Consider the following 57,671-nt stretch of genomic DNA (forward strand, 5'->3'; position numbering starts at 1 on the left):
GCAGCGGCGTGCTCTACACCCGCGACTCGGGCGGCCGCAGCCAGCTGCAGATGACCTCCACGCATGCCGCGCCCTTCCTGGCGCTGACCGGCAGCGAATCGCTGGGCGGCGACCTGCGCGCGATCTTCCGCTGGAGCAACTCGGTCTTCGTCGACAGCGGAACGCTCGCGCCGCTCGAGAGCTACATGGGCCTGAGTTCGGGCACCTGGGGCACGCTCACGCTGGGCGCGATGTACGACCTGCTCGCCGACGCGACGCCCTTCACCTCTGAGCGCTACACCTCGCTGCTCGCCACGCATCCCGGCAACCTGGACCGCACGGTCGGCAACTCGCTGAGCAACCTCGTCAAATACAAGTCGCCGGTGTTCGGCGGCTTCCAGTTCGGCGCCATGTACGGCTTCGCGGAGGCGGACTCGACCACCAACGTCGGGCGCGCCGTCGGAGCGGAACTCAGCTATGCCAGCGGGCCGCTGCAGGCGCTCGCGATCTGGGAGTCGGTCAAGGGCATCCCGTACGCGCCCGCGACCCGGCTCGGCGTGCCCAGCCTCTACGGCGTCGACTTCACCAAGGCCCCGGGCACGACGCTGTCGCAGACGCAGGACACGGCCACGGTCGGGCTGGCCTACACCAGCGACGGCTGGCGCTGGATGGGCAACTACAGCCACACGCGCCTGTCGGCGGCCGGACTGCAGCAGACCGAGACGGCGCGAACCCTCGATGTCGGTGCCTACAAGTACCTCACGAACCAGTTGCGCATCGGCGGCGGCTATTCGCTCACGAAGCTCGCGAGCTACCGCTGGGATCAGGTCCATGGCCATGTCGACTACGCGCTGTCCAAGCGCACCAGCCTCTACCTGCTCGGCGTGCTGCAGAAGGCGGGACCCGGGCAGAAGGCGGTGCTGCGCAGCCAGGCCGTCGCGGGCGGCCGCCGCCAGTCGGCGTTCGAGGTCGGCATGACGCACGCCTTCTAAAAAGCTTTCTTCCAAGGAGATCGAGTGACCGGAGATTCAATGCAGTGGGACGTGATCGTCGTCGGTGGCGGCCCCTCGGGCCTGACCGTGGCGGCCGAGTTGGCGGGTTCGGGGGCGCGCACGCTGGTGCTGGAGCGGCGCATCGAGGGCGTGCAGTCGCGCGCGGGCACGCTGCTGCCGCGCGTGCTCGAGCTGTTCGATGCACGCGGCATCGCCGACCGCTTCATCGAGCGGACGACGCAGATCCTCGACTACCCCTTCCGTTCGAGCCACATCTGGGCCGGCTTCCAGTCGATCGAGTGGGAGCACCTCGACACCCGCTTCGGCTTCACGCTCGGGCTGCCGCAGAACATGACCGAGGAGATCCTCTGGGACTGGGCGGCCGACAGCGGCGCCGAGCTTCGCCGCGGTGCCGAGGTGCGCTCGGTGCGGCAGGACACGGAGGGCGTGGAGATCGAGGTGGCCGCCCCATCGGGCGCGACATCGACCCTGCGCGCCAGCTACCTGGTGGGCGCCGACGGCGGCCGCAGCACCGTGCGAACCCAGTGCGGCATGCCCTTCGAGGGCCACTCGGGCACCTTCCGCGGCATCGTGATCGACGCCGAGCTCCGCGCGCCCTGGCCCGGCGGGCGCACCGGCGCCGACAACGAGATGGGCTGGGTGCGCGGCTATGCCTTCGGCGAAGGCATCACGCGCTTCAACATCGTGCACCGCGACCGCCGCCATGCGACCAAGGACGAGCCGGTGACGCTCGAGGAGGCGAAGCAGTGCCTGCGCGACGTGCTCGGCAGCGACTACGGCATCGAGGGCTTCCGCTGGGCCTCGCGCTTCGACGACCAGATGCGCGCGGTGCCACGCCTGCGCCAGGGGCGCGTGTTCCTGGTCGGCGAGTCGGCGCGCATCCACTACCCGGCCAGCGGCGTTGGCATGAACTTCTGCCTGCAGGATGCCTTCAACCTGGGCTGGAAGCTCGCGAACGTCGTCACGGGCGTGGCCGACGAGGCCACGCTGGACAGCTACGACGCCGAGCGCCTGCCGGTGATGCATGCGCTGCTCGAGAGCGTGAAGGCGCAGTGCGTGCTGCAGTTCAATTTCGAGCCCGATGCGGTGGCGCTCAAGCGCCGGCTCGCGCGGCACATCATTCCGCTGCCCGAGGTGCAGCGCCAGTTGGTGCTGGAGCTGTGCGGCCTCGAACAGCCCTACCCCGGTCGCGCCGGGGAAGCCGATCGCCACCCGCTGGCCGGCCAGCGGCTGCCCGACTTCGACCTCGTCACGCGCGAAGGCCGCTCGGTGCGCGTCGCCGAGCTGCTGCGCGAACGGCGCTTTTTGCTGCTCGATCTCGAAGGCAACTCGCGCCAGTTCGAATCGCTGGACCTGAAGGGCCTGCCCGTGACCCTGCTGCCGGCCCGCGTGGCGCATGTGCCGCCCGCCATGCGCGGCGTGCAGGCGATGCTGGTGCGGCCCGATGCCTATGTGGCCTGGGCGAGCGCGGACGTGGCGCGCGCCGCCGAGGTCGAGGACGAACTCTCGCGCTGGATGAGGAGGTGATGCGATGAAGAACGACGACAAGCCACTGCTGATCGCGGGCGGCTGGGTGCTGAGCATGGACCCGGCCATCGGCGAGCTGCGCCACGGCGACGTGCTGATCGAGGGCGAGCGCATCGTCGCGATCGCGCCCAGCATCGATGCCCCCCAGGCCGAGCGGATCGAGGCGGACCGCATGATCGTGCTGCCCGGCTTCGTCGACACCCATCGCCACACCTGGCAGAGCTGCGTGCGGCATCGCTATGCCGACATCGATTCGCAGGTCTACTTCGCCGAGATGCTGGGCGCCAAGGGCGCGGCCTACCGGCCCGAGGACGTCTACACCGGCACCTTGCTGGGCGCGGTCGCGGCGCTCGACAGCGGCATCACCACGATGCTCGACTGGTCGCACGTGCAGAACAGCCCCGAGCATTCCGACGCGGCGATCGCGGCGCTGCGCGACGCCGGCATCCGCGGCGTGTTCGCGCACGGCTGGCCGCTGGTCGACGGCGCCTCGTGGATGTTCGGCAGCGAGCGCGGCCATCCGCAGGACATCCGGCGGCTGCGCGAGCGCTACTTCTCGAGCGACGACCAGCTGCTCACACTCGCGATGGCCGCGCGCGGCCCCGAGATGGCGCGGCGCGAGACCTGGCTCGGCGACCTGCGACTGGCGCGCGAACTCGGCATCCGCTCGAGCATCCACATGGGCGCCTACGCGCGCAACGCCGCCGTGCGCGGCATCGCGCAGATGCACGAGGCCGGCGTGCTCGGCGACGACCTGACCTTCGTGCACTGCTGCTGCTCGCACCACGACGAGTTCTCGATGATGGCCGACGCCGGCGTCAGCGCCTCGCTCGGCGTGCACTGCGAGCTCAATGCGCAGGGCATGGGCGACATCCCGTTCGACCGGCTGCTGGCCGTGGGCATCCGGCCCAGCCTCAGCGGCGACACCGAGACCAAGTGCGCGGGCGACATGTTCACGCAGATGCGCCATGCCTTGGCCTATTACCGCTCATGGATGGGCGGTGGTCATTCGAAGACGAAGAACGCCCCGGCGACGCTGGGCCTGCGCGACGTGCTGGGCTTCGCCACCCTGGCCGGCGCGCAGGCGAACGGGCTGGCGCACAAGGTGGGCTCGCTCACGCCGGGGAAGCAGGCCGACGTGGTGCTGATCCGCGCCGACGACCTGAACCTGGCGCCGGTCTCCGACGCGGTGGGCGCGGTGGTGCTGGGCGCCCATCCGGGCAATGTCGACAGCGTGTTCGTCGCGGGGCGGGCGGTGAAGCGCGACGGTCGCCTGCTCGATGTGGACCTCGATCGGCTGCGGCAGCGCGCGGCGGACTCGCAGGCCTATGTGCTGGGGCTGCAATGAGCGCGCCGCTCGATCCCGAGCTCGCGACGATCGTCGCGGCGATACGCGCGAACAAGGCACCGCCGCCGTTCTCGGGCACGCCCGCCGAGGCGCGCGAACGCATGCGCCGCGCGGTGATGGCGGCGCGCGAGCGCACGACGCTGCCGGTCGTGGCTTCCACCGAGGACCGCGTCGCCGAACACCAGGGCCTGCGCGTGCCGGTGCGGGTCTACCGGCCCGTCTCTACCGAAGCGGTGTTGCCGACCGTGGTGTTCCTGCACGGCGGCGGCTTCGTGCTCGGCAGCGTCGAACTGATGGACGACATCGCGCGCAAGCTCTGCCGCGACGTGGAAGCCGTGGTGGTCTCGGTGGACTACAGGCTGGCGCCCGAGCACCCGTTCCCGGCCGCGCACGACGATGCCCTGGCCGCGACCCGCTGGGCGCTGGACCAAGCGGAAATGCTCGGCGGCGATCCGTCCCGGGTCGCCCTGGCCGGCGAGAGCGCGGGCGCCAACCTGGCCGCCTGCGCCGCGCTGGCGCTGCGCGGCCAGGCACGGCCGCTGGCGGCCCAACTGCTGGTGGTGCCGGGCCTGGACATGGCGCGCGACGTGGCCGCGATCGAGGTCCGCGGCATCGACTACCCGATGCTCGCGCCCGCCGACCTGCGCGAGATCGCCCGGCTCTGCATGGGCGCCTCGGCCCACCGCGCCACCGAGGTGCCGCCCTCCCCGCTGCGCGCGGCGGAGCTCGCGGGCCTGCCGCCGACCCTGATCGCCGTCGCCGGCCACGACCCGCTGCGCGAGGAAGGCCTGGCCTATGCGCACCGGCTCGAGGCGGCCGGCGTGCCGACCCGGCTGCTGCGCTTCGACGACATGTTCCACCCCTTCTTCGGCTTCTTCGCCCAGTCGGCCGCCGCCGGCCGGGCCCACGACGCCATCTGCCGATCGCTGTCGGACCGGCTGCGCGGCCGCGGCTGAAGCGGCCCGCAATCCACTACACTCGCCCGGGTCAGGAGAGAGCCCCGCACGGGGCCGCCGAAGGCGCAGGGAACCCCCGAACGCTCAGGCAAAAGGACTGACACAGCGCCGGCCTTCGCGGGACGGCGTTTCCTTGCTGGAGAGAGGCCGGTGCCGCAGGCGCCCGGTCCACCGAAGGAGCAAACCCCGATCGTGGGGCGAATCTCTCAGGTAAAGCGGACAGCAGGGGTGGCCCCATGGCGCGAGCCATGGCATTCGATTGCTGCCCCCAGGAGTGCCCCGTGGCTGCTTCCGCCCCCGAATCCGAACTGCTCAAGACCCCGCTGCACGCGCTGCACCTGGAACTCGGCGCCCGCATGGTGCCCTTCGCCGGCTACTCGATGCCGGTCCAGTACCCCGCCGGCCTGATGGCCGAGCACAAGCACACGCGCGAGGCCGCGGGCCTGTTCGACATCTCCCACATGGGCCAGCTGCGCCTGTCCGGCCCCGACGCCGCGGCCGCCTTCGAGACCCTGATGCCGGTCGACGTGATCGACCTGCCCGCGGGCAAGCAGCGCTACGGCCTGCTGCTCGACGACCAGGGCGGCATCCTCGACGACCTGATGTTCTTCAACGAAGGCAACGGCTCGCTGTTCGTGATCGTCAACGGCGCCTGCAAGGTGGCCGACATCGCCCACATCCAGCAGAGGATCGGCCAGCGCTGCCAGGTGCAGCCGCTGCCCGAGCAGGCGCTGCTCGCGCTGCAGGGCCCGCAGGCCGCGGCCACGCTGGCGCGGCTGTCGCCCGGCATCGAGCGCTTCGTGTTCATGACCGGCGGCGCCGTGCAGATCGGCGGCATAGCCGCCTTCGTCACGCGCAGCGGCTACACCGGCGAGGACGGCTTCGAGATCTCGGTCGCCGCGAAGGACGCCGACGCGCTGGCGCGGCTGCTGCTGGCCCAGCCCGAGGTCAAGCCCATCGGCCTGGGCGCGCGCAACTCGCTGCGGCTCGAGGCCGGCCTGTGCCTCTACGGCAGCGACATCGACACCAGCACCACGCCGGTCGAGGCCTCGCTCAACTGGGCGATCCAGAAGGTGCGCCGCACGGGCGGCGCGCGCGCGGGCGGCTTCCCCGGCGCCGAGAAGATCCTGGCCCAGCTCGTGGCCGCCACCGGCGCCGCTGGCCACCTCGACCACGACACCCTGAAGCGCCGCCGCGTCGGCCTGGTCGCGCTCGAGCGCATCCCGGTGCGCGACGGCACGCCGCTGCAGTCCTTCGAGGGCCAGGACATCGGCCAGGTCACCAGCGGCCTGCTGGGCCCGACGGCCGACCGGCCGGTCGCCATGGGCTACGTGGCCACCGCCTTCGCCGAGCCCGGCACCCGGGTGCAGGCCATCGTGCGCGGCAAGCCGGTGCCGATGGAGGTCTCGACCCTGCCCTTCGTGCCGACGCGCTACTACCGCGGCTGACGACCGGACATCCGGCGGACCGCCGTCGCGGCTAACCTACGCCCCGGCATCGGCCACTTTTTATCCACGAGGAGTTTTTCAACATGAGCATCAAGTACACCAAGGACCACGAATGGGTGCAGGCCGAGGGCGGCAACGCCACGGTCGGCATCACCGTCCATGCGCAGGACGCGCTGGGCGACGTGGTCTTCGTCGACCTGCCCGAGGTCGGCAAGAGCTTCGCCCAGGGCGATGTCGCCGGCGTCGTCGAATCGGTGAAGGCCGCGGCCGACGTGTTCATGCCCGTCTCGGGCGAGATCACCGAAGTCAACGAAGCCCTGCGCGCCGATCCCTCGCTCGCCAACAGCGCACCGCTGGCCGAAGGCTGGTTCTTCAAGGTCAAGCTGTCCGAACCGGCGCAGCTCGACGCGCTGATGGACGAAACCGCCTACGGCAAGTTCGCCGAGGAATCCTGACCCCCTGAAACCGGATGGCCGGACGCGAAGGCTCGCGTCCGGAAGTCCGCTCCCCCTTCTCTTCCCCCGCCCGCCATGCCCACCCCCGCCGCCCTGCCCACCCTGCAAGAACTCGAGAACGCCGAGGAATTCATCGCCCGCCACATCGGCATCGATGCCGACGACGAGGCGCGCATGCTGCCCGTGATCGGGTCGGCCACGCGCGCCGAACTCATCGACGGCATCGTGCCCGCGGCGATCCGGCGCAGCAAGCCGATGCGGCTGCCGGCACCGGCCACCGAGGCCGACGCGCTGGCCGAGCTCAAGGCGATCGCGGCGAAGAACAAGGTGTTCCGCAACTTCATCGGCCAGGGCTACTACGGCACCCACACGCCGGGCGTGATCCTGCGCAACATCCTCGAGAACCCGGCCTGGTACACGGCCTACACGCCCTACCAGGCCGAGATCTCGCAGGGCCGCATGGAGGCGCTGGTCAACTTCCAGACCATGGTGTGCGACCTCACGGGCATGGCGATCGCCAATGCCTCGATGCTCGACGAGGCCACCGCGGCCGCCGAGGCGATGACGCTGGCCAAGCGCAGCGTCAAAAGCAAGAGCAACGTGTTCCTGGTCTCGGGCGACTGCCATCCGCAGACCATCGAGGTGGTGAAGACCCGCGCCGCGCCGCTGGGCATCGAGGTCAAGGTCAGCACCGCCTCGGAAACCCTGCCGCACCTGATGGCCAGCGGCGAATTCTTCGGCGTGCTGGCGCAGTACCCGGCCACCACCGGCCACGTGCACGACCTGCGCCCGCTCGCGGGCCACGCGCATCAGTACGGCGCGGCCTTCTGCGTCGCGGCCGACCTGCTGGCGCTGACCCTGCTCGCGCCGCCCGGCGAATGGGATGCCGACATCGTCTGCGGCACCACCCAGCGCTTCGGCATGCCGCTGTGCAACGGCGGCCCGCACGCGGCCTACCTGGCCTGCCGCGACGATTTCAAGCGCTCGCTGCCGGGCCGCCTGGTCGGCGTGAGCGTCGACACCCATGGCCGCCCCGCCTACCGCCTCGCGCTGCAGACGCGCGAGCAGCACATCCGGCGCGAGAAGGCGACCTCGAACATCTGCACCGCGCAGGTGCTGCCCGCGGTGGTCGCAAGCATGTACGCGGTCTACCACGGCCCCGACGGCCTCACGCGCATCGCGCAGCGCGTGGCCGCGCTCACCGCCATCCTCGCGCGCGGCCTGGCCCAGATGGGCCGCGAGCCGGTCAACGAGACCGCCTTCGATTCGCTGACCATCCGCACCGGCGACGACACCGCGAAGATCCTCGAGCGCGCGCAGGCCGCCAACGTGAACCTGCGCCAGCGGCTGCAGCAGCACCTGGGAATCTCGCTCGACGAGACCAGCACGCGCGCCGACGTCGAGACCCTGTGGGCGCTGTTCGTGCCCGCCGGCACGCCGATGCCGCGCTTCGAGGAACTGGCCGCCAACACCGCGCCGCGCATCCCGCAGGAACTGCGCCGCGCGAGCGCTTTCCTCTCGCACCCGGTGTTCAACACCCACAAGAGCGAGACCGCGATGCTGCGCTACATCCGCAGCCTGTCGGACAAGGACCTCGCGCTCGACCGCAGCATGATCCCGCTGGGCAGCTGCACCATGAAGCTCAACGCGACCAGCGAGATGATCCCGATCACCTGGCCCGAGTTCGCGAACATCCATCCCTTCGCGCCGGCCGAACAGCTGCAGGGCTATGCCCAGCTCGACGCCCAGCTGCGCGCCTGGCTCTGCGAGGCCACCGGCTACGCGGGCATCAGCCTGCAGCCCAATGCCGGCTCGCAGGGCGAGTACGCGGGCCTGCTGGCGATCCGCGCCTTCCACGAAGCCAAGGGCGAGGGCCACCGCAACATCTGCCTGATCCCCTCGTCGGCGCACGGCACCAATCCCGCGAGCGCGCAGATGGTGGGCCTGCAGGTGGTGGTGACGGCCTGCGACGCGCAGGGCAACGTCGACCTCGACGACCTCAAGCGCGCCTGCGAGAAGCATGGCAAGAACCTGGCAGCGGTGATGATCACCTACCCGAGCACGCACGGCGTGTTCGAGACCCGCGTGAAGGAGCTGTGCGAACTGGTGCATGCGCACGGCGGCCGCGTGTATGTCGACGGCGCCAACATGAACGCGCTGGTGGGCGTGGCCGCGCCGGGCGAGTTCGGCGGCGACGTGAGCCATCTGAACCTGCACAAGACCTTCTGCATCCCGCACGGCGGCGGCGGCCCGGGCGTGGGCCCGGTCTGCGTGGTCGAGGATCTCGTGCCCTACCTGCCGGGCCATGCGACCGCGGGCGTGTCGGGCCATGGCGTGGGCGCCGTGTCGGCGGCGCCGCTGGGCAATGCGGCCGTGCTGCCGATCAGCTGGATGTACTGCCGCATGATGGGCGCGAAGGGCCTGCAGGCCGCGACCGAAACCGCGATCCTCAGCGCCAACTACATCAGCGCGCGGCTCAAGGACCACTACCCCACGCTGTACGCGAGCCCCAACGGCCACGTCGCGCACGAGTGCATCCTCGACCTGCGCCCGCTCAAGGACACCAGCGGCGTCACCGCCGAGGACGTCGCCAAGCGCCTGATCGACTACGGCTTCCATGCGCCCACGCTGAGCTTCCCGGTGCCGGGCACGCTGATGGTGGAGCCGACCGAGAGCGAGCCGCTGGCCGAGCTCGACCGCTTCATCGAGGCGATGATCGCCATCCGCGGCGAGATCCGCCGCATCGAGGAAGGCGTCTGGCCGAAGGACGACAACCCGCTCAAGCACGCGCCGCACACGGCCGCGAGCCTGCTCGGCAGCGAATGGGGCCACCCCTATGCGCGCGAACTCGGCGCCTTCCCGCTGGCCGGGCTCAAGGACGCCAAGTACTGGCCGCCGATCGGCCGCGTCGACAACGTCTACGGCGACCGCAACCTGTTCTGCAGCTGCGTGCCCGTGGGCGAGTACCAGGAAACCGAAGCGGCCTGATCCGCGACGGGCCGCCGGACGCCGCATGGACCCCGGCGAGATCGCCTCGCTCAAGTCGCGCTGGCGCGGCTGCGTCTGGGCCCACACGCTGAGCGACGACGAGGCCGAAGTGCTGCTGCCGCAGCTGCGCTTCGTCGAACTCACCGCGGGCCAGGCCATCTGGCACCGCGGCGATCCGGCCGAGCACTGGGTCGGCATGGGGCGCGGCAGCATGAAGCTGTGCACCACCTCGGCCTCGGGCAAGCCCGTGACCTTCATGGGCCAGGCCTTCAGCTGGGTCGGCGAGGTCGAGCTGATCCGCAACGAGCCTCGCTTCTGCGACGCGGTGGCGCTGTCCGACGCGGTGGTCATCAAGATGCCGAGGGCCGCCTTCTTCCACCTGCTCGACGGCAACCGCGCCTTCAACCGCTTCGTGCTGCAGCTGCTGAGCGAACGGCTCACGCAGTCGATGGCCGTCACGCTGTCGGACCGCACGCTTGACCCGGTCGCCAAGGTCGCGCAGAGCCTGGCCTCGCTGTTCAGCCCGGCGGGCTTTCCGCCGCGCTCGCTCGAGCTGCAGGTCTCGCAGGCCGAGCTCGCGCTCTACTGCAACATGTCGCGCCCGCGGCTCAACGCGGCGCTGCGACGGCTCGAGGCCGAGGGCCTGCTCACCCTCGGCTACCAGGTCGTGACCTTGCGCGACCTCGATGCGCTGCGCGCCTACCGCGCCGCGCCCTCGGCCGCGAGCGGCAGCCACACGCGACCCGAGACCGCATAGGCGTTGTCGCCGACGATGCCGGCCACCGGCGCGCCCGACGCGGGCGCCCAGACGTACTGCGCATGGGTGGCGAACAGCGCCACGCCGAGCTCGTCGCCGGGCCGCAGGCGCGCGGCCACGCCGCCGAGCGCGATGCGCTGCCGCCCCGGCGGCGCGGGCACCACCTGGTCCGACAGCAGCATCAGCTCGCCGTTGCGGCGCAGCGCGAGCCCCACCAGCGCCACGCCGGGTCCGCCGCCCGCCCGCACGTCGAGCTCGGCCTCGGGCACGCCGGCCAGCACCGCGCCATGTGGTGCATCGGCGGGCAAGGGAACGAAGACCGGTGCCGGCAAACCGGCGCGCACCTCGGTCCGCGCGAGGGCTGCGCCCGACTGAGCCGCGATCGGCGCCGTGCCCTCGAAGGCCGTGCCGTCGTCGAGCGCGATGCAGAGCTGTGGCACCGAAGGCGCGGACGGCTCGATGTCGCGCAGCTTGGCATCGAGCCAGCCGAGCATCGCGTCCATGGCATCGACGCTGCCGCAGCGCGCCGGCTTGTCGCGCTGCCCCGCGCGCGGATTCACATGGCCCGAGCGCAGCACCATGAGCCGCACGTCGCCGCCGCCGGCCTTCAGCTGGCGCCAGTTGCGCAGGCCCTCGTCCATGTCGAACAGCACGTCCTCGCTGGCCTGCACCACCAGCGCATCGACGCGGCGCGACGGCTGCCCGGACCAGCTCAGGCCCGAGGGCCCGTGCGCCTGGTAGGCATCGCGCAGCCGCTGCGCATCGGCGCCCATGTCGTTCCAGGCCCAGGCACCGGGCTTGGGCGCCGTCTCGCACAGCGGCCGCAGCAGGCCGCCGTCGCGCACCTTGCCGCGCTGCGCCATGAAGCATTCGAACTGCACGAAGCCCTGCTTGAGCACGCCCTGCGGCGCCAGCGAATGCTGCAGGTCGTACCAGGTCATCGACGGGATCGCGGTCGCGATGCGCGGCTCGAGTTGGGCGAGCTGCATCTGGTAGCCGCCACCGTACGAGCCGCCGATGCTGCCGATGCGCGGCCTGCCGTCGACGCCCTTGCGCAGCGGCAGCTCGCGCTCGGCCCAGTCGATCAGGCTGCGGATGTCGGCGATCTCGGCCCGCGGATCCATGATGCGGCTGTCGCCGCCGCTGTCGCCATGGCCGCGATGGTCGAAGCTGATCACCGCATAGCCGCGCTCGACCAGCGTGGGCACGAGGCGGTCGACGCGCGACCAGTAGCTCGCGCCCGGGTCGGTGTCGCGCGGCGGCAGTTCGCGCAGCCGGCCGAGGCCGAAGCCGCTCGAATGCAGCACCAGCGGATAGCCGCCCTCGGGCTTCGCATCGGGCAGGAACAGCGTGAACGCGACCTTGGTGCCCCTGGCCGCATCGGCGCCCGCGAGCGGATCGGGCACCGTCGATTGCACCGCATGCTGCTGCACGGTGGCCGCGTGCGCCGCCGGCAAGGCCATGCAGGCGGCGGCGCACAGCGCGATGGCGTGGATCAGGGTCTTCATGTCTCGTTCGTTCCTCGTCGTGTCTTTAGAAGCACGCGACTCTAGGAACGGCGAGCCATGCTGTTTGTCCCCGTGGGAACAAAGGCGTCGCCAGGGGCGTGGCCGGCGCGCTGCCGGCCCGCGCTCAGGACTTCTTCTTCGCCACCTCTCCCGTGGCGATCTGCTGGCGCAGCGCGCGCAGGCTGGCCTTGAGCTTGCGCTCGTTCTCCGGGCCCATGCGCACCATGATCTTCTGGCCCGCGCTGAGCGACTCGAGCTGGGGATCGACGTACTCGTAGCGGGTCCACGGGCGCTGCGAGGGATAGTCGCCCTTGACCTCGACCAGCCGCACCTGCACCGGGCCCTTGGGCTCGGGCGCGGCCAGCAGGTGGTCGATGACGGCGATCAGCCGGTCGTTGAAGTAGCGGCCCGGATAGCCGAGCTCTTCATAGGCCTGCTGGAACAGCGGATAGAGCCGCGCGTACACGCCCGCGGCCTTGGCCGGGTCGACCGATTCGGCGAGCAGCACGAAGCCGTTGTAGCGCGCCGCATTGTTGGCCGCGATGGTCTGGTTGGCGCCCTGCCCTTCGGTGATGAAGCGCTGGCCCGTGGGCTGCACCGGCCATGCGCTCGCGGGCGCCTGCTCGCGCGCGAGGTTGTCGACCGTGGCGACGAAGCGCCGCACCACGCCGTCGGGGCGCAGGAAGGTGTTGGCGTTCTTGGAGCCGAGCAGTTCGGCCAGCGCCTTCAGCACGCGCGAATCGGAATCGGCCAGCGCGGGCAGCGCGGCATCGGGCGGCGCGAGCGCGTCGACGGGGTTCTGCGGCCCCGAGGCCACGGGGGCCGGCGCGGGCGCGGGCGGTGCGTCTTCGGGCGTGGTGGCGGCCACTGGCGGTGACACGGGCTGTTGTTGCTGCTGCTGGTACCAGCGCCAGCCGAAGTAGCCGGCCACCAGCAGCACCAGCACGAGCAGCGCCCACGGCAGCATGGAGCGCTCACGGCGCGGTGCGTAGTCGCGGGTCTCGCCCGCGGTGCTCATGTCGCGTTCGGCACGGAGTTCGTTGTTGTCGTTCTCGGGCATGTCGTCGTGTCTTTCCTGTGGCGTGCGGTGCGTGATGACGAACCGTCATGTTGCACCAACAAGGGCCCCGGGAGCCCGGGGCCTCGTAACCCCGTGTGACGCCCTCGCCACACGGAAGTTCAGCCCCGCCCTCGACACGCAGGCGGCGCCACCGGTTTCCGGGGCGCGCGGGAGATGCTCAGTGCGCGGCCGTCAGCGACTGCAGCCAGGCCAGCGTGCCTTGCAATTCAGCGGGCCGGATCTCGTGGCCGCCGGGGAAATCGCTGCCCGCGAGCGACAGCGGCAGGCCGCGCGCCAGTTCGCGCGTGGCCTGCGCGGCCGCAGGCGGAATCACGTTGTCGGAGCTGCCATGGCTCACCCACAGCGACTTGCCTTCGAAAGCCTCGGGCGCGGCCACCTGGGGCAGCACCTGCGGCAGCAGCCGGCTGTGCCAGACCATCGCGGCGCGCATCGACGCCGGCCTGGTCAGCAGCAGCGACAGCGCCATGATCCCGCCCTGGCTGAAGCCGCCGACCACCACGCGCTCGGGCGGAATGCCCAGCTGCGCCGAGGCCGAGGCCAGCATCTCGCCGACCAGGAAGCGGCTCTCGCGCTCCTGGTCCTCGTCGATGCGGCGCTGGCCATCGGCCAGCACCTCGAATTCGAACCAGGCATAGGAACCTGGCGTGAGCACATAGGGCGCGCGCAGGCTCAGCACATGGAACTGCGGCGGCATCAGGCGCGCGAGGCCGAACAGGTCCTGCTCGTTGCTGCCCACGCCATGCATCAGCACCAGCAGCCAGGGATCGCGCGTGCCGGCGGCGGTCGGTTGTTCGAGGAATTGGAGCGGCAGTTGGAGCGTGGTCATGTCGATGGAAGAAGAAAGCGTAAGGTCCTGTCAGCGCACCGAGGCCTTGAAGCCTTCGGCCAGCGAGCGCGTGATCTCGGCGGTGGGCTGTTCGCGGCAGCCGCTCGCGTTCTGGCCCGACCACAGCGGCGAGAAGTCGCCGCTGCCCTGGGCCTCGGCCTTGGCGCGCAGCGGCGCGATCGCCGAGGTGGCGAGCGGGAATTCGGGCGCGGGGCCGATCGGGCCCAGCTCGCGGATCACGCGGTTGACGATGCCGCGCGCGGGCCGGCCGGTGAACAGGTTGGTCAGCGCGGTATGGCGCGCGGCCTCGCTCTTGAGCGCACCGCGGTGCATGGCGCTGGTGGTGGCCTCGTTGGCCAGCAGATAGGCCGTGCCCACCTGCACGCCCGCCGCGCCCAGCGCCATCGCGGCCGCCACGCCCTGCGCATCGGCGATGCCGCCCGCGGCGATCACCGGCACGCGCAAGGTCTGCGCCAGTTGCGGCAGCAGCGCGAAGGTGCCCAGTTGCGCCGTGAGGTCGTGCGACAGGAAATGGCCGCGGTGCCCGCCGGCCTCGAGGCCCTGCGCGATCACCGCGTCGGCGCCGTTCGCCGCGAGCCAGCGGCCCTCCTCGACCGTGGTGGCCGAGGCCAGCACCTTCGCGCCCCAGCCCTTCACGCGCGCGACCAGCTCGGCCGACGGCAGCCCGAAATGGAAGCTCACCACCGGCGGGCGGAATTCGGCCAGCAGCTCGGCGATCTCGGCGCTGAACGGGTTGCGGCCCGGGCCGGCCGCGATGCCCGCGGGGTCGATGCCGAACTCGGCGTAGTAGGGACCGAGCGCGGCGCGCCAGGTGGCTTCGCGCTCGGCACTCGGCACCGGCGGCTGGTGGCAGAAGAAGTTGAGGTTGTAGGGCTTCGTCGTGCCCGCGCGGATCGCCGCGACCTCGCTGCGGATCGCGTCGTTCGAGAGCATCGCGCAGGGCAGCGAGCCCAGCGCGCCCGCGTTGCTCGCGGCGATCGCCATCGCGCTGCCCTGCACGCCCGCCATGGGGGCCTGGATCAGCGGCAGTTCGGTGCCCAGCAGTTGCAACAGCGTCGAGGTGGTGGTCATGAAAGATGCTCCAGTGCGAACGGGGATTCTTCGGAAGGCGCGGCATGCCGATGCGCGCGCCGCACGCCCCGATTCTGAAGGGAAGCGCGGTCGGGCCGCCCGCGCGGGGTCATCGGCGCGGCTTGAGCAACAATGCCCGCATGCGCACACCGACCCCGTCGAACCGCCCCGCTTCGCACCGGCGGCCCCTTGCATCGCTCGCATCGCTCGCCGTGAGTACCGTGATTAGTACCGTGATGTTCATGCTGCTCACGGCCTGTACGAAGAACGAATCCGAAAGTGCGACATCGGCGCAGGACACGGCCGCCGTGGAGGCCACGCCCGCCGCCACGGACCCGGCGCCGCCCGCCACGCCCCGGCCCGAGTTCTCGGCCACGCTGCAGCGCGATGCGCTGATGGCGTTGCTGTTCGAGCCGCCGCCCGCCGGCGAGACCGCGAGCCGCACCGATGACGTGCAGCTGCCCGAGATCGGCAACGACGGCAAGCCGATGACCGAGGGCTTCGCGCCGACCCGTGCCCAGGTCTCGGCGCGCGAGGTGGTCCGGCTCGACGACACGCATGCCGTGCTGCTCACCGAGACCGTGCCGGTGAACGACCGCGGCCAGCCGATGGACGCCCACGTGGCGGGCGCATGGCTCGGCGCCTATTTCTTCGAGCATGGCGACGCGGGCTGGAAGCTCGCGGGCCGCAACGACGGCGTCGACTACCTCGGCTTCTCGGGCAACATCGGCCTCACGCGCGTGGAGCGCATCGCGCCGCAGCGCTTCGTGCTGACCGTCACGAGCGGCAGCTGCTGGCAGGGCTACTGCGGCAGCTGGCTCTCGGTCTACGAGATCGGCGCCGCCGAAGTGCGCCAGCTGATCGAGGGCGTGCCGCTGGGCGCCGACAACGGCGGTGCCGACGGCGCCTGCGAGCCGGTGCTGCAGGCCACGCGCCCGGAGGAAGCGCCGCGCGGCGCCTGCTACCGCATCGACGGCAAGCCCGAGTTCGCGCTCGGCACGCAGGACGATCCGGGCGAGCTGCAGATCGTCTTCAAGGGCGCGCGCACGCGCGATGCGAACAATCTGCGCGTCGAGACCGTCGACGAACAGCTGGTCTACAGCCTGCGCAACGGCGCCTATGCGCTGGTGCAGGGCCACAATCCCGTGCCCTCGTTCTGAGACAGGCGCCGAGCGATGGGCTTCATCCCCGACCGCCGCATCGAAGCCGAGGCCACCGAGGCCGCGACCGAGATGATCGAGCGCGCGCGCCGCAACTTCGACGTGGCGCTCGACTTCACCGACGCCAGCATCCGCAAGGTCGAGGCGCTGCTGCAGCAGCTGCACCTGCGCGCGCGCAACGACAAGCCCAGCGACGCGCAGGTCTTCGACTATGCCAAGGGCCTGGGCAGCTACGTGGGCGAGGTGTTCCGCCGCAACCATGGCGCCGAATGGGGCGTGGTCGCGCTCGGCGACGACAGCTACCCCGGCATGCGCAGCACCCACAGGGAGCAGCTGTTCTGGCCCTGGCGCCGCGCCTACAACCGCATCGTCAACGGCCCCGAGGACAACGTCTGGCACTACTACCAGCTGCTGGTGGAACGCGCGGGCGGCACCCTGGCCGTGCACGACGACGGCATGCCGTCGAACTTCGCGCCGCCGACGATGAACTACGGCCGCGCGCGCGCCGCGGCCACCGCGAAGGGCTCGCCGAGCGTGCGCTTCAGTGCGAATGCGATGGGCGGCGCGCCCGGGCGCGCGAAGCGGCCCGCGACATCGGCCGCGCCCGCGCCGGTGCGCAGGCCCTGGTGGAAGTTCTGGTGAGTCTCACACCAGCTTCAGGTCCTTCGGCGTCACGCCGTCGAACACCTTCGCGACCTGCGCGGGCGACAACCCGTACATGCGCTGGAACAGCCCGCCGAGCACCGCGCGGTACTCGTTGAGCACCGGATAGTCGCGGTTCTGGAACAGCGTGGTGGCCGTCAGCGCCTGCTGCTCGCCGACCACGCGGCCACCGGCCTGCGCCGAGAGGCCGCCGCCGAGCACCCAGTAGACCGTGCCATGGCCATGGTCGGTGCCCTTGTTGCCGTTCTCGCGGAAGGTGCGGCCGAACTCGCTGATGACCACCACCACGGTCTGGCGCCAGTTCTCGGGCTCCATCTCCTGCGCGAAGGCCGCGAGGCCGCGGCCCAGTTCCTCGAAGCGGTTCGCGAGGTAGCCGGTGGCGGCGCCCTGCCCCACGTGGGTGTCCCAGCCGCCGATGTCGACGAAGCCGAGGTCGTAGCGCTCGCGCATCAGCGCGGCCATGCGGCGGGCGACGAGTTCGAAGCCCTTGGCGGTCATCGCGTTGCGGCTGGCGGCGTCCATCTCGGCCTGCATCGCGCGCCGCACCTCGTCGCGCACCTGGAAGCCTTCGGCCACGGTCTGCGCGAGCGGCGTGTCGCGGTACATCGAGGCGATGAGCTGGCTCTGGCGCGCATCGATCGTGGGCCGCGCATTGCCCGCGAGCGCCATGTTGGCGGCCCTTGCATCGCCGCGCAGCGAGATCGGCAACTGATCGGTGAAGGCCATCGGCGAGACGTCGGCGAGCGGTCCCGCGCCGAGCACGCCCGCGAGGCGGTTGAGGAAGCCCGAGCGGTAGTCGCGCCGGCGATCGAGCGCCTGGCCCAGCTCGATGCCGTCCTGCGTCTCGAAGTGGCTGCGCGTGAGGTCGTCGGTGCCGGCGAAGGCGATGAACGCGGCCTGCTTCTGCTGGAACAGGGGCATCACGCTCTGCGCCAGCGATGGATGCAAGCCCCAGTCGGCATCGAGCGGCAGCGCGCCGCCACCGGTGCCCGGTCGTCCGATCGCGATGCCGGGCCGCGAGGCGTAGTAGAAGTCGCTCGAGGTGGGCACCAGCAGGCTGGTGCTGTCGTAGGCACCGCGCAGGAACACGACCAGCAGCTTGGCACCCTCGGCGGCCGGCGCGGCGATCAGGCGGGCGGCGGCGCCGGCCAGTGGCGCGGCGGCGGCGAAACGGAGCAATTCTCGGCGTTGCATGGACTTGTCCTTTTTCGAGGGGGCGCTAGCGGCGCATCAGCTCGGGCGCGGCCAATAGCAGCGTGTTCCATTCAGGCGGGTTCTTTGCCTGCGCGAGCACCTCGCGCGTGCCGGCGCCGAAGCCGGTCTGCATCTCGCGCACCGCGGGCGACTCGGCCAATGGCGGGAAGGCCGGACTCTCGAGCGGCGCCTTGGCGTCGGTGCGGAACAGCAGGGCACCGCTCGCGCCCAGAATGCGCGCGATCTCGAAGCGCGTGTTCATCTGCCCCGCGCTGGCCCAGGCTGCTTCGTGCAGCGGATAGCCGTCGGGCGTCTCGTGGCCGTAGAGCGGCTGGCCCATGCGGTCGATCCAGTTGAGCATCGGCCCCACGTTCGCCACCACGCGGCCGTCGTAGGCCAGCCGCACGCCGGCCACTGCGTAGTGCACCGGGTCGCGGAACTTGCGGCCCAGCGAGGCCGCGAACTCGGGCGACTCGAACAGCGTGCGCAGGGTGGCGGCGATGTCGCCATCGCTGCGCGTGAAGCTCGCGGCCATGCGCTCGACCAGCGCATTCGATGGATCGTCGGCCACGAAGTAGACGGCGAGCTTGCGCGAGACGAAGCGCGCGGTGGCCGGCGCGCGCGCGAGGCGGTCGAGCGCCTCGTCGACCTCGGCCAGGCCGCGGCCACGGATCGGCTCGCCGAGCAGCGTCTTGGAGCCGTAGTCGTGGCGGTTGGGATTGAACTCGAACAGGCCCTGGCGCCGGTAGTCGGCGGCGATCGCGGGCCTGAGCTTGGGCGGCGGTGCATCGGCCGGCTGCAGGCTCACGCCCACGCCGGTGAGCACGCGCGCGAGCTCCTGCACGTCGGCCTGCGAATAGCCGCTGCCCACGCCCAGCGTGTGCAACTCCATCAGCTCGCGCGCGTAGTTCTCGTTGATGCGGTTGGCGGCGTTCTGCGCGTTGTCGAGATAACGCAGCATCGCTGGATGGCGCAGCGTGGCGCCGAGCAGGTCGCGGAAGCGACCCAACGCATGCGGGCGGATCGCGTTCTCTTCGTAGTCGCCGATCAGCGCGCGCATGTTGCCGCCCTTGCGCGAGCTGATGTTGAAGTGGTTCATCCAGAACCAGGTCATCTGCTCCTGCAGCTGGTTCGGCGAATAGAGCGCGCGCAGCACGAAGCGCTGCTGCGCCTCGCGCGCGAGCCGGTTCAGGTGCTGCTGGTAGGCCTGCCGCGCGGCCTTCTTCTGGTCTTCGTCGGGCAGCGCGGCGGCCGCCTTGCGCTCGGCATCGAGCGCGACCGCGAGCGTGTCCACGGGCGTGCGCGCGATCTCCATCGCGTCGATCTGCGCCTGGGCCTCGGGCGGCAGCGGCTGCGGTACGGGTTCCAGTTGGCGCCCCATCCACTCCGCCAGGCCCTGCTTCGCGACCTCGGCCTGGCCGCTCGCATTCGCGCCCCAGCTCACGCGGTCGAGCCAGCGCAGCTGGGTCAATGCATCGGGCGGTGCGCCGCGCAAGGCGAGCGGCGTCGCATCGGGCCGCGTGCCAAGCGCGCAGCCCGCGAGCCATAGCGCGGCGGCCGCCATCCATGCGCCCCGTGCGAGGCGCGACCGGATCGAAGAGATGTGCATGGTGGGTTCAACCCGCGCCGTCGGTGCGCGGTTGACCCAGGATGCCAGCGCCGTGTAAAGCTGCCGGTCAGCTTCGTTTCAAGGCGAAACGCCCCCGTGGCTCAGGCCGACACCACCCCGCTGGGCTGCGCCCCCGCGATCTGCCGCAGCGCGCGCTCGAATACCTCCACCGGCTGGCCGCCAGAGATCAGGTGCTGGTCGTTGATGATGATCGCGGGCACCGAGTGGATGCCGGCGTCGGTGTACATGCGTTCGCGCGCGCGGGTCTCGGCCGCGTACTCGTCGCTGGCGAGGATCTCGCGTGCCCGCGCCGCATCGAGGCCCGCCGCTGCCGCGAGGCGCACCAGCACCTCGGGGTCGGAGGGATTCTCGGCATCGGTGAAGTAGGCCTTGAGCAGCGACTTCTTCAGCGCGACCTGCTTGGCCGCGTCCTCGAGCTCGGCCCAGTGCAGCAGCCGGTGCGCATCGAAGGTGTTGTAGATGCGCGGCCGGCCCTCGGGGTTGAAGACGAAGCCGACGGCCTCGCCGCGCTGGCGGATGGCCTCGCGCATCTGGGCCTGCTGCTCGCGCGTGGAACCGTACTTCTGGTTCAGGTGCTCGAAGGTGTCCTGGCCCTCGGGCGGCATCTGCGGGTTGAGTTCGAAGGGCTGGAAGTGCAGCTCGGCCGTCACCCTGGGCGCCACGCGGGCGATCGCGGCCTCGAGCGAACCCAGGCCGACGGCGCACCAGGGGCAGGAGACGTCCGAGACGAAATCGATCTTGAGGTGGGAGGAGGATGGGGTCGTCATGGCCGCCATTCTTCCGCGCGGCGGCGGCCTTGTCAGGTGCAAGGTCTTCCGCCGCCCTACCTCCGCGGCGTCAGGCCGTGGCGCGCGCCGCCACCGGGCTCGCGCCCAGGGTCTGGGCCCGCAGGCGGTCGTACTCGGCCTTGTCGACCGGCACGGCATCGGGGTCGCCGAGGTCGTTCATGTGCACGCGGTAGGTTTCGCGCGCGCTGATCGCGGCCAGCGCGGCCAGCACGGTCACGGCGAAGGTGATGCTGCCCACGGTGAGCCAGATGTTGGCCGAGCCCGGAGGCGCCACGGTCGCGAACAGCGCGGGCAACAGGGCCGTGAAGGTGGTGCCGATGTTCTGCGAGATGGCCATCGCCGACACCCGGTTGCGGGTGCGGAACAGCTCGGGATAGAAGCTCGGGAAGGTAGCGTTGTAGCCCTGGTAGACGATGCCCCACATCAGCAGCGACATGCAGATCGCGAGCGGCACGTTGCGCACGCTGATGGCATAGAGGTAGGCGAACGAGAGCAGGCCCGAGGCCAGCGCGCCGACGATGATCGGCGGCTTGCGGCCGATGCGGTCCGACAGGTTGCCCACGAACGGGATCACCAGCACCGCGAGGATGTTGCCGAGCACCGGGATCCACAGGTAGACGTCCTTCTGGAAGCCGATGCCGTAGGCCGACTGCACCGCATAGGCGGCGCCGAAGATGGTGGCGACCACCGGGATCACGTTCATCAGCGCCATGCAGACCACGCGCAACATGTCGGCCCAGCTGTCGGTGAAGGCCTGCACGATCGGCGAGCGCGGCACCTCGCCCTTCTTGTCGGCCTCGGCGAAGGCCGGGGTCTCGTCGACCTCGCGGCGGATGATGTAGCCCGCGATGATGACGACGAAGCTCAGCAGGAACGGGATGCGCCAGCCCCACGAATTGAAGGCCTCTTCCGGCATGTAGTGCGCGAGCGGCAGGAACACGGCGGCCGCCATGATCTGGCCGGCCTGCACGCCCTGCAAAGTGAAGCTCGCGAAGAAGCCGCGCCGGCCGAAGGGCGCGTGCTCGAGGATCATCGAGCTCGCGCCCGAGATCTCGCCGGCCACCGCGAAGCCCTGGATCAGCCGCAGGATCACCAGCAGCACGGGCGCGGCCAGGCCGATCTGGTCGTAGGTGGGCAGCAGGCCCACGGCCACGGTCGAGAAGCCCATGAGGAACATGCACAGGATCAGCACCTGCTTGCGCCCGTGCGTGTCGCCCCAGTGGCCGAGCACGAAGGCGCCGATGGGCCGCGCGACATAGCCCACGCCGTAGGTCGCGAGCGAGGCGATGATGGCCGTGGTCGGGTCGCCCTTGGGAAAGAAGATCTGCGGAAAGATCAGCGCCGCGGCGGTGGCGTAGATGAAGAAGTCGTAGTACTCGAGCGCCGAGCCGATCCAGCCGCTGGCGGCGGCCTTCTTCGACTGGTGCTTGCCTTGAGGCTCGTGAGCCGTGGTGTTCGCCATGGGTTGTCTCCGGTGTGGACGAGGATGAGCGGGTGAATGAATGAACGAAAAAAAGGAAATCAGTCCTGGGCCTGCGAGGCCATGCGCGCCGGCGCGTTGAGCGCGCCGTAGGCGTCGTAGCCGCCGATGCGCTGCGCCACCTCGAAGAACAGGCCGTCCCCAAAGCTCTCGGTATAGATGTGCAGGTAGTCGCCGGCCGGCGAGCGGTCGAACAGCACGCCCGCCGCGCGCATGCGCTCGAGCAGCGCGGCATCGAGCGCGATGCGCGTGGCGAGGTCGTCGTAGTAGTTGTCCGAGATCGGCACGAAGCGCACGCCGTTGGCGCGCAGCCGCGCCACCGACGCGAAGATGTCGTCGCTGCGCAGCGCCACGTGGTGCACCGCGCCGCCGCCCTGCGCATGCACCGTGCGCGCGGTGCGCGTGCGCTGGCTCAGCGACACGTTGAGCACGAGCCGCAGGCTGCGCGCGGCATCGGCCACGCCGCGGCTCTTGATCAGGCCGAAGGGATCGGCCAGTTCCAGGCTCTCGCCGACCTCGAGCCCGAGCACGGCGCGCGAGAACAGCACCCAGGTGTCGAGTTGGTCGAGCGCGAGGCCGAGCGCGACGTGGTCGATGGCGCGCAGGCCGGCGTCATCGCCCTGCGTTTCTTCGGGCTCGAGGATGAAGTCGGCCTCGTAGAGCCCGGTGGCGCCGAGCGACGACGGGATGAAATGCAGCAGGTTGCCGCCCGGCACCACGATGGCGGGCACGGCCTGCTCGCCGGGGCCGACCGGGCTGTCGTGCCGCTGCGAGCACAGCGCGGTGGCGCGCGCCACCGCGGCCTGCGGATCGTCGGTGCGCACGCCCAGCGCGCAGACCGAGGTGCCGTGCGCCTCGAAGCGCGTGCGCGCGAAGCTGTGGGGCTGCGCATTCACGACCATGTGGATGTCGCCCTGGCGGTAGAGCGTGACGGCCTTCGAGCGATGGCGGCCCGCGCGACGAAAGCCCAGTTGCTGCAGCAGCGCGCCGAGCGCGCCGGCCGAAGACTCGTCGGCCGCGAACTCGATGAAGGACAGCCCGCGAAAGGCCGGCGCCTGCGGCGGAGCGAACAGCAGCGGCTGCGCCGGCGCCGGCGCCACGCACTCGCGCACCTGGCTCTCGAGGTACAGCAGCGAGCGCATCGCATCGACCGCGGTGCGGCGGTTCGGCGTCTCGCGGAACAGGTCGTTGAAGATCTCGAGCGACAGCGGCCCGGTGTAGCCGGCGCGCAGCACCTGCACGTAGAAGCCCGCCACGTCGAAGTCGCCCTGCCCCGGGAACACGCGGTGGTGGCGCGCCCACTGCAGCACGTCCATCGAGAGCTGCGGCGCATCGGCCATCTGCAGGAAGAAGATCTTCTCGCCCGGGATGTCGGCGATGCCGGCCGGATCGTCGCGCAGCGAGAGCGTGTGGAAGCTGTCGAGGATCAGGCCCAGCGCGGGATGGCCGGCGCGCCGCACGATGTCCCAGGCCTGGCCATAGCGCGACGTGAAGCGGCCCCAGGCCAGCGCCTCGAAGCCCACGCGCAGGCCATGGGCCGCGGCGCGTTCGGCCAGCGCATGCAACTGCGCGGCGGCGCGCGCGGGATCGTCGATGGCGAGCGGCGAGGTGTTCGAGCAGCACAGCATCAGCGGCACGCCCAGCGCGGCCATCAGCTCGAACTTGCGCTCGGCGCGCTCCAGGCCGCGGCGGAACTGCGGCTCGGGCATGCCTTCGAAATCGCGGAACGGCTGGTAGAGGTCGATCGCCAGGCCCAGGTCGGCCGCGAGGCCGCGCAGCTCGGCGGCCGCGCCCTTGAAGTTGACGAAGTCGCTCTCGAACAGCTCGATGCCGTCGAAGCCCGCGGCCGCGATCGCCTCGAGCTTCTGGCGCAAGGTGCCGCTGAGCGAGACGGTGGCGATCGAGCGGTGCATGCGCCGCGCGGCGCGCTGCGGAAGGTCGGCGGAGGGCTGGAGCGTGTTCACGGGAGCGACTTTAGGAACGCCGGCCCGTGCCCACAACCATTTAGCGCTCTCTTTGATCGATGATCGAACGCTATCGTGCGAATTTCGCACGAATCAGGGGTTACACCTAGGTCCGAAGGACCGTCGATGACCCCGCCGAATCAGAGACTGCGCCAGTAATCGATCAGCAGCTGCGCGAATTCGACCGGCCGCTCGACCGCGCTCACATGCGCGGCATCGATGCTGGCGAGCCGCGCGTGGGGGATCGCCGCGGCGATGGTTTTCGACATCGCGAACGGCGTGGCCTCGTCCTGCAGGCCGCCGATCACCAGCGTGGGCACCGCGATGCGGCGGTTGCTGTCGCGGAAATCGATCGCCGCCACCGCGTTGCAGCTCTCGATGTAGGCCTGCGGATCGTTGGCCAGCAGCACTGCCTGCAGTTGCTCGGCGGCCACCTGGCCCTCGGGCGTGGCGGCGAAGGCCGGCGTGAGCCAGCGCGACACCGCGCCCGGCGCGATCGCGGCCACGCCGCGCGCGGCCACGGTCTCGGCGCGCGCGCGCCAGGGCGCCTGGTCGGGATAGTGGGCCGAGGAGTTCGCGATGGTCACGGTGCGCAGCAGCTCGGGATGGCGCACGGCCAGCGCCTGCGCCGTCATGCCGCCCATCGACAGGCCGACGAAGTGCACCGGCTCGCCGCCGGCCTCGCGCTGGATCAGCTCGGCCGCGTCCTGCGCCAGCGTCTCGATGCGCAAAGCGCCCGGCACGCGCTCGGAGGCGCCGTGGTTGCGGTGGTCGTAGCGCAGCACGGTGTGGGCACGCGCGAGCTGCGCGGCCACGCCGTCCCACATGCGGAGGTCGCAGCCGAGCGCATGGCTCAGCACGACGATCGGGCCATTGCCTTCGCGGACGAGATTCAGACGGGTCATGGTGCGGGTTCCTTCGAGAGGGGATGAAGACGGGGGAGCCAGAAGAAGGCGATGGCCAGCAGCGAGCAAGCGGCGGCGACCATGGGGATCACCATCGGCCACGCGCCGTTCGAATACTCGGCATCGACGAACAGCGCGGCGAACTGCCCGACGCAGAAGGCGACCATCATCATGCCGAAGCCCGACCACGAGACGGCGCGGCCCGCGAGCTGCGGCAGGTCGCCCACCGCGCCGGCCTGGCCGCAAGGCTGGTGGATGCCGTGGCCCAGGCAATAGACCGCGTGGCCCGCGAGCAGCGGCACCGCGCTCAGCGGCGCGAGCCAGCAGCCCAGCGCCTGGATCGTGGCGCCCGCCATGCTCAGCGAGGCGCCCAGCTGCACCGTGCGCACCGGCCCGTGGCGGCGCAGCAGCCGCCGGCACATGGTGGTGCTGAAGATGTAGACCAGCGAACCGCCGGCCGGGATCCAGCCATACCAGGCCGGCGACCAGCCCAGATAGCCGATGTAGACCATCGGCGACAGCAGCAGGAAGCAGAACAGCCCGCCATAGGTCGAGGCCGCCACCGAGGCCCAGGCGCGGAAGGCGCGGCTCGCGAACACCACGCGCGCGCTGCCGCGCGGCGCCGAGGGCGTGTCGACGAAGGTCGGCCGGGTCTCGCCGAAGGAGCGCCAGCACAGCGCGAACAGCACCAGCGCATAGAGCGCCATCGCGCCCATCACCCAGCGCCAGCCCGCGCCCTGCACCAGCCAGGCGCCGAGCAGCGGCGCCACCAGCCCGACCACGCCCAGCCCCGTGAGCCCGCGCGCCATGACGTGCGGGCCCTCGTGGGCCGGATAGAGATCGCGCACCGCGGCACGCGCGCAGACCAGGATCGCCGCCATCGAGAAGCCCTGCAAAGTGCGCCAGCCGGCCAGCATGAACACGCTGCCCGCGAAGGCGCCGCCGAGCGCGGCCAGCGCATAGCAGCCCAGGCCCGCCAACAGCACCGGCCGGCGGCCGAAGCGATCGGCCAGCGGTCCGCACAGCAGTTGCGCGAAGCCGAAGGCCAGCACGAACAGCGTGAGGCTGGTGCTGGCCGAACCGAGTTCCTTCGCGATCGCGGGCAGCGCCGGCAGGTAGCTGTCGGTGGCCACCGGCTGGGCCGCGAGCAGCAACGGCAGCAGCAGCGCGAAGCCGGCGTGCCAGCGGCCCTTCAGGTTTCCTGGTGGTCCTTGCGGCGCGCTCACTGCGCCGCCGCAGGCAGCAGGCCCTTCTCGCGCAGGATGCCGGTGGCGATGCCGAAGGCGTGGTTGGCGACCGGCACGCCGCAGTAGATAGCGGCCATCATGATCACTTCCTTGATGTCCTCGGGCGTGAGCCGCGACTCGGGCGGACCGTCGAGCGCCGCGCGCACGTGCATCGCGAATTCCTCGTAGGCGTGGATGCCGAGCATCATCGACAGCACCATGTAGCGGCGCGTCTTGTCGCCCAGCGCGGAGCGGCCCCAGATGTCGTTCCACGCATGGCGCGTGATCAGTTCCTGGAACTCGGCATTGAAGCTGTTGCGGTTGGCCAGCGAGCGGTCGACCCAGGCGTCGCCGAGCACGCGACGGCGGTTGAGCAGGCCCGATTCGTAGTCGTCGGCGGGGGTGTCGGAAGAGGAAGTCATGCCGGGGAATCCTTGTTCGTTCGTGTGTTTTTGGAAATCTCAGGCGGCTGGCAGCCGCGCGCGCAGCGCCTTGACCTCGGCCAGCGCGATCTCGCCGGCACGCGTGGCCAGCGCGGGATCGAACCATTCGTCGGCCGCGTCGCGCGGCAGCTCGGCGCGCAGCCGGTCGATGTTGGCGCGCATGCGCGCGGCATCCACCTGCAGGCCCGGCAGCGCCGCGGCCATGGCGCGCACGCTGCCGTGCGCCGACATCAGCAGCTGCGGCCATTCGCCGAGCTCGGCCTGCCAGGCACCGAGCGCGCGCTCATGCTGTTGCGGCATGGCGCCGAGCAAGGCCGCCACGCGCTGCGGCGCGCGATGCGCGGCGGCGATCGCCACCATCGACGCCACCGGGTTGCGCTTGTGCGGCATGGCCGACGAGCCGCCGCGCCCGGGCTCGCTGGGCTCGGCCACCTCGGCCACCTCGTACTGGCCCAGCAGCGAGACGTCGACCGCGATCTTGCCGAGGCTGCCCGTCAACAGGCCGAGCTCGCAGCCCAGCGCCACCCATTCGTCGCGCTGCGTGTGCCAGGTCGCGCCGGGATCGGCGAGCCCCAGTTCCTTCGCCATGCGTGCGCGCACCGCGCCCGCCTGCGGCCCCATCTGCGCCAGCGTGCCGACCGCGCCGCCGAGCTGCAACTGCAGCGCATGGCGCGCGGCCTCGCGCAGCCGCAGCCGGCTGCGTACCAGCGGCGCGGCCCAGCCCGCGCACTTGAAGCCGAAGCTGGTGACCGAGGCCGGCTGCATCAGCGTGCGCGCGAGCATCGGCGTGGCGGCATGCTGCACCGCGAGCTGCAGCAGCGCCTCGGCCGCCTTGGCAAGGTCGGTTTCGATCAGCGCCACCGCCTCGCGCGTGACCAGCGACATTGCGCTGTCGATCACGTCCTGGCTGGTGCTGCCGAAATGCACGAAAGGCGCGGCCTCGGCATTGAAGAGCCCGACCGCCTCGCGCAGCGCCTTCACCAGCGGGATCGCCACGCTGCCCGCGCGGCCGCTCTCGCGCACGATCTTGGCGACGTCGAACAGCTCGACCTTGCAGCTGCCGACGATCGAATGCGCCGCGCTCTCGGGGATCAGCCCCTCGGCCGCCTGCGCGCGCGCGAGCGCGGCCTCGAAGCGCAGCATCGCGTCGACGAAGGCACGGTCGCTGAAGGCGCCCAGGGTTTCGGAAGTGGAGAGGAAGCCTTCGAAGATGCTCATGGTGTTCTTGTCGTGGGAATGTCAGTACTGGAGCTTCGCGCTGGCGCGCAGCTCGTCGGCCGTCGCGCTGCCGAAACCGAAGAACTCGAGGTAGGCCGGGATCATCTCGAACAGCATGTCGGTGCCGACCTGCACCGCGCAGCCCCTGGCGCGCGCGGCCTCGAGCAACGGCGTGTACTCGGTCTTCATCACGACCTCGCCGACGAAGGTGCCGGCATCGATGCGCTCGATGTCGAAGGGCAGCGGATCGTCGGCCTTCATGCCCAGCGGCGTGGCATTGACGATCACGTCGAAGCCCGCCGGGTCCTTCGAGCCGGTCGCCACCTTCAGTTGTGGATAGTGTTCACGCAGCCGCCCCGCGAGCGCCTCGGCCGAAGCAGCATGCGCATCGAACAGCATCAGCTCGGCCGCGCCGGCCGCCGCGATCGACGCCGCGATGGCCGAGCCCACCCCGCCCGCGCCCGACACCAGCACGCGCGTGCCCCGAAAAGGCCGGCCCTTGCGCTCCACGCCGCGCACGAAGCCCGCGCCGTCGAACTGGTCGCCCAGCAGCGTGCCGTCGGGCCGCTTGAGGATCGCGTTGCAGGCGCCCGCGATGCGCGCGGTGGGCGTGACCTCGTCGACCAGCGACATGGTCGTGACCTTGTGCGGCATCGTCACCAGCGCGCCGCGCAGGTTGCTGAAGCGGAAGATCTGCGCCAGCGAGGCCGCGTAGTCCTCGGGCTTCACGCCCATCGGCACCACCACCGCGTCGATGCCCTGCTGCTCGAACCAGGGGTTGTAGATCATCGGGGCCTTGAAGGCCTCGGTGGGATAGCCCAGGTGGGCGATGAGCGTGGTCTTGCCGGAAATCATGCGCGTAGCCAAATAAAAAAAGAGGTTCAGGCCGCGCCGTAACGCAACGGCGTGGCGATCTCCGCGCGCATCGCCTCGGGATAGACGATTTCGCGCAGGAAGTCCGAGTCGGCACGCAGCGCCGCGGCCGCATCGGCATGGCCGAAGTAGTCGAAGTAGTGCGGCATCTGCTGGATCAGCATCTCGAAGCCGGCCTGCGCGTTGAGGCCGCGCGCGCGTGCCGCGCGCACCAGCGGCGTGGGCTGGTTGCGCAGCAGGATGTCGAACAGCGCCGCGTGGCCGTCCATGCGCGCCACGTCGACCGGCGGCGCATCGTCCTCGGCCAGGCCCAGCGGCGTGGCGTTGACGACCAGGTCGTAGCCCTCGGGCGCGTTGCTGTCCACCGCCACCACGCGGGCGTCGAAGAAGGCATCGAGCTTGGCGGCCACGCCCGCGGCCTTGCCCGCGGAGCTGTCGTAGAACGCGATGTACTCGGCCCCATCGACAGTGCCGCCCTCGGCCAGCGCCACGCCGATGGCAGCGGCGCTCACCCCCGCGCCGAGAATCAGCACGCGTTTGCCGCGAAACGGAATCGCGAAGCGGTCGAGCGCGCCGATCAGGCCTTCGCCGTCGAACAGGTCGCCCTCGAGCTGGCCGGCCTCGGTGCGACGCACCACGTTGACCGAACCGGCCACGCGGCCGAACAGGCCCGCGCCCTCGAGCAGGTCGACCACCAGCGGCTTGTGCGGCGGCGCGATCACCATGCCGCGCACATTGCGCGCCAGGAAGGCCGACTTGAAGAACACCGCGAAGTCGCGCACCGGCACCTGCACCGGCAGCAGCACCGCGTCGATGCCGAAGCGCTCGAAGGCGGCGTTGAACATGCGCGGCAGCCTCACATTGCGCACCGGGTCGCCGGGAATCAGGTAAGCCTGGGTGCTGCCGCTGATGGGGAGGCTCATGGGCGTCTTTTCGTTCGTCAATCGCTCGTTTCGAGGCTGGATGCCCGGCTTTATAGTCCTTTCGCCCCGAGCTTGCTGGCGCCAAACCGTCATTTCGTTCGATCATCGATCTTTAAAGATCGTCAATCGTTCAAACCTAGGGTTTTTGCCCACTCATCCGGCGCTGCGGCCAGGCGGCGGCGCAGGCACACTCCCCGGTCATGAGCAACGACGACCCACCCGCACCGCCCGGCCTCGACAAGCGCGACTGGATCGCCGGCCTGGAGCGCGGCGTGAGCATCATCGAGGCCTTCGACGACGCCAACCCGCGCCTCACGGCGAGCCAGGCCGGCCAGCGCACGAACATGACGCGCACGGCCGCGCGCCGCTACCTGTTGACCCTGCAGCACATGGGCTACGTGGCGAGCGACGGCAAGCTGTTCTGGCTCACGCCGCGCGTGCTGCGGCTGGGCCAGTCCTACCTCGAATCGGCGCGGCTGCCGCGCGTGGTGCAGCCCTTTCTGCAGCGCGTGGCCGCCGGCACCAACGAGATCGCCTACCTCAGCGTGATGGATGGCGACGAGGTGGTCTACATCGCGCGCAACGGCCCCAACCGCAGCATGAGCACTGGCTACGTGCTCGGCGCGCGCGTGCCCGCGCAGGTCACGGCCTCGGGCATGCTGATGTTGGCGCTGCGCGGCGACGCCGAACTCAACGAATGGCTCGCCACGCGCCAGCTCACCGTCTTCACCTCGCACACCATCGCCAGCATGGAGCGCATGAAGCTCGAGCTCGCGCGCATCCGCGCGCAGGGCTGGGCGCTGTCCGAACAGCAGCTCGACCTCAACTCGCGCGGCATCGCGGTGCCGCTGCGCGACCGCCACGGCACGCTGGTGGGCGCGCTCAACATCACGATGCCGATGGGGCACGAAAGCTCGGAGGATGCGGTGGCGCGGGTGTTGCCGGTGTTGCGGGAGACGGCGCAGGCGATGCGCAACTTGATCTAGATTGCTGCCCGCAGCGCGCGCCGCGAGCTGCTCACGCCGGTCAGCACCTCCTGCCCCGCACTCTCCGCGCAATAGTCCAACGCCTGCCGCAACGCCGTATCCACACTGCGCAGCGACAGATCGAAGCGCGCCGCCGCCTCCTGCCGTGTCATCTCATTGATACGCAGCGCAATCAGCACCGACCGATGCCGACGCGGCAACCGCTCCATCGCCCGCTCCACCGCCGCCACATCGGAACGCGCCTGCGCAATCGACTCGGGCCCAGGCGCCCAGTCCACCAATTCATCGAGCGCAACCTGCTCCTCCCCCGCGTACTGCCACGGCCGATGGCTGCGCAGCCGGTCCACGGCGAGGTTGCTCGCCATGCGGTGGATGTAGGCCAGCGGGTTCTGCACGTCGTGCGCCAGACCCAGGTCGCCGAGCCGCAGCCAGGCCTCGTGCAGGCATTCGCTCGCGAGGTCGGGGCAGCCCAGGTGGCGCAGCAGCCGGCGCCGCAGATGCTCGTAGTTCGCGACCAGGATGGCCTGCAGCGCGGCGCAACGCGGCGCGGGATCGGACGGCTCGCCGCATGAAGCGTCGTCGAGGGAATGGTCGGCAGTGCGGCACGGGATGTTCAGGCTCATGGCGGATCCGTCTCGGTGTGCATCGGCGGGCGAGAAGAGGCACGCTGCCGCCCCGCCCCCCGGTTCGCGGGAGGCGGGACGCAGGCGCCGGAGGGCGTGGGGCCTAGCGGCCCTGCAAGGCGCGGCGTTCCTCGTCGGTCAGCCGTGCCACCTGCCGGGCATCGAACTGCCGGCCGTTGCCCACGAGCTGCACGGGGTTCGCGGGGTCGTAGCGCACCGCGCTGTCGCCCGCGCGTCCGGCCGCGGGCGGCGGCGGGTTGCGGCCGCCGCCTTCAGCCGGCTCGTTGCCGAAGCCGAGCACGCGCACGGTGAACACCGAGGGCAGCGCCTGGCGCGCCGCGGTGCGGTCGCGCTGCAGGCTCTCCTGCGCGGCCACCGCGGCCTGGGCCGCGGCCGCGCTGGCATTGGTCAGCGCGCCGACGTTCACGGCCGCGACCACCGGCAGGCCCTTGGTCTCGCCCTTGACCTGGATGTTGTCGGCGTTAAGCACCTGCAGCGCGGCGATGTTGAGATTGCCCGCCACGCGCAGGCCGGCATCGCCGGCATTCACGGTGCCGCTGGGCGCAACCAGGTCGACGTCGCCGTCGCCCACGGTGCCGATGCCGCTGCCGCTCATGTCCGACTTCTCGCGCACCACGGTCACGCCGTCGAGGTCGGTGACGACCTCGGGCGCCGAGGGCACGCGCAGGGTCTTCGCGCCGCGGCCGGCGTCGATGTTGCCTACCGTGGACCAGATGATCTGGTCGCTGCCCTGCTTCGTCACCTCGGGCACGAAGGACAGGATGCGCGACTGGTTCACCGTGACGTCGTCCTTGGCGAAGATGTCGATGTGGCCCGAGGCCAGCGTGACCAGGCCATAGCCGGCCGGCACGGTGGCGCCGAGCGCGGCCACCTGCAGCCCGCCGCCGGGCGTGAGCACGTTGATGTCGCCGCCGGCCATGGTGCGCAGCATCAAGGTGTTGGCCGCCACGTCGCCCTTCCAGTCCTTGCCCGGGAACAGGGTGTCGATCGCCGCATAGCCGCGGTTGTAGCCGCCGTTGCGCGGCAGGCCGCCGGTGCCCGGCTCGTTCTGGTCGCGGCCGGCCTCGCGCAGCTCGAGCAGGAAGGCCTGGCGCAGGAACTGCTGGCGCGCGGGCTCGGGCAGCGCCTGGAAGCGCGTCCAGGCATCGAGCGGCGCGAGCGTCTCGCCGGTCATGTCCAACATGTACGACACGAGGCCGCGGCGCACGGTCTTCTCCTGCCCGCCGGGGCGCGTCTCGACCTGGTCCACCAGGTAGATCGGCACCTGCGTGCCGTCGGGCGCGCGGGTCTTGAGGTAGTCGGGCATCGAGGCCACGCGGGCCGGATCGAGGTAGGCCGCGGCGAAGGCGTCGTAGCCCACGGCGCCGTTCAGTCCGGCCATGACGGTGATCGCGGCGCTGTTGGAGGGCAAGCCGTTGATCTGCGTGTCGGGCTGCGGCCGGTTGTTCCGGTCGTAGCGCTGGTTGCCCACCGTGCGCACCTGCAGGTTGTCGGCGTACACGTCGCGGCCGGCCGCCAGCGTCAGCGTGCCCGGGCCCTGCATCTCGATGTTGCCGGTCAGGCTGTTGCTGATGGCGTTCTCGCGCTCGATCGGATCGACCCGTACCGTGGCCAGGATGTCGTTGCCCGCCTCCAGCAAGGTGGTGTCGGAAGCGCGCAGGTTGCGCCCCGCCACGCGCACGCCGCGGATGTCCTTGCCCGCGCGCACCCAGGTCTGCTCGTTGGCCTTGAGGTCGAGCCCGAAGATCGACCCCTCGGCCGCATAGATGCGGCTGGGCTCGTAATCGCCGGCCAGCGGCAGCACCGAGGGATTGCTCACGCTGCGCAGGTACGGGTCCTTGATGAAGGAGGCACCCGACCAGTTGATCCAGTTGTCGAGCATGTCCTCCATGTTCATCTGGCTGAAGGGCGAACCGGCACCGGCGGGCATGGTCGGCGAGGGCATCATCGCCGGCGTGGCATAGGCCATCGCGAGCGGCGCGGCGAAGCGGATGTCGTTCTTCGCGGCCAGCGAGACGTCGTTGGTGGTGCCCGGCAGCACGTACAGCGGCCCCTCGATCGACAGCCCGCCGTTGAGCGCCACCGCCGACAGCCGCGCCGGATAGCGGTTGCCGCCGAAGCCCACCAGCGTGTCGTGGTCGAAGCTGCGCAGCAGCACGTCGCGGAAGATGAACTCCGCGCGGTTGACGAAGTGGATGTCGCCGCCGGTGGAGACCAGCTTCAGCGCGCTGCGGTCGGTGTAGCCGCTCATGTAGGCGCCGTAATTGAGCTGCTGCCCGTCGGGGCGCAGGCCCTCGCCGTAGGTAACCAGCAGCGGATCGACCACCGTCTGCAGCACCAGGTCGCCCGCGGTGCGCAGGCTCAGCGTGGCATCGCCGAGCGCGAGCACCGGCGCCACGCCGTAGCTGGTGCGCGTGATGCCGCCCATGCTGTCGTCGCGGCTCAGGGTCACGGTGCGGCCGACCGCGGTCTCGCCCGCGCGGATCTCGCCCGCGCCGCGCGCGACGTAGTACTGGCCGCCGCGGATCGCGCCGCCGGCCTCGACCTGCATGGCGCCGCCGTTGCGCATCTCGACGGTCATCGCCTCGCCCGCCGAGAGTCCGCCGCGCACGCGCATGTTGGTGGGCAGCGCGACCAGCAGGTTGCGCAGGTCGCCGCCGGCATGGACCGCCACGTTGCCGCCGCCGAGCGCGCCCACGCCCTGCTGGAAGCGGCCGTAGTCGATCCACCAGCTCGACTGCTCGGTCGGATGGATCAGGGGGCCGAAGCTGCCATCGGGCCGCATGCCCAGCTCGCCGTTCTCGTACTCGCCGAAATAGCGCTGCGCGTTCAGCGTGCCCTGGCGGTTGAGCCACTCGGTGAAGCGCTGCCCCGCGGGTGCGGCGTCGATGCTGCCCTGCACGCCGATGTCGAGGTTGCCGCCGTCGATGCCGTAGCTGGCCTTCGGGTTGGCGGTGGTGAAGTCGCTCCACACCGTCGTGTCCTTGCGGCCCGCGGTGTAGATCGCCGACTCCTTGTGCGCCAGCGTGAGGTCGCGTCCCGCGCGCACCTCGAGGTCGCCGGTGCCGGTGCGCACCAGCTTGCCGGCGCCGTTGTCGGGCGCGGGATCGCTGTCGCTCGGCTGCGCCGTGTTGGCGGTGCCGATCACGATCGAGCCCTTGCCCGCGGCCTGCGCGGCCAGCGGCCGCAATGCCAGCGCATTGGCCGAGTCGAGGTCGCCGCCGGCCACCAGCCGCAGGTTCCACGAGGCGCCGGGCTGCAGCACGCCGCTGCGGTCCGCCACGTCGAAACCGTCGCTCAGGTGGCCGTTGATCAGCAGGTTGCCGCCGGCGCGCAGGGTCAGCGTGCCGTCGCGCGCGCCCGGCAGATCGGCGAACAGGTTCCAGTCGCCGTTGAGCGCCAGGTCGCCGGCGCTGCGGATCTCGATGCCCGGCATGACCGCGAGCCCAGTGCCCAGGCGGCCGGCGATCGCGCCGGCGGCGGCGCTGAAGCGGCGCGCATCGGCGATCGCCTCGGCCTTGACCGCATCGACCGTGCCGTCCTGCGCCTCGTAGCGGCTGGTGCCCTCGAGCACCGCGGAGCGCGCGCCCGTGACCGCGACGTCGAGCGCGCCGACCTCGATCTCGTCGTGGCCCGCGTTCTGCCGCGCGCGCAGGCGCACCTTGCCGCCCTCGTTGCCCGCCACGTCGATCTGGCCGCCGCGCAGCTCGAGCCGGCCGCCGGCCGCCTCGAGCGTGACGCGGCCGCTGCCGAGTTCGCCGGTCGCGCCGGCCAGCAGCTTCGCGCCGTCGCGCATCGCCACGCCGTTGCCGCCGGTGATGCGGATCGAGCCGCCATAGGCCGAGCGCGCGTCCACGGTGCCGGCGATGTCGATGCTGCCGCGGTCGGCGGTGAGGCCGAAGTCCTCGACCGTCGTGAGCCCGCCGAGCACCACGTCGCCCTGGCGAATGCGGAACTGGCGCGAGCGGTTGAAGCCGGCGTCGTTCAGGCGCTGGCTGAACCCCGCGAAGTCGGGCAGCGCCTCGATGTCGAGCGAGAAGCTGCCGGCCTTGCCGCCGGCACCGGCCTGCGCGGCGATGGTGCCGTCGAGCACCACGGTGCCGCCGTTCGATGCGGCCAGGCCCAGGGTGCCGGCGCTGCCGCCGCCCGCGTGCGCCGCCAGGCCGAGCCGGCTGCCGGCCTCGAGCCGGACGTCGCCGCCCACGGCCGACAGGTCGATGCGGCCCGCGTCGGCGTACTCGGCCAGGTCGAAGAAGCGCTTGGCGAAACCGCCCACGTCGATCAGCGCGCCCTCGCCCACCACCAGGTGGCCGCCGGTCGCCGTCATGCCGATGCTGCCGCCGAGCGCGACCGCGCGGCCGCCGAAGTCGATGGTCTTGCCGCTCAGGCTCAGGCGCGCGCCCAGGCTGTCCTGCAGGTCGGTCGGCGTGCCCGCGCCGGCATCGCCGCCCGTCACGCGCAGCGCACCCTGGGTGGCGATGGTCTGGGCCGCGCCGCCGCGGCCGGTCAAGAGCGGGGTGACCAGGGTCAGCGCCGCGGCGCCGGTGTCCACCGCGCCCGCGCCCTCGCCGACGATCTGGTCGCGCCCCGCCAGCGTGACCGACCCGAAGCCGGCGAAGTCCTTGCGGCCCGCGCCCAGCACCAGCGTGCCCGCATCGAGCGTGAAGGCGCCGTTGCCGGTGCCGCTGCCGCCCGTGCCGCCGCCGCTGTTGATCAGCGTGACCGCATCGCCGCGGATCGTCACGTCGCCCGTGCCGCGGCCGACGAAGGCGACGCCGTCGAAGGTCAGCGAATGCAGGCCGGCCGCGCCGAGGTCGAGCGAACCGTAGAAGTCGAAGTCCGAGTAGCTGCGCAGGGTCAGACGCTGCGAGTTGGCGAGCTGCGCCAGCGCGCCGCTGTCGAGCACCATGCCCTCGGTGCCGCCGCCGAAGCCGATGCGGCCGGCCGACACCGACAGGTCGGCGCCGACGATCCGCGCCGAGCTCGCGAGCTCGGTGGTGCGCGTCGCGTCGATCAGCAGCGCGGCGCCGCCGTCGACCAGCGCGCCCGCGCCGATCGTCACCAGGCCGCCGCGCGTGGTGTCCACGTTCTGGCGCAGCACCTGCACCGCGTCGCCGGTGGCCAGGCGCACCAGCGCGCCCCAGTCCTTCGTCGGCGAGGTGAGCACGTCGTCGGCCGCGTCCCTGGCGTCGATCACGCCGTCGCCGTTGTCGTCGAGGTTGCCGTCGGGGTCGGTGTAGACCGCCGGCGCCTTCGGCTTCATCACCAGGTTGCCCGAGCCGCGGCCGCCCGCGCCCTTGGCGCGCACCCGGCTGCCGCCCTCGATCGCCACCTGCTCGCTGGCCGCGAGGATGATCTCGGGCCCGCTGAGCTCGGAGCCCTCGCCGTTGCGCACCACGATGTCGGTGGCCGTCACGTCGATCTCGAGGCCGAGCGCATTGCCCTGGCGCTTGCCGCCCACCAGCAGGCTGCCGGCGCCGAAGTTCGACAGGCTCGCCGAATCGATCACGAGGTAGCCGTCGGCCTGCAGGCTGGCCGCGTCCAGGCCGGCGCCGACGATCGCGATCTTGCCGCCCGCGATGTCGACCAGCCCGCCGCGGCCGCCCGCGTCGGGCGCCGAGCGCAGCGTGCCGTCGAGCGTGAGCCGCTTGCCGGCATCGAACACCACGGCGCCGCCGTCGCGCGGCAGTCGCGGCGTGACGACGTTCTGGCCGCTCAGCCGGTACTGCGTGAGCTTGAAGGCCTCGGACGAGAAGAAGTCGTTGGCCGTGGCCTCGTTGTATTCGGTGTACTTGCGCAGCGTGTCGCCCGACATCACGCGCCAGGCCGAGGCCTGCGCGTCTTGCTGGCCGCTGTAGGCATTGCCGCCGCGGCCCTGCATCACCAGGCTGCCGTCCGAGGCCAGCGTGGCCGGCGCCAGCGCGCCGCCCCAGGCCTTGCCGGTGGCCTGCACCGCGAAGGCGCCGGGCAAGAGCGCATAGCGCGCCGGCAGCAAGGTGTACCAGCCGGCCGCCAGGCCGGGCCCGCCCGCGAGCCAGACGCGCTGGCCCGCTTCGGCGGCACTCGCCGGCGCGGCGGCGGTCTGCCCCGGCAGGATCGCGTAGGTGCCCGGCCGGTTCAGCACGTCGTGCGAGCCGCCGGGCCCGGGCACGAACTCCCAGGCATAGAGGTCACCGCCGCCCGTGATGTCCACGGTCGCGCCGCGCGCCAGCGCCACGTCGGGCGACTTCAGCGTGATCCGCTTCTCGGGCGGCGCGCTCAGCGAGCCGCCCGAGGGATTGGCCGCGTCCACCGCCTTGGTGGGATCGTGCCAGTGCTCGTCGTTGAGCAAGGTGCCGTAGGGCACGACCACGCCGGCGCCCGACACCGAGGTCAGGCTGTTGGCGCCCAGCGCGAGGCGCTCGCTCGCGGCCAGTTCGATCTGGCCATGCGGCGCGCGCAGCACGCCGTTCTGCGCGATCGTCGGTGCCTCCAGCCGCAGGGTGCCGCCAGCCGACAGCGGCGTGTCGCCGGGCTCGCCGAACCGCTCGACGGCGATCGAACCGGTGGCGCGGATCACGCCGGTCATGGCCGTGCTCGGATAGACCTGGCCGGCCGCGAGCACCAGTTGCCCGTCGACGTCGAGGTTCAACTGCAGCCGGGTGTCGTCGTTGATCTGATCGGGCAGCGCGCCGCCGATGCGGATCTCGCCGGCCTCGAGCCGCGTGCGGCCGAAGCCGCCGATGCGCACGGTGCCTTCGGGCGACACGCCCGCCTCGTTGCCCGAGACGATCTCGATCAGCTGGCCCGCGAGCTTCAGCTCGCCCTTGGCATCGGGCACCTCGGCCACGAGCGAGGCCGAGGCCGGCCCCGGCACGGTCAGCAGCGTGAGGTGCGGCGCGCTCAGCGACGACGAGGTGTCGGCATGCCCGAGGATCCGGCCCTGCAGCGAGATCGCGCGGCCCATCCTGATGTGCGCGTCGTCGAGGCGGATCGGCCCCTGCGAGGAGTTCACCAGCGCGAGGTCGGCGAAGCCGCCGTTCGCGAAGGACTGCGGACGCAGCGTCAGCGCGAAGGCCTGGCCCGGCTTCTGCAGGATCTCGCGCAGCAGCTCGCCGCCGAACAGGGTGTCGCGAAACAGGTCGAGCGTGGCCGGCGTCAGCCCGAACTGGGCCGGATCGAGCGCCCCGACCGAGCCGGGCGCCGGCAGGCGGTCGGACAGCACCAGTTCCTTGCTCTGCGCCAGGTGCGCCAGCAGGCTCGACGGAATGATCATCGTGCCGTCGACCTCGTAGCCGAAGCTGCGCAGGCCCGGCGCCCAGTCGTAGTCCAGGCCCTGGCGCCAGTTGTTGCAGGCGCCGTCGACGAAGAAGCCGAAGCAGTCCGGGTCCTGCAGCGTCTGGCTCAGGCGCTCCAGCGGCGAGCCGCTGGGCGCGGCGGGCACGTCCATGTTGATCCGGATGCGCCCGCCGATGCCGCCGGGGCCGCCCGCGTTGCCCACCAGCGTGCTCTCGATCAGGCCCTGGCCCTTGACCTGGATCAGGCCGCCGTCGCTGTCGAGCCGGATCTTCGGGGTCGCCTTCGGCAGCTGCGTGCCGGTGCGGCCGGTGTCGGCCACGCCGTCGATCTCGCCGGTGGCGCCCGACACGTCGATCAGCGCGCCCTTCTCGAGCTGCACCTCGCCGGCCTGGATGTCGACCGAGCCGCCGTCGCGCACCTCGCCCACCTGGCGGCCGCGGTTGTCGAGGTAGGTCAGCGGCACGCCGCGCGCCAGCAGTTCGCCGCCGGCCTGCAACGTGACCTTGCCGCCCGACAGCGAGATGCTGCCGGCCGGCGCGTCGAGCCGGCCGGCCACGTTGATGGTGCCCAGCGCGCCGCCGGCACCGAGCGACAGGTTGCCGCCGATGTCGGTACGCACCACCGCGCCCGCCCCGATCGAGATCGGGCCGTTGGTGGTGCCCAGCGACAGCGCGGTGGGCTTGCGCGCCGCGCGCTCCTCGGGCCGCAGCACGCCGATCGGCGCGGCATCGGCCAGGCTGGCACCGCCGGGCAGGTGGCGCCAGTCGAAGTTCGTGAGATCCAGGCTCGACGCCTGCTGCGACACCGTCACGCCCTCGGGCACCACGATGCCGCCCTCGCCGCGCACCGAGACCGTGACGCGGCCGAAGCCGCGCTCGCCGTAGAGCGTGGGCGGCAGCAGCGTCACGAGCGGCTTGCCGGTCTCGGGATCGGTGGCCGCGCTGCCGCCGATCTGCACCGGCGAGAACACGTCGAGCACCAGGCTGCCCGCGGAACCGGCCGCGAAGGCGCGCAGGTTCAGCGCGCCCAGGTCCAGCTCGGGCGTCACGCCCACCAGCGTGACCGAACCCGCATTGCCCGCGCGCAGCGAGGGCAGGCCGTTCTTCGCGACATCGACGCGGCCGCCGCCCGAGACGTCTAGGACCGCCGCCGGATCGGCCGCGATCTTCCCCACGCTGATCGAGATCGCACCGCCGTCGATGGCCCAGGCGCCGCTGCCCGGGCCTTCGCGCCAGGTGTTGAGCCACTGGCCGCTGGCATCGAGCCGGCCCTGCGCGCCGATCTCGAGCGCGCCGTTGCTCGACGACAGCCCGATGCGCCCGCCCGGCGTGCGGATCTGGCCGAAGATGCGAATGTCCCGGGTCGAGCCCTCGGTGCCCGCCACCGTCAGCGAGGCGCCCGGCGACAGCTGCAGCTTAGCGCCGGCCGCGAGCTCGAAGTCGCCGTTGATGGTGTTCAGCACGATGCTGCCCATGCCCGAATTGCTGAGCATGTCGTCCGACAGGAAGCTCAGCTTGCGCGAGCCCTGTTCGTCGGGCTTGAGTTGCACGTAGAAATCGTCGCCGAGCGTGGTGAGCGCGCCGAAGTCCTTGGCCAGCCGCTTCGGATCGTGGCTCACGATGATCGTGCCCGGCGACCAGGGCCGGCCGTCGGGCGTGTTCTCGCCGAGCTCGACCCGGCCGCCGAGGCTGGCCGCGGCCTTGGCCTGCGGCCGGTCGCCCGCCACCACGCCGCCGAGCATGTCGCCCTCGAGCACCATCGCGTCGCCTGCGTAGATGCGCAGGTCGCCGGCCTTGCGGCCCTCGGTGTAGCCCGCTTCCTTGTAGTTGGCGCCGATCAGCGGCGAGCGCCAGTTCTCCTTCACGCCCCAGCGCGCATGCTCGCTCGCGAACTCGCCCGCGATGCCGGTGTAGGTGATGTCGGGCAGCGCCTTGTCCATGGTGTGCACGCGGCCGTCGGCGCCCATGAGCTTGGTCGCGGTGTTCATGCCGTCGGAGTAGCGCACCGAGCCGCCCGACACGTCGAGCACCGAGCCCGCGCGCGTGATCACCGCGCCGCCCGCGCGCAGGTTGATGCTGCCCGCGCTGGCCGACAGCTCGGCGAGGTCGGTCTTGCCGACGCCGACCCAGCCCGACACGTCGGCCAGCGGCGTGCCGACCCAGGCGCCCGGCATCAGCGTCTTGCCGTCGGGCCCGGTCACCCACTGCACGCCCGACATCGGGCCGGCGTCGAACATGCCGTTGGCGCGCCGGTCGACGATCACCTTCTTGCCGCGCAGCCAGGAGTCGAGCAGCAGCGGCGAATCGCGCAGCTCGTTGATGCGCAGCTCGGCCTCGACGAAGTTGCGCGACATGTCGACCTGCATGCCCTGCAGCCCGGCCACGCTCAGGAAGGCCTCGCTGTCGATGTAGATGCGGCTGGCGTCGCCGAGGCTGCCGGGCTTGAAGTACGGCAGTTGCGTGAACAGCGGGTTGACCGCCGACTCGGCCACGATGGTGCCCGCGGGCACCAGCACGCCCGCCTTCGGCCGCACGTCGATCAACTGGCCGTACAGGGCCACGCGGCCCGGCTGGTAGCGCGTGACCAGCGCCGAGGCCTCGATCTCGCTGCGGTCGCCCGCGTCGGGCAGCACCTGCGTGATGCTGCCCTCGCCCAGCGTGAGCGTGCCGGCCGACCAGTTGATCAGGTCGTTGACGCCGTCCGAGTACATGTGCGTGCCCAGCCCCCAGGCGCGCAGCAGGATCGAGCCGTTGCGGTTGTTGAGCGCGGTGGTCGAGGCCAGCACGCCCGATTGCCGCACGTCCTGCGCCTGCAGCGTGATGTTGCCGCGGTCGGACTGCACGGTGCCGGTGTTCACCACCTCGTAGCCCACCGACTTGGCGCGCGCCGCCATCTCGGGCATCACCACGTCGCGCAGGCTGTTGACGAAGTTCGCGTCGCCATACACCGGCACGAGCTTCAGCGCGCCCTGCACCTGCCCGCCGGTGAAGGCCCAGCCCGGCACGGCCGACACCGCCACGTCGAGGCCGCGCGGCGCGTTCGGATCCTGGGTCGAGGGCGTCTTCAGGTAGACGTTCTCGCCGGCCGCGAGGATCACCTGGCCGTCGGGCGCCGTGATGTGGCCCGCGTTGCGAACCTTGGGCGCGAACAGCATGACCTTGCCGCCCGACTCGACCGCCAGCCGCGCGCCGGCGTCCACGCGCACCTCGCCCGGTGCCGCGCCGGGATCGAAGCGGTCCACGCCGCCCATGCGGTCGGGCGCGCCGCCCTCGCCGGGCACGAAGCCCGACGGGCCGAAGACCTCGGGCTTGATCGAGGTGAACAGGCCGAACTGGGGAATCGCGAAGTCGTTGCCCTGGCCGTCGAACTTCTGCTGGTTGTTGATGCCGAGGTTGAACTGCTTGTCCGACAGCGCGAGGCTCGAGGCGATCAGCGAGCGCGTGTTGACCTGGCTGGTGCCGTTGAAGACGATGCCGTTGCGGTTGATCAGGTAGACCGAGCCGTCGGCCTTGATCTGACCCGCGATCTGGCTCGGCCGGCCGCTCGGATCGTTGATGCGGTTCAACGCGATCCATGCATTGGTGCCGTCGGGCTTCGCCCCGCCCTTCTGGTCGAACTGCACCGTGGTGTTGCGGCCCACGTTGAAGCTCTCCCAGTTGAGGATCGCCTTGTCCGCGGTCTGCTGGATATTGACCTGCGTGCGTCCGCCCGCGGCCGTCTGCACCGGTGCATTGGCGTTGAGCCAGCCCGCGGTCAGGCTGTTGGTGTCGACCGCGAGCCCGCCGGGCACGAGGCCGTCGGGGATGTCGCTGCCGTCGTTCTGCGCCGCCTGGCGCGCGGCCGCCTGCGCCGCCTGCTGGGCGGCGATGGTTCGCGCCGCCATGTCGAGGTTGCCGATCGAGCGCCGCAGTTCGTCGCTGGCGCGCTGCTGCCCGGCGGGATTCGTCAGCATCGACGCGGGCATGCCGTTGGGCAACCGGCCCGTGGCCGCGGCCGCGCCCTGCACCGTGGTCTTGTTGGCGAACCAGGCGCCGCTGAAGGCACGCTGCGCCTGCGCGTCGACGAGCGCGCCGTTGGCGACCAGCGTCACGGCGATGGCGCGCGCGATCGGCGCCATGCGGAAGCGCCGCCGGGCCGGCTGGTTGGTCGATGGGTGGGGGGTGCCCAGGGATCCGCGTGTGCTCATGAGAAGTGCTTGCCCGAAAGTGAAGGTCGTGGAGTTCCTCGCACCGTGGGGGGTGCGCTGAATTTCCGGTGCGCTAAGACGAACGGGCCGTGCGCAAACCCCCAACTTTTTTTGAGCCGCTGTCTCAGCTCAGCAGCAGCAGCCCGCCGGGCAGCGATCGCGCGCGCAGCCCGAAGGTGTGCTCGAGCTGCGCCAGCGCCGAATCGAGCGAGGCCAGCCGGAAGCGGCCGCTGACCCGCTTCTCGCCCGCGGCGCCGTTCACCAGCAGCACGCGGCCCGCGCGGTAGCGGTTGATCTCGGCCAGCACCTCGGCCAGCCGCGTCTGGTCGAACACCAGCTCGCCGCGCCGCCAGGCCGACACGTTCTCGAGCGCGACGCGCGCGATGCCGCTGAGCGACTGCGCGTCGTACACCGCCTGCTGGCCGGCCTGCAGCGCGCGCACGCCGGCCGGATGCTCGATGCGCAGCGCGCCCTCGATGCAGGTCACGCAGACCTTGCCGTCGAGGTGCCGCACCTCGAAGCGTCCCGCGTGCGCGAGGCTGCGCCCGGCGCCGGCCACCACGCCGAACGGGCCGCCCTCGGCCAGCAGGTCGATCGCGGCCTCGCCCGACAGCAGGTCGATGCCCGTGAGCTGGCCGGCCGCGCGCTCGCGGCGGATCCGGGTCTGGGTGTTGAGCGTCACCTGCACGCGCGAGGCCAGCGCCAGCGTGCGCTGCTCGCCGACGGCCGTGCGGTCGTCGGCCGTGCCCTCGCCCGCCGCGGGCCAGAGCCCGCTCTGCGGATAGGCCACCACCGCCACGCCGGCCACCGCGGCGGCGCTCACGGCCGCGCCGAGAAAAGCGCGGCGCCCGAAGTTCCGCCCCTGCAGCGCGCGCTCGTGCGCCGCGGCCGCCGCAGGGCGGGTGCGCAGGTACTCGCCGCTCACGGGACGCAGCGCCGCCCAGCGCTGCTTGACCTCGTGGAAGGCCGCACGGTGCGCCTCGCTGGTGTGGAGCCAGCGCTGGAAGGCCTCGGCGTCCGAGGCCTTGACCTCGCCCGAAGCGAGCAGGCGCAGCCAGACGCGCGCCTGCGCCGGCAGCGCGTCGCCCGATGGGTCGCGGTCGTCGACCGATGCCGTCATAGCTTCATGACGGGCAGCCCCGATGCGCCGCGCGAACGATGGAAAAGTGCTTCACCCACCCAGACGAACGGCGCCACGCCAAACCCCCAACTATTTTTTGTCATGGTTCATCTGCGCGTCGAGGTAGTCGTGGGCGCGCTTGAGTTCGTGCTCGACCACGCGTAGGGAGAGGCCCAGCCGCTGCGCCACGTCCTTCTGCTGCAGCCCCTCCCAGCGCACCAGCATCAGGATCGTGCGGCGGCGCTCGGGCATGCGGTCGATGAACTTCAGCAGGCTCGTCACCTCGGAGCGCAGCTCGGCCGTGCGCGCGGGTCCGGGCGCCGGATCCGACAGTTCCATCAGCGACTGCACCTCGTCGATCGACAGCGAGCGGCTCTGGCGGCGCTGGATGTCCATCGCGATGTTGACGGCCACGCGCACCAGGTAGCTGCCCGGGCTCTGGATCGCGTCCTCCTCCTCGCGGCTCTGCAGCCGCAGCCAGGTGTCCTGCAGCGCGTCGCCGGCCAGGTCGCTGTTGCCCAGCAGCCGCGTCACGCGCCGCTTGAGGCTGGCGTAGTGCCGCGACAGGTAGTCCGACAGGATCGGGCGCGCGTCCTCGGTCATGGCCGGTTCTCGCAGCGCGGCGCGTCGGGGTCGGCGGGGTCGCGCGGCAGCAGCACCAGGGTCAGCGGCTGCGCCATCGCGGGCGGCGGCGCGCGGTCCACGCGCACGCGCTGCAGGGCCTCGCGCACCGCGGCGTCGCGGCGCGCATTGCCGGTCGAGGTCAGCAGGCGCGGCTTCTGCAGCGCACCGGTGGCATCGACCTCGAAGCGCAGCAGGGTGCGGTAGCCGCCGGGCGCGGTGCGTGCATCGGCGCACAGGGCCTGCCAGACGCGCGCCTGCACCCAGGCGCCGTAGTCGGTGTCCACGCCGTCCGCGGCCGGGCGCGCCGCCAGCGCGCGCGCGTCGACCGGCTTCAGCACGAAGGCATCGGCCGGCCCGTCGCGCATGCTTTCGGCGGCCAGGCCCGTGCCCTCGAGCAGCAGGCGCAGCGCGGTTTCGGGTGCGTGGTGGCCGCGCACGGCGGCCGAGGTGCGGCCGCTCACGGCCGCGCTGTCGAACAGCGCCGGACGGCCCGACTGCAGCGCATAGCGCTGCAGCGCGGCGGCCAGGGGCTGCGCCGCGATGTCGAAATCGACGCCGGGCGCGGCGGCCTCGGGCAGGGCGGCCGCGTCATCCACGCGCGCCGCGTCGCCATCGGCGGCCGCGGGCCATGCGGGCATCCAGAGCCCGCACAGCAGCGACAGCGCCAGGGCATGGCGCTGCCCACGGGCGGCGAGCGGGCGCACCCTGCGAGGAGACGAATCGAGCCGGCAAGGTGGGTGCGCCATTCTGGAAGCCCGCCATCCTCGCGCCCGAATATGACGTCGGTGCTACACCAAAGCATTCCTGGTGCCCGGCAGCGGATGCGCGGATCGGGCAATATCGCCGGCTCGCCCCGGGGGGCCGGCCGCCGGGCCGAAGCGCCCTCTTCCGTCATTCCAAGAAAGAAAGGCTCACGCCATGACCTCCCTCGCCGACTTCCCGATCACCCAGAAGTGGCCCGCCCAGCACCCCGAGCGGCTGCAGCTCTACTCGCTGCCCACGCCCAACGGCGTGAAGGTCTCGATCATGCTGGAGGAGATCGGCCTGCCCTACGAGCCGCACCTCGTGAGCTTCGGCAGCAACGACCAGATGTCGGAGGCCTTTCTCTCGCTGAACCCCAACAACAAGATCCCCGCGATCATCGATCCCGATGGCCCGGGCGGAAAGCCGCTGCCGCTGTTCGAGTCGGGCGCGATCCTGTTCTACCTGGCCGAGAAGACCGGCAAGCTGCTGAGCGCCGACCCCGCGAAGCGCTACGAGACCCTGCAGTGGGTGATGTTCCAGATGGGCGGCATCGGCCCGATGTTCGGCCAGCTCGGTTTCTTCCACAAGTTCGCCGGCAAGGAGTTCGAGGACAAGCGCCCGCGCGACCGCTACGTGGCCGAATCGAAGCGCCTGCTCGGCGTGCTCGACAAGCACCTGGCCGGCCGCGAATGGATCATGGGCGACGACTACAGCATCGCCGACATCGCGAGCTTCCCGTGGATCCGCAACCTGATCGGCTTCTACGAGGCGCGCGAGCTGGTCGGCTTCGACAGCTTCCCGAACGTGGCGCGCGTGCTCGAGCGCTTCGTGGCGCGGCCCGCGGTGATCGCGGGGCTGACGATTCCGAAGGCGGCGTGATGCCTAGGGCGAGGTGCGCGCGCGTTCGGTCGCCACGCACCCGGGCCGGCGCTTCTTCATCACGACGCGCCCGAAGGGTCGAGCGGCCCCCGTCCGCGGCTCAGTGCGCGGCCAGCTCGGGTTCCGAAGCGGACTCTCGCGGCACTTCGTAGAGATGGAACGGTGGCACGTCGGGCCGGCTGCGCTGCAGCAGCGGCTTGGCGACGTTGTAGACCGGCGTGCCGTTGATGGTGCGGCCCTCGAGCGTGCCGCGGTGCGCATGGCCGTGGAACACGGCATCGATCGGGTAGCGCAGCAGCGGCTCCTCGAGCCTGCTGCTGCCGAGGAAGGCGAAGATCTCGCTCGGCTCGCCCTGCACCGTGCCCACGATCGGCGCGTAATGCAGCATCGCGATGCGGCGCCGGGTGCGCAGCTTGGCGAGCGCCGACTCGAGCTTCATCGCCTCGTTGAGCGCCTCCTGCACGAACATCTTGATCGCAGGCTCGCCCCAGGCGCCGAGCGAGGCGCGGCCGAAGCCGCCAGCGAAGCCCTTGACGCCCGCGATGCCCACGCCCTCGATCTCGCAGGCAGAGCCGTCGAGCATGCGCACGCCGATCCGCGTCAACGCCTCGTTCACCACCTCGGGCGTGCCCGACTCGAAGTCGTGGTTGCCCAGCACGGCGACGATCGGGATCGAGAGGCCGCCGAGCTCCTCGGCCAGCACCCGCGCCTCCTCCGCCGTGCCGTAGTCGGTCAGGTCGCCGCACAACAGCAGCGCGTCGGCCTCGTCGGCGGCCTGGGCGAAGAAGTCGCGCAGCGAACCCGCGGAGTCCTTCTGCACATGGATGTCGCCGACGGCGGCGAAGCGGACATGGGTGGATGATTTGGGAGTAGGCATGCAACCCACCGTGCACCCCGCCGCCGCGCGCCGTCATCGGCCTCATCCCGCTGCGCTTGTAGGCGCCCGTCTGACATTCGATGGGGCCCTTTGCCCCTGCCCTGCCTCCGGCGCGGCGGCATTCACTGCGTGCATGACGCCCTCCACCATGCTCGCGCCCTCGCTCGAAGACGAAGTCGAGCCGCGGGTGGCCGATTTCTACCGGCGCGCGCTGCGCGCGCTCGACGAGGCCGGCATTCCGTTCCTCGTCGGCGGCGCGTTCGCGCAGGCCTGCTACACCGGCATCCGCCGCTCGACCAAGGACCTCGACCTCTTCATCCGCCGCGAGGACTACGAGCGCATCGCGCAGGTCGCGCTTCGGCACGGCTGGCGCACCGAGATGACCTTTCCGCACTGGCTCGGCAAGGTCTACGACGGCCAGGAGTTCATCGACCTGATCTTCAATTCGGGCAACGGCCTCATGCCGGTGGACGCGCGCTGGTTCCACGGCAACTGCCGCGCCGACGTGCTCGGCGTTTCCGTCTGCGTCGCCAACGTGGAGGACTGCCTGGTGTCGAAGGCCTTCATCATGGAACGCGAGCGCTACGACGGCGGCGACATCGCGCACCTGCTGCAGGTCAACGCGCAACGGCTCGACTGGCCAGGGCTGCTGGAGCGCTTCGGCGCGCACTGGCGCGTGCTGCTCGCGCACCTGACGCTGTTCGGCTACATCTATCCCGCCGAGCGCGACCACGTGCCCGGCTGGGTCATGACGATGCTGATGGGCCGCCTCGCCGGTGAGCTGCGCACGACCGAGGCCCCGGGGGACAACGTGTGCGCCGGCACCTTGCTCTCGCGCGAGCAGTTCCTGCACGACATCGAGCGGCTCGGCTATGTCGATGGACGCCTCACGCCCGCGAGCACGATGACGCCCGAGGACATCGCGGTGTGGACCGAGGCGATTCCCGCGCGGGCCGAGGCCCAGGGCGGGAAGCCCCCGGACTGAAGCCTCACCACTTCACGCGAATGCCCAGGCCCGCATTGACCGAGCTGCCCACGCGCGCCACACCGCCCGAGGCCCACTGCTTGCCCAGTTCGCCATACAGGCTCGTGCGCTGGCTCAGTGCCAGCGTGAAGCCCGCTGCCAGCTCGGTGCTCGTGCCGCCGATCGGTGCGCCCACCGGCGTGATCGCCGCCGGGTTCACGAAGCGCGCGATGTCGTTGCCCTTCGAGCTGCGATAGACATTCAGGCGCGCATAGGGCTGCAGCGTGCCCGCGCTCGTCGCGAAGCTGCCCTTGATGCGCACGCCCGCGCGCGCGGTCCAGCTGCTGTCGGCGTCCTGCTGCACCAGCGCACCCGGGATCGCCACGTCGTCCAGCCGCAGGCGCTGATGGATCAGCTGCAATTGCGGCTCCACCGACCAGCCACCCGAGCCGATCGCGAAGGCCCTGCCGACTTCGATCGAGGCCAGGAAGCTGTTGCCCTTGCCCGTGACACCAGCGCTCAGTTGCGGCTGCACCGTGTAGCGATGGCGGCCGGCCTGCAGCACCGTGTCGGCATAGAAGCCATCGTCGCTCGTGAACGTGCCGTACAGGCCCAGGTACTGGCTGCGCAGGTCGTTGCGACCCGCTGCGCCGTTCAGGAGCCCGCTGCTGAAGCCGCTGACACGCGTATCGCCCTCGAGCTGGCCCACGTAGATGCCCGCGCGCCAGTTCGCATTGGCCCACAGGTCGGTACCGGCCTGCAGCCCGCTCACGCGGCCCTCGGCATGCGGCGAGACGGTGCCGCCCTGGCGGATGTCCATGTCGGTGGAGATCAGACGGCCCCAGGCGCGACGGTTGCTGCCATCCACGCTCGTGCTCGCGCCGCCGCTGCCGCGCACGTCGTCGTCGCCGATGCGCTGGCTCAGGCTGGCGAGCATGCCGAGGTTGCTCTGGCGCAATTGGTTCGGCAGGGCAGCGAACAATGAAGCTTCGGCGCGGTACGTCGGCAGCGAGGCTCCGGGTTCTGCTTCTGTGCGCAGGTACCAGTTCTCGCCCTCGCCGCCTGCGTCGCCCGCGTACAGGCGGTACTCGTAGGCGCCGGCGTCGACGCGGCCGCCCGAGAGCACGAAGGCGTCCTTGCTGGTCTGCGCGGTGGTGGTCGCGCCGTTCTTCGCGCTGATCAGCTCGATACCCGCGCCGCTGGTGCGTGCGCCCAGGCCGCCTAGGTTGGTGACCTGCACTGTGGTCTTGCCGCTCGCGCTGGCCGATGCACCGTCGAGCACGAGGCGGTCGGCGATGCCTGGGTTGTCGAGCTTCGCGCCGAGGCGCAGCACGCCGTTGTTGCCGACGTAGGGGCCGGTCAGCGTCAAGGTGGTTCCGGGGACCGTGCCCAGCAGGGAGACGGTGCCGGCGTTGGTGAGGCCGGCCATCTTCTGGCTGAAGCCGCCGAGGTCGAGGGTGGCGCCGCTGGCGACGACGGCGCTCGAGGCCGCGCTGAAGGCGTTGGTGGCGCCGGCCTTCAGGGTGCCGCCGGTCACGCGGGTCTCGCCAGCGTAGTTGGCAGTGCCTGCCAGCGTGAGCGTGCCTGCGCCGACCTTGACGAGCGAGCCCGTCGTACCAGTGATGGCACCCGAGATCGTGTTGTCGCCGCCGATGGCGCCGGTGGTCAGCGTCTTCGCGCCGAGCACCACATCGCCCGCGCCACTGAGCGAGCCGATGCTCGTGCCCGTGGTCGTGAGGTCGATGCGCACCTGGCCGCCCGCCGCGTTGGTCACCGTGGCGCCCGCGGCACTCGCGGTGTCTTGTAGTCGCAGCGTGCCGGCGTTGGCGATCGCGAGCTTGCCCGCATCGGCCTTGCCACCGAACTGCAGCGTGGCACCTGAGGCCACGCTTGCCGCGCCGCTGCCGAATGCGCCTGTCACATCGGTGGCAAGCGTGCCAGCGTCAACCAACGTGCCGCCGCTGTAGCTGTTGGCGCTGCTCAAGGTCAGCGTGCCCGCGCCGATCTTGCGCAGCTTGCCCGTGCCGCTCATCACGCCCGCATAAGTGCCGGCCGTCTTGCCCTGGTCGAACGCCACCTCGGCGTTGTTGACGATAGTGCCCTGCAGGCTCGTCGCGCTGCCCTGCAGCACACCACCCTTGACGGTGGTGCCACCGGTATAGGTGTTGGTGCCACCGAGGATCAGCCGACCCGCGTCCTCCTTCGAGATGCCGCCCGTGCCGCTCAGCGCGACATTGAGCGTGGCCGTCATGGCCGCACCGGCAGCCGTCCCATCGCCCACGCGGATCACCGAGTTGGCGTTGTCCACCACGATGCCATCGCCCTGCACCACATAGCCATCGGTCGCGAACTGCGCACCGGCGATGCGCACCGCACCGCCAACAGCGTCCACGGTCACGGTGCCGGCTTTGCCGCCGAACACCGCGAACTGGTTCTGTGTCCAGTTGGCGTTGAGCTTGCCGTCCATGTCGGTCCAGCCATCCATCGAGGGCTGCGGGTTGCCCACGCGCCAGGTGCCGCTGCCGCCGGCCACCTGGCCGTCGTTGTACTTGGTGCTGTCGCCGCCATCCCAGAAGTTCAGCGACAGGCCCGCGCGGTTCACCAGGTTGACCTGGTTCGCCACCGAGGTCTGCACCTGCAGATCCGCCACCTTCGCAGAGCCCGGCACGGTGCCGATGTCCAGGCCGTTGTCGGTGAAGCTGCCGCCGTAGCTCATCAAGCGATACAGGCCGGGGCCGAAGCTGCCGCCGGCCGACTGCGCGATGTTCAGCGTGCCGTCGAGGTTCAGGTTGCCGGTGACGTTGATCAGGTCGTTGAGCGCGCCGCCAGGAACGCCGGCCTGGCCGAGTTCGTAGTTCAGCGTGGAGCCGCTCGCGAGCGTGAGCGCGCCCACGGTCAGCGTGCCGGGGCTGTTGCCCGCGGCAAGGATGCCGCCCTTGTCGACGGTGACCGCGCCCGCGATGCTGCCGCTGCCCGCGAGCGTCGCGCCACTCTGGATCTGAACCGCACCCGTGCCCGTGGCACTGCCGCTCTTGTTGTTCACGCTCAGCGTGCCCGCACCCACCGTGGTGCCGCCGGTGTAGCTGTTCGCCCCCGTCAGCGTCAGCGTGCCGCTGCCCACCTTGACCACCGAACCACCCGTGCCGCTGATCGTGCCCGACAGCGTGGCGTTGTCGCCGCTGGCGCCCAGCGTCAGCGCCTTGGCGCCGAGCACGAGGTCGCCGGCGCCGCCGATCGAGCCGAAGCTCACGCCGGTCGTCGCCTGATCGATGCGCACTTGCGCGCCGGCCTGGTTGAGCACCGTGGCCTTGTCGGCCGAGGCGTCGTCCGCGAAGGCCAGCACGCCGCCCGCGGCGTTGGTGAGGGTCGACGTGCCCGCGCTCGCCTTGTCCTGGAAGCGCACCGTGCCCTGGTTGCCGATGGCCGTGGTGCCTGCATCGAAACTGCCACCCAGTTGCAGCGTGCCGCCCGAGGCCACGCTCGCTGCGCCGCTTCCGAGGGCGCCGGTCACGTCGGTGGCCAGCGTGCCTGCGTCGACGAAGGTGCCGCCTGCGTAGCTGTTGGCGCTGGTCAAGGTCAGCGTGCCCGTGCCGATCTTGCGCAGCTTGCCCGTGCCGCTCATCGTGCCCGCGTAGCTGCCGGTCTTGGCCTGGTCGAACACGACCTCGGCGTCGTTGACGATGCCGCCTTGCAGGCTCGCCGTATCGCCTTGCAGCACACCGGCCTTGACCGTGGTGCCACCGGTGTAGGTGTTGGTGCCACCGAGGATCAGGCGACCCACGTCGTCCTTCACCAGACCACCGGCACCAGTCAGCGCGACGTTCACCGTGGCCGTGCGATCGACGTCCGTGCCCGAGCCATCGCCCACGCGCACCACCGTGCCCGAAGCGCCGAGCTCGATCGCATCGCCCTGCAGCACATAGCCGTCGGCCGCGAACTGCGCGCCATTGATGCGCACCGTGCCGCCCGCGTTGCTGACCGTGACCGTGCCACCCGTGCCGCCGAAGACCGCGAACTGGTCCTGTGCCCAGGCCGCGTTGATCTTGCCGTCGGCACCGGTCCAGCCGTCGCCCGGCACGCCCACACGCCAGGTGCCCGCGCCGCCGGCGATCTTGCCGTCGTTGTACTTCGTGTTGTCGCCGCCGTCCCAGAAGTTCAGCGACAGGCCCGTGCGATTCACGAGATTGACCTGCTGCGCCAGCGAGGTCTGCACCTGCAGGTCCTTGGCCGCGATCGGCGCGCTGCCGATGTCCAGGCCGTTGTCGGTCAGGCTGCCGGTGTAGTCGATCAGGCGGTAGATGCCCGCGCCGAACACGCCGCCCTTCGATTGCGCCACGTTGAGCGTGCCGTCGAGCTGCAGGTTGCCGTTGACCTGGACGCGGTCGTTGAGCGCGCCGCCCACGGTGTTCGCTTGACCGAGGTCATAGTTGAGCACCGCACCATCGGCGAGGCTCAGGCTACCGAGCGTGAGCGTGCCGACGCCTGCATTGCCGGCCGACAGCACACCGCCCTTGGCGATGCTCACCGCACCCGCCACGCTGCCATTGCCCGCGAGCGTTGCGCCGCCCTGCACCTGCACCGCGCCGGTGCCGGTCGCGCTGCCACTCGTGTTGTTCACGGCCAGCGTGCCGCCCGCCACCGTCGTGCCACCGGTATAGGTATTGGCACCGTTCAGGCCGAGCGTGCCGCCGCCGACCTTCACGACCGACCCGCCGTTGCCGCTGATCGTGCCCGACAGCGTGGTGCTCGTGTTCAAGCCACCCGTGGTCAGCGCCTTCGCACCCAGCTGCACGTCGCCCGCGCCCTCGAGCGAGCCGATCGACACGCCGGCCGTGCTGAGCTTGCTGATGCGCAGCAGCGCCCCCGCGTTGTTCACCACCGTCGCCTGGTCCGCACTCGCACGGTCCGCGAAATCGATCACCCCACCGCTCTCATTGACCAGGCGCGCCTGCCCGGCGCTCGCGTCGTCGAGCAGGTTGACCTGTCCGCCGGCGAAGTTCGTGATCTGCGCCTTGCCGCCATTCGCGTTGAACCACAGCGTGGTCGAGCCGCCGCGGTTCTCGATCACCGCATTGCCCGCGCTCGAGGCGTCGCGGAATTCGACCGCGGCCCCCTGGTTCACCGTGATGCTCGCGTTGCCGGCCGAGCTGCTGTCGCGGAACGCGACGAAGCCGCCGTTGTCGGTCTGTGCCTTGCCGCGTGCGGCCACGGTGATCGCGAGCGCGCCCGCTTCGGCTGTGTTGGTGAAGGCCAGCGAGGCGTTGTCCGCCACGGACACCGGGCCGCTGCCCAGTGCGCCCGTGACCAGGGCCTCGACCGCGCCGGTGGCGACGTCGGTGCCGCCGGCATATGCATTGCCCGCACCGAGCTGCAAGGTGCCCGCGCCGATCTTGCGCAGGCTGCCCACGCCGCTCACGGTGCCGTTGAGCGCGACGGTCCGGTCGATGTCGAAGCTGTTGACACCCGCACCCAGGCTCACGGCGCGCGTCCCGGCGGTGTCGCCGGTCACGTGCAGGGTGGTGCCCTCGAGCACGAGGCCACCCGTGGCCGCGCCGAGGTTGGCGTCCGAAGCGATCTGCAGGATGCCGCCCTTGACGGTGGTGCCGCCGCTGTAGCTGTTGCTGCCATCGAGCACCAGGGTGCCCTGGTCCTCCTTGACCAGGCCGCCCGTGCCGGTCAGCGAGGACGCGATGGTCGCGGTCATGCCCGCGCCGGCCGCGGTGCCGTCGCCCACGCGCACGCTGGTCGCGGCATTGCCGAGCTCGATCGCATCGCCCTGCACGCGGTAGCCGTCGGTGGCGAATTGCGCGCCGGTGATGCGCACCGTGCCGCCCGCGTCATTGACCGTGACAGTGCCGGCAGTGCCGCCGAACACCGCGAACTGGCCTTGCGCCCAGGCCGCATTGATCTTGCCGTCGACACCGGTCCAGCCGTCGCCCGGAATCCCGACACGCCAGGTGCCCGAGCCGCCGGCCACCTGGCCGTCGTTGTACTTGCTCGCGTCGCCGCCATCCCAGAAGTTCAGCGACAGCCCCGCGCGGTTGATCAGGTTGACCTGCTGCGCCACCGAGGTCTGCACCTGCAGGTCGGTCTTGGCGCCGGGTGCGGTGCCGATGTCCAGGCCGTTGTCGGTCAGGCTGCCCGTGTAGCTGATGAGCCGGTACAGGCCCGCGCCGAAGCTGCCGCCCGCGGACTGCGCCACGTTGAGCGTGCCGTCGAGCTGCAGGTTGCCGTTGACGTTGACGAGGTCGTTGAGCGGACCGCCGACGGTGTTGGCCTGGCCGAGCTGGTAGTTCAGCGTCGCGCCATCGGCCAGGCTCAGGCTGCCGAGCGTCAAGGTGCCGGGGCCCCCATTGCCCGCAGACAGCGCGCCGCCCTTGGCGATGCTCACCGCGCCCGCGATGCTGCCGCTGCCCGACAGCACCGCGCCGCCGAGGATCTGCACCGCACCCGTGCCGGTCGCGCTGCCGCTCGCGTTGTTCACCGCGAGCGTGCCCGCGGCGACGGTGGTGCCGCCGGTGTAGCTGTTGGCGCCACTGAGCGTGAGCGTGCCCGCGCCGACCTTGACGACCGAGCCGCCCGTGCCCGAACCCGGCTGCGCGAACACGCTGCCCTTGTCGCTGACGGTGCCCGAGATCGTGTCGCTGCCGCCCAGGCCGCCCACGGTGAGCCGCGTGGCGCCGAGAACGACAGCGCCCGCGCCCGAGAGCGAGCCCAGTTCCACGCCGGTCTTGGCGGTCGAGCCCGAGACATCGACCACGCCGCCCGCGGCATTGGCGACCGTGGCACCCGTGCCCGAGCTGTTGTCGGCGAAGCGCACCAGGCCGCCCGATGCATTGCCGATCTGCGCGCCGCCGGCCGTGGCGTTGCCGCCGAAGCTCAGCTGGCTCTTGCCGCCGTTGGCGATGGTCGCGCTGCCGGCGCTGGCATCCTGGAAGAAGTAGACCGACCCGCCCGCGTTGGCGATGGTCGACGTGCCGGCGCTGGTGTTGCCGCTGAACTGCACCGAGTTCACGCCCGCTGTCTGCCAGCCCGCGCCGTTGAGCGTGATCTTCGAGTTCGCGGCCGTGGCGTTCTGCGCGAAGGCCAGCATGTTGCCGCTGTCCGCGCTCGCGGCACGGCCCACGGTGTAGTCGTTGCCGCCCGCGCTCGCCTTGTCGGTGTAGAGCAGCGTGGTGCCGTTGCCCTGCTGGCGCACCGCGCCGCTGCCGAGCACGCCGCTGGCGGTGGTGGTGATGCTCGCGCCGTCCTGCAGCAGCGTGCCGCCGCTGTAGCTGTTGGCCGCCACCAGGCCCAGGGTGCCACCCTTGCCGGTCACGGTGAGCAGCCCGTTGCCGCTGATGAGGCCGCCCACGCCGAAGACGCTGTTGCCCAGGTCGATGGTGCCGCCGCCCGCGCCCAGCGCGAGTGCGCGCGAGGCGAAGAACGGCGCGGAGCCGGTCGCGATGCGCAAGGTGCCGCCGTCGAGCGCCAGGCCCTTGCCGAACGCACCGAGGTTGTTGTCGGCCGAGATCTGCAGGATGCCGCCCTTGACCGTGGTGCCGCCCGCATAGCTGTTGTTGCCGGTCAGCACCAGCGTGCCGCCGTCGTCCTTCACGAGGCCGCCCGCGCCGCCGATCGACGCCGCGATGGTCGCGGTCATGCCCGCGCTCGCGCTGGAGCCGTCGCCCACGCGCACCACCGTCTGAGGGGCGCTGATGGTGAGCGGGTCGCCGTTGATCGTGTAGCCGTCGACCGCGAACTGCGCGCCGCCCAGGCGCACCGCACCGCCCGCGCCCTTGTTGTCCACCGTGACCGTGCCGGCCTGGCCGCCGAAGATCGCGAAGCCGTCCTGCACCCAGGTGCCGTTGGCCAGCCCGTTGGCGTCGGTCCAGTTGTCGCCGGGCGCGCCCGCGCGCCAGGTGCCCGCGCCGCCCGCGATCTTGCCGTCGTTGAAGTTGGCGCTGTTGCCGCCGTCCCAGAGGTTCAGCACGAGGCCGTCGCTGTTGAGCAGGTTGACCTGGTTCGCCACCGAGGTTTGCACCGAGAGCTTGCCCGTCGGCGCGGTGCCGATGTCCAGCCCGTTGTCGGTCAGCGTGCCCGTGTAGTTGATGAGGCGGTACAGCCCCGCGCCGAACTTGCCGCCCGCGCTCTCGGCCACGTTGAGCGTGCCGTCGAGCTGCAGGTTGCCGTTGACGTTGATCAGGTCGTTGAGCGAGCCGCCGGCCACGCCGGCCTGGCCCAGCTCGTAGTTGAGCGTCGAGCCGGCATCGAGGCTCAGCGCGCCGACGCTCAGGGTGCCGACGCCGCCATTGCCCGCCGACAAGGTGCCGCCCTTGGCCACCGTGACCGCGCCCGCGATGCTGCCGGTGCCCGTGAGCGTGGCGCCGCCCTGCACCCGCACGGCGCCCGTGCCGGTCGCGCTGCCGCTCGCGTTGTTCGCGGCCAGCGTGCCGGCCGCCACCGTGGTGCCACCGGTGTAGCTGTTGGCCCCGGTGAGCGCCAGCGTTCCGCTGCCCACCTTGACGACCGAGCCACCGGTTCCGCTGATCGTGCCCGACAGGGTGGTGCTGGTGTTGAGCCCACCCGTGGTCAGCGCCTTCGCGCCCAGCAGCACGTCGCCCGCGCCGTCGAGCGCACCGACGCTGGTGCCCGCATTGACGAGGCTGCCGATGTCGAGCTTCGCGCCCGCGTTGTTGACCACCGTGGCCTGGTCGGCGCTCGCGCGGTCGAAGAAGTCGATCAGCCCGCCGCTTTCGTTGACCAGCCGTGCCTGCCCCGCGCTCGCGTCGTCGAACAGACGGATGCGGCCACCCGCGAGGTTGGTGATCTGCGCCTGGCCCGCGCTGGCATTGAGCCGGAAGTCGGTCGAGCCACCGCGGTTCTCGATCACGGCCTTGCCCGCGCTCGAGGTGTTGCGAAATTCGATCGAGGCGCCCTGGTTCGCCACCAGGGTCGCTTCGCCGGCCGAGCTGCCGTTGAGGAACTGCACGAAGCCGCCCTTGTCGGCCGGCGCGCCGCCACTCGCGGCCGCGGTGATCGCGAGCTTGCCCGCCTCGGCCGTATTGGCGAAGACCAGCGTGGCATTGCCCGCCACCGACACCGGCCCGCTGCCGAGCGCGTCCGTCACCGTCGCATTGATCCTGCCCTGCGCGATCTCGGTGCCACCCGTGTAGTCGTTGGCCACGATGAGCTGCAGCAGCCCCGCGCCGGTCTTGCGCAGGCGGCCCGCGCCGCTGACCTTGCCCCCGAGGCTCAGGGTCTCGACCGGGACCACCTCGAAGGTGGCCACACCCGCGCCCAGGCTCACGGCCCGCGTGCCCGAAGCTCCGCCGGTCACGTGCAGCGTGGCGCCGTCCTCGAGCGCGAGGCCGCCCGTCTCCGCGCCGAGGTTGCCGTCGGAAGCGATCTGCAGCACGCCGCCCTTGATGGTGGTGCCGCCGCTGTAGCTGTTGAAGCTGTCGAGCACCAGCGTGCCGAGGTCTTCCTTCACCAGGCCGCCGGTGCCGGTCAGCGCGGACGCGATGGTCGCCGTCATGCCCGCGCCCGCGTTGGTGCCGTCACCCACGCGCACCACCGTCTGGGGTGCGGTGATCGTGAGCGCGTCGCCGTTGATCGTGTAGCCGCTCACCGCGAACTGTGCGCCGCCGAGGCGCACCGGATTCGCACCCACCTGCGTGTCGACCGTGACGGTGCCAGCCTGGCCGCTGAAGACGGCCACGCCGTCCTGCTGCCAGCCTCCGTTGAGCTTGCCGTCGATGCCGGTCCAGCTCGAGGTCGAGCCGCCCGCGCGCCAGGTGCCGCTGCCGCCCGCGACCTTGCCGTCGTTGAAGTTCGCGGGCGTGCTGCCATCCCACAAGGTGAGCGTCACGCCTTCGCTGTTGACCAGGTTGACCTGGTTCGCCACCGCGGTCTGCACCTGCAGGTTCTTCGCGTCGGTCGGCG

35 protein-coding genes and 2 riboswitches (2 of these 37 running past the window's edge) are annotated in these 57,671 nt (G+C 71.3%); of the genes, 13 read left to right on the plus strand and 22 right to left on the minus strand.

Going from position 1 to position 57,671, the window contains the following annotated elements:
- The 8 genes from BM109_RS17790 to BM109_RS17825 form a co-directional block, all read left to right on the plus strand.
- Positions 1-971, plus strand: partial view of a porin gene (locus tag BM109_RS17790; RefSeq protein WP_093344915.1) — the 3' portion only. The gene continues 103 nt to the left of window position 1, outside the view; only the last 971 of its 1,074 coding nucleotides appear in the window; its start codon lies beyond the left edge, outside the window; its stop codon occupies positions 969-971.
- Between the two features lie 24 nt (positions 972-995).
- On the plus strand, positions 996-2,519 hold the full coding sequence (locus tag BM109_RS17795) for an FAD-dependent oxidoreductase (RefSeq protein WP_256222628.1): 1,524 nt from the start codon (positions 996-998) through the stop codon (positions 2,517-2,519).
- Between the two features lie 4 nt (positions 2,520-2,523).
- Positions 2,524-3,867, plus strand: a complete 1,344-nt coding sequence (locus BM109_RS17800) for an amidohydrolase family protein (protein WP_093344921.1) — start codon at positions 2,524-2,526, stop codon at positions 3,865-3,867.
- A complete protein-coding gene (locus BM109_RS17805) occupies positions 3,864-4,823 on the plus strand; it encodes an alpha/beta hydrolase (RefSeq protein ID WP_093344925.1) in 960 nt (319 codons plus the stop codon). The genes BM109_RS17800 and BM109_RS17805 overlap by 4 nt, the downstream gene beginning before the upstream one ends.
- Before the next feature lie 22 nt (positions 4,824-4,845).
- A riboswitch (glycine riboswitch) is annotated at positions 4,846-4,929 on the plus strand.
- Positions 4,930-4,949: 20 nt separating this feature from the next.
- Positions 4,950-5,056: riboswitch (glycine riboswitch) on the plus strand.
- Positions 5,057-5,071: 15 nt separating this feature from the next.
- Entirely contained in the window at positions 5,072-6,271 is a 1,200-nt protein-coding gene (gene gcvT, locus BM109_RS17810; protein WP_093344927.1) for a glycine cleavage system aminomethyltransferase GcvT, read from the plus strand.
- 83 nt (positions 6,272-6,354) lie between these two features.
- Positions 6,355-6,726 (plus strand): glycine cleavage system protein GcvH, encoded by a 372-nt coding sequence (gcvH, locus tag BM109_RS17815; protein WP_093344930.1) that lies wholly within the window; start codon positions 6,355-6,357, stop codon positions 6,724-6,726.
- Positions 6,727-6,801: 75 nt separating this feature from the next.
- Positions 6,802-9,714, plus strand: coding sequence for an aminomethyl-transferring glycine dehydrogenase (gene gcvP, locus BM109_RS17820; protein ID WP_057607547.1), 2,913 nt, complete (start codon positions 6,802-6,804; stop codon positions 9,712-9,714).
- 25 nt (positions 9,715-9,739) lie between these two features.
- Entirely contained in the window at positions 9,740-10,471 is a 732-nt protein-coding gene (locus BM109_RS17825; protein WP_093344932.1) for a Crp/Fnr family transcriptional regulator, read from the plus strand.
- Here BM109_RS17825 and BM109_RS17830 read toward each other — a convergent pair.
- The 4 genes from BM109_RS17830 to BM109_RS17845 all read right to left on the minus strand — a co-directional run bounded on the left by BM109_RS17830 (position 10,414) and on the right by BM109_RS17845 (position 14,978).
- Positions 10,414-11,979, minus strand: coding sequence for an alpha/beta fold hydrolase (locus BM109_RS17830; RefSeq protein ID WP_093344935.1), 1,566 nt, complete (start codon positions 11,977-11,979; stop codon positions 10,414-10,416). The genes BM109_RS17825 and BM109_RS17830 overlap by 58 nt on opposite strands.
- Positions 11,980-12,103: 124 nt before the next feature.
- Positions 12,104-13,039 carry a DUF3014 domain-containing protein gene (locus BM109_RS17835; RefSeq protein ID WP_371268819.1) on the minus strand — a complete coding sequence of 312 codons (936 nt, stop codon included), beginning with the start codon at positions 13,037-13,039 and terminating at the stop codon, positions 12,104-12,106.
- 178 nt (positions 13,040-13,217) lie between these two features.
- Positions 13,218-13,886, minus strand: coding sequence for an alpha/beta hydrolase (locus BM109_RS17840; protein WP_093344938.1), 669 nt, complete (start codon positions 13,884-13,886; stop codon positions 13,218-13,220).
- Positions 13,887-13,916: 30 nt separating this feature from the next.
- Positions 13,917-14,978, minus strand: a complete 1,062-nt coding sequence (locus BM109_RS17845; RefSeq protein WP_093344941.1) for an NAD(P)H-dependent flavin oxidoreductase — start codon at positions 14,976-14,978, stop codon at positions 13,917-13,919.
- A 140-nt stretch (positions 14,979-15,118) separates the two neighbouring features.
- Between BM109_RS17845 and BM109_RS17850 the strand changes: the two genes are divergently transcribed.
- Both BM109_RS17850 and BM109_RS17855 read left to right on the plus strand, forming a co-directional pair.
- Positions 15,119-16,138: a hypothetical protein gene (locus tag BM109_RS17850; RefSeq protein ID WP_143129188.1), complete on the plus strand. Its 1,020-nt coding sequence runs from the start codon at positions 15,119-15,121 to the stop codon at positions 16,136-16,138.
- Between the two features lie 15 nt (positions 16,139-16,153).
- Positions 16,154-16,780, plus strand: a complete 627-nt coding sequence (locus BM109_RS17855; protein WP_093344946.1) for a hypothetical protein — start codon at positions 16,154-16,156, stop codon at positions 16,778-16,780.
- A 3-nt stretch (positions 16,781-16,783) separates the two neighbouring features.
- Here BM109_RS17855 and BM109_RS17860 read toward each other — a convergent pair whose 3' ends face one another.
- The 11 genes from BM109_RS17860 to BM109_RS17910 form a co-directional block, all read right to left on the minus strand.
- Entirely contained in the window at positions 16,784-17,995 is a 1,212-nt protein-coding gene (locus tag BM109_RS17860) for a DUF1501 domain-containing protein (RefSeq protein WP_093344949.1), read from the minus strand.
- Between the two features lie 25 nt (positions 17,996-18,020).
- A complete protein-coding gene (locus tag BM109_RS17865; RefSeq protein WP_256222629.1) occupies positions 18,021-19,604 on the minus strand; it encodes a DUF1800 domain-containing protein in 1,584 nt (527 codons plus the stop codon).
- Between the two features lie 101 nt (positions 19,605-19,705).
- Complete coding sequence (locus BM109_RS17870; protein ID WP_093344954.1) at positions 19,706-20,401, minus strand: DsbA family oxidoreductase; 696 nt, start codon at positions 20,399-20,401, stop codon at positions 19,706-19,708.
- A gap of 61 nt (positions 20,402-20,462) precedes the next feature.
- On the minus strand, positions 20,463-21,875 hold the full coding sequence (locus BM109_RS17875; RefSeq protein WP_093344958.1) for an MFS transporter: 1,413 nt from the start codon (positions 21,873-21,875) through the stop codon (positions 20,463-20,465).
- Between the two features lie 59 nt (positions 21,876-21,934).
- Positions 21,935-23,806, minus strand: a complete 1,872-nt coding sequence (locus tag BM109_RS17880) for a bifunctional sugar phosphate isomerase/epimerase/4-hydroxyphenylpyruvate dioxygenase family protein (protein WP_093345086.1) — start codon at positions 23,804-23,806, stop codon at positions 21,935-21,937.
- Between the two features lie 191 nt (positions 23,807-23,997).
- The gene (locus BM109_RS17885; RefSeq protein ID WP_093344961.1) at positions 23,998-24,762 is read right to left on the minus strand and encodes an alpha/beta fold hydrolase; all 765 of its coding nucleotides are present in this window, start codon (positions 24,760-24,762) and stop codon (positions 23,998-24,000) included.
- Positions 24,759-25,988, minus strand: a complete 1,230-nt coding sequence (locus BM109_RS17890) for an MFS transporter (RefSeq protein WP_256222630.1) — start codon at positions 25,986-25,988, stop codon at positions 24,759-24,761. Before BM109_RS17890 ends, BM109_RS17885 begins: the two co-directional genes overlap by 4 nt.
- A complete protein-coding gene (locus BM109_RS17895) occupies positions 25,985-26,410 on the minus strand; it encodes a carboxymuconolactone decarboxylase family protein (protein WP_093344964.1) in 426 nt (141 codons plus the stop codon). Before BM109_RS17895 ends, BM109_RS17890 begins: the two co-directional genes overlap by 4 nt.
- Positions 26,411-26,449: 39 nt before the next feature.
- Positions 26,450-27,649, minus strand: coding sequence for a 3-carboxy-cis,cis-muconate cycloisomerase (gene pcaB / locus BM109_RS17900; RefSeq protein ID WP_093344966.1), 1,200 nt, complete (start codon positions 27,647-27,649; stop codon positions 26,450-26,452).
- A gap of 21 nt (positions 27,650-27,670) precedes the next feature.
- Positions 27,671-28,504, minus strand: a complete 834-nt coding sequence (locus BM109_RS17905; protein ID WP_093344970.1) for a shikimate dehydrogenase family protein — start codon at positions 28,502-28,504, stop codon at positions 27,671-27,673.
- Positions 28,505-28,530: 26 nt separating this feature from the next.
- Positions 28,531-29,445 carry a shikimate dehydrogenase family protein gene (locus BM109_RS17910; protein ID WP_093345091.1) on the minus strand — a complete coding sequence of 305 codons (915 nt, stop codon included), beginning with the start codon at positions 29,443-29,445 and terminating at the stop codon, positions 28,531-28,533.
- Positions 29,446-29,645: 200 nt separating this feature from the next.
- On the opposite strand from BM109_RS17910, the gene BM109_RS17915 reads away from it, so the two are divergent.
- Positions 29,646-30,431, plus strand: coding sequence for an IclR family transcriptional regulator domain-containing protein (locus tag BM109_RS17915; protein WP_093344972.1), 786 nt, complete (start codon positions 29,646-29,648; stop codon positions 30,429-30,431).
- On the opposite strand, the gene BM109_RS17920 is transcribed toward BM109_RS17915, so the two are convergent.
- From BM109_RS17920 to BM109_RS17940, 5 genes are all read right to left on the minus strand, one after another.
- Positions 30,428-31,054: an RNA polymerase sigma factor gene (locus BM109_RS17920; protein ID WP_093344975.1), complete on the minus strand. Its 627-nt coding sequence runs from the start codon at positions 31,052-31,054 to the stop codon at positions 30,428-30,430. The genes BM109_RS17915 and BM109_RS17920 overlap by 4 nt on opposite strands.
- 103 nt (positions 31,055-31,157) lie before the next feature.
- Positions 31,158-42,539: a filamentous haemagglutinin family protein gene (locus tag BM109_RS17925; RefSeq protein WP_093344977.1), complete on the minus strand. Its 11,382-nt coding sequence runs from the start codon at positions 42,537-42,539 to the stop codon at positions 31,158-31,160.
- A gap of 124 nt (positions 42,540-42,663) precedes the next feature.
- Complete coding sequence (locus BM109_RS17930) at positions 42,664-43,659, minus strand: FecR family protein (protein WP_093344981.1); 996 nt, start codon at positions 43,657-43,659, stop codon at positions 42,664-42,666.
- A gap of 90 nt (positions 43,660-43,749) precedes the next feature.
- Positions 43,750-44,262, minus strand: a complete 513-nt coding sequence (locus BM109_RS17935; RefSeq protein ID WP_093344983.1) for an RNA polymerase sigma factor — start codon at positions 44,260-44,262, stop codon at positions 43,750-43,752.
- Positions 44,259-44,987, minus strand: a complete 729-nt coding sequence (locus tag BM109_RS17940; RefSeq protein ID WP_093344987.1) for a secretin and TonB N-terminal domain-containing protein — start codon at positions 44,985-44,987, stop codon at positions 44,259-44,261. The genes BM109_RS17935 and BM109_RS17940 overlap by 4 nt, the downstream gene beginning before the upstream one ends.
- Positions 44,988-45,201: 214 nt before the next feature.
- On the opposite strand from BM109_RS17940, the gene BM109_RS17945 reads away from it, so the two are divergent.
- Entirely contained in the window at positions 45,202-45,906 is a 705-nt protein-coding gene (locus BM109_RS17945; protein WP_093344989.1) for a glutathione binding-like protein, read from the plus strand.
- Between the two features lie 100 nt (positions 45,907-46,006).
- Here the strand turns inward: BM109_RS17945 and BM109_RS17950 are convergent, their stop codons facing one another.
- A complete protein-coding gene (locus tag BM109_RS17950) occupies positions 46,007-46,783 on the minus strand; it encodes a metallophosphoesterase family protein (RefSeq protein WP_093344992.1) in 777 nt (258 codons plus the stop codon).
- A 133-nt stretch (positions 46,784-46,916) separates the two neighbouring features.
- Between BM109_RS17950 and BM109_RS17955 the strand changes: the two genes are divergently transcribed.
- Complete coding sequence (locus BM109_RS17955; RefSeq protein WP_093344995.1) at positions 46,917-47,768, plus strand: nucleotidyltransferase; 852 nt, start codon at positions 46,917-46,919, stop codon at positions 47,766-47,768.
- 4 nt (positions 47,769-47,772) lie between these two features.
- On the opposite strand, the gene BM109_RS17960 is transcribed toward BM109_RS17955, so the two are convergent.
- On the minus strand, positions 47,773-57,671 hold the 3' portion of the coding sequence (locus BM109_RS17960; RefSeq protein ID WP_177239373.1) for an autotransporter-associated beta strand repeat-containing protein. The gene runs 4,945 nt beyond the window's last position; the window shows 9,899 of its 14,844 coding nt (coding positions 4,946-14,844); its start codon lies beyond the right edge, outside the window; its stop codon occupies positions 47,773-47,775.

It is taken from the genome of Variovorax sp. PDC80, assembly GCF_900115375.1.
Lineage (GTDB): Bacteria > Pseudomonadota > Gammaproteobacteria > Burkholderiales > Burkholderiaceae_C > Variovorax.

Excerpts from the sequence above, each read along its gene's own strand:
- BM109_RS17800 (WP_093344921.1), top strand. The coding sequence starts at position 2,524 with ATGAAGAACGACGACAAGCCACTGCTGATCGCGGGCGGCTGGGTGCTG.
- BM109_RS17805 (WP_093344925.1), top strand. The coding sequence starts at position 3,864 with ATGAGCGCGCCGCTCGATCCCGAGCTCGCGACGATCGTCGCGGCGATA.
- gcvT (WP_093344927.1), top strand. The coding sequence starts at position 5,072 with ATGGCATTCGATTGCTGCCCCCAGGAGTGCCCCGTGGCTGCTTCCGCC.
- gcvH (WP_093344930.1), top strand. The coding sequence starts at position 6,355 with ATGAGCATCAAGTACACCAAGGACCACGAATGGGTGCAGGCCGAGGGC.
- gcvP (WP_057607547.1), top strand. The coding sequence starts at position 6,802 with ATGCCCACCCCCGCCGCCCTGCCCACCCTGCAAGAACTCGAGAACGCC.
- BM109_RS17825 (WP_093344932.1), top strand. The coding sequence starts at position 9,740 with ATGGACCCCGGCGAGATCGCCTCGCTCAAGTCGCGCTGGCGCGGCTGC.
- BM109_RS17830 (WP_093344935.1), bottom strand. The coding sequence starts at position 11,979 with ATGAAGACCCTGATCCACGCCATCGCGCTGTGCGCCGCCGCCTGCATG.
- BM109_RS17835 (WP_371268819.1), bottom strand. The coding sequence starts at position 13,039 with ATGCCCGAGAACGACAACAACGAACTCCGTGCCGAACGCGACATGAGC.
- BM109_RS17840 (WP_093344938.1), bottom strand. The coding sequence starts at position 13,886 with ATGACCACGCTCCAACTGCCGCTCCAATTCCTCGAACAACCGACCGCC.
- BM109_RS17845 (WP_093344941.1), bottom strand. The coding sequence starts at position 14,978 with ATGACCACCACCTCGACGCTGTTGCAACTGCTGGGCACCGAACTGCCG.
- BM109_RS17850 (WP_143129188.1), top strand. The coding sequence starts at position 15,119 with ATGCGCACACCGACCCCGTCGAACCGCCCCGCTTCGCACCGGCGGCCC.
- BM109_RS17855 (WP_093344946.1), top strand. The coding sequence starts at position 16,154 with ATGGGCTTCATCCCCGACCGCCGCATCGAAGCCGAGGCCACCGAGGCC.
- BM109_RS17860 (WP_093344949.1), bottom strand. The coding sequence starts at position 17,995 with ATGCAACGCCGAGAATTGCTCCGTTTCGCCGCCGCCGCGCCACTGGCC.
- BM109_RS17865 (WP_256222629.1), bottom strand. The coding sequence starts at position 19,604 with ATGCACATCTCTTCGATCCGGTCGCGCCTCGCACGGGGCGCATGGATG.
- BM109_RS17870 (WP_093344954.1), bottom strand. The coding sequence starts at position 20,401 with ATGGCGGCCATGACGACCCCATCCTCCTCCCACCTCAAGATCGATTTC.
- BM109_RS17875 (WP_093344958.1), bottom strand. The coding sequence starts at position 21,875 with ATGGCGAACACCACGGCTCACGAGCCTCAAGGCAAGCACCAGTCGAAG.
- BM109_RS17880 (WP_093345086.1), bottom strand. The coding sequence starts at position 23,806 with ATGCACCGCTCGATCGCCACCGTCTCGCTCAGCGGCACCTTGCGCCAG.
- BM109_RS17885 (WP_093344961.1), bottom strand. The coding sequence starts at position 24,762 with ATGACCCGTCTGAATCTCGTCCGCGAAGGCAATGGCCCGATCGTCGTG.
- BM109_RS17895 (WP_093344964.1), bottom strand. The coding sequence starts at position 26,410 with ATGACTTCCTCTTCCGACACCCCCGCCGACGACTACGAATCGGGCCTG.
- pcaB (WP_093344966.1), bottom strand. The coding sequence starts at position 27,649 with ATGAGCATCTTCGAAGGCTTCCTCTCCACTTCCGAAACCCTGGGCGCC.
- BM109_RS17905 (WP_093344970.1), bottom strand. The coding sequence starts at position 28,504 with ATGATTTCCGGCAAGACCACGCTCATCGCCCACCTGGGCTATCCCACC.
- BM109_RS17910 (WP_093345091.1), bottom strand. The coding sequence starts at position 29,445 with ATGAGCCTCCCCATCAGCGGCAGCACCCAGGCTTACCTGATTCCCGGC.
- BM109_RS17915 (WP_093344972.1), top strand. The coding sequence starts at position 29,646 with ATGAGCAACGACGACCCACCCGCACCGCCCGGCCTCGACAAGCGCGAC.
- BM109_RS17920 (WP_093344975.1), bottom strand. The coding sequence starts at position 31,054 with ATGAGCCTGAACATCCCGTGCCGCACTGCCGACCATTCCCTCGACGAC.
- BM109_RS17925 (WP_093344977.1), bottom strand. The coding sequence starts at position 42,539 with ATGAGCACACGCGGATCCCTGGGCACCCCCCACCCATCGACCAACCAG.
- BM109_RS17930 (WP_093344981.1), bottom strand. The coding sequence starts at position 43,659 with ATGACGGCATCGGTCGACGACCGCGACCCATCGGGCGACGCGCTGCCG.
- BM109_RS17935 (WP_093344983.1), bottom strand. The coding sequence starts at position 44,262 with ATGACCGAGGACGCGCGCCCGATCCTGTCGGACTACCTGTCGCGGCAC.
- BM109_RS17945 (WP_093344989.1), top strand. The coding sequence starts at position 45,202 with ATGACCTCCCTCGCCGACTTCCCGATCACCCAGAAGTGGCCCGCCCAG.
- BM109_RS17950 (WP_093344992.1), bottom strand. The coding sequence starts at position 46,783 with ATGCCTACTCCCAAATCATCCACCCATGTCCGCTTCGCCGCCGTCGGC.
- BM109_RS17955 (WP_093344995.1), top strand. The coding sequence starts at position 46,917 with ATGACGCCCTCCACCATGCTCGCGCCCTCGCTCGAAGACGAAGTCGAG.